52 protein-coding genes and 1 tRNA gene (2 of these 53 only partly in view) are annotated in these 56,137 nt (G+C 71.1%); 16 read left to right on the top strand and 37 right to left on the bottom strand.

Going from position 1 to position 56,137, the window contains the following annotated elements:
• Window positions 1-101: the final stretch of an aminoacyl-tRNA deacylase gene (locus ACVW00_RS07410; protein WP_457110258.1), read on the top strand. 403 nt of this gene lie to the left of the window's left edge; 101 of the gene's 504 nt are visible here — the last part of the coding sequence; the start codon falls outside the window, past its left edge; its stop codon occupies window positions 99-101.
• Here ACVW00_RS07410 and ACVW00_RS07405 read toward each other — a convergent pair whose 3' ends face one another.
• From ACVW00_RS07405 to ACVW00_RS07390, 4 genes are read right to left on the bottom strand one after another with little or no spacing between them, the layout of a single operon-like run.
• On the bottom strand, window positions 102-1,004 hold the full coding sequence (locus ACVW00_RS07405; RefSeq protein WP_457110257.1) for an aminoglycoside phosphotransferase family protein: 903 nt from the start codon (window positions 1,002-1,004) through the stop codon (window positions 102-104).
• Window positions 1,005-1,012: 8 nt separating this feature from the next.
• Complete coding sequence (lepA, locus tag ACVW00_RS07400; RefSeq protein WP_457110256.1) at window positions 1,013-2,929, bottom strand: translation elongation factor 4; 1,917 nt, start codon at window positions 2,927-2,929, stop codon at window positions 1,013-1,015.
• Between the two features lie 27 nt (window positions 2,930-2,956).
• On the bottom strand, window positions 2,957-3,601 hold the full coding sequence (locus tag ACVW00_RS07395; protein WP_457110255.1) for a LuxR C-terminal-related transcriptional regulator: 645 nt from the start codon (window positions 3,599-3,601) through the stop codon (window positions 2,957-2,959).
• Window positions 3,589-5,583: a histidine kinase gene (locus ACVW00_RS07390; protein ID WP_457110254.1), complete on the bottom strand. Its 1,995-nt coding sequence runs from the start codon at window positions 5,581-5,583 to the stop codon at window positions 3,589-3,591. The genes ACVW00_RS07395 and ACVW00_RS07390 overlap by 13 nt, the downstream gene beginning before the upstream one ends.
• Before the next feature lie 131 nt (window positions 5,584-5,714).
• On the opposite strand from ACVW00_RS07390, the gene ACVW00_RS07385 reads away from it, so the two are divergent.
• The 5 genes from ACVW00_RS07385 to ACVW00_RS07365 all read left to right on the top strand — a co-directional run bounded on the left by ACVW00_RS07385 (window position 5,715) and on the right by ACVW00_RS07365 (window position 9,899).
• Complete coding sequence (locus ACVW00_RS07385; RefSeq protein WP_457110253.1) at window positions 5,715-6,362, top strand: hypothetical protein; 648 nt, start codon at window positions 5,715-5,717, stop codon at window positions 6,360-6,362.
• Window positions 6,363-6,416: 54 nt separating this feature from the next.
• Window positions 6,417-7,811: a WS/DGAT/MGAT family O-acyltransferase gene (locus ACVW00_RS07380; protein ID WP_457110252.1), complete on the top strand. Its 1,395-nt coding sequence runs from the start codon at window positions 6,417-6,419 to the stop codon at window positions 7,809-7,811.
• A 75-nt stretch (window positions 7,812-7,886) separates the two neighbouring features.
• Window positions 7,887-8,420, top strand: a complete 534-nt coding sequence (locus ACVW00_RS07375; RefSeq protein WP_457110251.1) for a SigE family RNA polymerase sigma factor — start codon at window positions 7,887-7,889, stop codon at window positions 8,418-8,420.
• A complete protein-coding gene (locus ACVW00_RS07370) occupies window positions 8,404-9,174 on the top strand; it encodes a hypothetical protein (protein WP_457110250.1) in 771 nt (256 codons plus the stop codon). The genes ACVW00_RS07375 and ACVW00_RS07370 overlap by 17 nt, the downstream gene beginning before the upstream one ends.
• A gap of 155 nt (window positions 9,175-9,329) precedes the next feature.
• The gene (locus ACVW00_RS07365) at window positions 9,330-9,899 is read left to right on the top strand and encodes a hypothetical protein (RefSeq protein WP_457110249.1); all 570 of its coding nucleotides are present in this window, start codon (window positions 9,330-9,332) and stop codon (window positions 9,897-9,899) included.
• Here the strand turns inward: ACVW00_RS07365 and ACVW00_RS07360 are convergent.
• Window positions 9,896-10,432 (bottom strand): GNAT family N-acetyltransferase, encoded by a 537-nt coding sequence (locus ACVW00_RS07360; protein ID WP_457110248.1) that lies wholly within the window; start codon window positions 10,430-10,432, stop codon window positions 9,896-9,898. The genes ACVW00_RS07365 and ACVW00_RS07360 overlap by 4 nt on opposite strands.
• Before the next feature lie 60 nt (window positions 10,433-10,492).
• On the opposite strand from ACVW00_RS07360, the gene ACVW00_RS07355 reads away from it, so the two are divergent.
• Together ACVW00_RS07355 and rpsT are read left to right on the top strand one after the other, a co-directional pair.
• A complete protein-coding gene (locus ACVW00_RS07355) occupies window positions 10,493-11,458 on the top strand; it encodes a hypothetical protein (protein ID WP_457110247.1) in 966 nt (321 codons plus the stop codon).
• A gap of 157 nt (window positions 11,459-11,615) precedes the next feature.
• A complete protein-coding gene (rpsT, locus tag ACVW00_RS07350; protein ID WP_457110246.1) occupies window positions 11,616-11,876 on the top strand; it encodes a 30S ribosomal protein S20 in 261 nt (86 codons plus the stop codon).
• Between the two features lie 102 nt (window positions 11,877-11,978).
• Here the strand turns inward: rpsT and holA are convergent, their stop codons facing one another.
• From holA to leuS, 5 genes are all read right to left on the bottom strand, one after another.
• The gene (gene holA, locus ACVW00_RS07345) at window positions 11,979-12,965 is read right to left on the bottom strand and encodes a DNA polymerase III subunit delta (protein WP_457110245.1); all 987 of its coding nucleotides are present in this window, start codon (window positions 12,963-12,965) and stop codon (window positions 11,979-11,981) included.
• Between the two features lie 12 nt (window positions 12,966-12,977).
• Window positions 12,978-15,332, bottom strand: a complete 2,355-nt coding sequence (locus tag ACVW00_RS07340; protein ID WP_457110244.1) for a ComEC/Rec2 family competence protein — start codon at window positions 15,330-15,332, stop codon at window positions 12,978-12,980.
• Window positions 15,329-16,264 (bottom strand): helix-hairpin-helix domain-containing protein, encoded by a 936-nt coding sequence (locus ACVW00_RS07335; RefSeq protein WP_457110243.1) that lies wholly within the window; start codon window positions 16,262-16,264, stop codon window positions 15,329-15,331. The genes ACVW00_RS07340 and ACVW00_RS07335 overlap by 4 nt, the downstream gene beginning before the upstream one ends.
• A gap of 88 nt (window positions 16,265-16,352) precedes the next feature.
• Window positions 16,353-17,207, bottom strand: a complete 855-nt coding sequence (locus tag ACVW00_RS07330; RefSeq protein ID WP_457110242.1) for a DegV family protein — start codon at window positions 17,205-17,207, stop codon at window positions 16,353-16,355.
• A 35-nt stretch (window positions 17,208-17,242) separates the two neighbouring features.
• The gene (gene leuS, locus ACVW00_RS07325; RefSeq protein ID WP_457110241.1) at window positions 17,243-19,732 is read right to left on the bottom strand and encodes a leucine--tRNA ligase; all 2,490 of its coding nucleotides are present in this window, start codon (window positions 19,730-19,732) and stop codon (window positions 17,243-17,245) included.
• A gap of 218 nt (window positions 19,733-19,950) precedes the next feature.
• Between leuS and galE the strand changes: the two genes are divergently transcribed.
• Together galE and ACVW00_RS07315 are read left to right on the top strand one after the other, a co-directional pair.
• The gene (gene galE, locus ACVW00_RS07320) at window positions 19,951-20,916 is read left to right on the top strand and encodes a UDP-glucose 4-epimerase GalE (RefSeq protein WP_457110240.1); all 966 of its coding nucleotides are present in this window, start codon (window positions 19,951-19,953) and stop codon (window positions 20,914-20,916) included.
• A 1-nt stretch (window position 20,917) separates the two neighbouring features.
• Window positions 20,918-21,160 (top strand): DUF1272 domain-containing protein, encoded by a 243-nt coding sequence (locus tag ACVW00_RS07315; protein WP_457110239.1) that lies wholly within the window; start codon window positions 20,918-20,920, stop codon window positions 21,158-21,160.
• Window positions 21,161-21,187: 27 nt separating this feature from the next.
• Here the strand turns inward: ACVW00_RS07315 and ACVW00_RS07310 are convergent, their stop codons facing one another.
• Window positions 21,188-21,376, bottom strand: a complete 189-nt coding sequence (locus tag ACVW00_RS07310; protein WP_457110238.1) for a hypothetical protein — start codon at window positions 21,374-21,376, stop codon at window positions 21,188-21,190.
• 101 nt (window positions 21,377-21,477) lie between these two features.
• Between ACVW00_RS07310 and ACVW00_RS07305 the strand changes: the two genes are divergently transcribed.
• Window positions 21,478-22,245: an SDR family NAD(P)-dependent oxidoreductase gene (locus tag ACVW00_RS07305; RefSeq protein ID WP_457110237.1), complete on the top strand. Its 768-nt coding sequence runs from the start codon at window positions 21,478-21,480 to the stop codon at window positions 22,243-22,245.
• 57 nt (window positions 22,246-22,302) lie between these two features.
• Here the strand turns inward: ACVW00_RS07305 and ACVW00_RS07300 are convergent, their stop codons facing one another.
• The gene (locus tag ACVW00_RS07300) at window positions 22,303-22,683 is read right to left on the bottom strand and encodes a DUF1304 domain-containing protein (protein WP_457110236.1); all 381 of its coding nucleotides are present in this window, start codon (window positions 22,681-22,683) and stop codon (window positions 22,303-22,305) included.
• 35 nt (window positions 22,684-22,718) lie between these two features.
• On the opposite strand from ACVW00_RS07300, the gene ACVW00_RS07295 reads away from it, so the two are divergent.
• Window positions 22,719-24,182, top strand: coding sequence for a flavin-containing monooxygenase (locus ACVW00_RS07295; protein WP_457110235.1), 1,464 nt, complete (start codon window positions 22,719-22,721; stop codon window positions 24,180-24,182).
• Here the strand turns inward: ACVW00_RS07295 and ACVW00_RS07290 are convergent.
• From ACVW00_RS07290 to ACVW00_RS07255, 8 genes are all read right to left on the bottom strand, one after another.
• The gene (locus tag ACVW00_RS07290) at window positions 24,169-24,522 is read right to left on the bottom strand and encodes a DUF2834 domain-containing protein (protein ID WP_457110234.1); all 354 of its coding nucleotides are present in this window, start codon (window positions 24,520-24,522) and stop codon (window positions 24,169-24,171) included. The two genes, ACVW00_RS07295 and ACVW00_RS07290, sit on opposite strands and share 14 nt — an antisense overlap.
• Complete coding sequence (locus ACVW00_RS07285) at window positions 24,519-25,706, bottom strand: sensor histidine kinase (protein ID WP_457110233.1); 1,188 nt, start codon at window positions 25,704-25,706, stop codon at window positions 24,519-24,521. The genes ACVW00_RS07290 and ACVW00_RS07285 overlap by 4 nt, the downstream gene beginning before the upstream one ends.
• Window positions 25,707-25,781: 75 nt before the next feature.
• Window positions 25,782-26,465 carry a response regulator gene (locus ACVW00_RS07280; protein ID WP_457110232.1) on the bottom strand — a complete coding sequence of 228 codons (684 nt, stop codon included), beginning with the start codon at window positions 26,463-26,465 and terminating at the stop codon, window positions 25,782-25,784.
• Entirely contained in the window at window positions 26,440-26,727 is a 288-nt protein-coding gene (locus ACVW00_RS07275) for a hypothetical protein (RefSeq protein ID WP_457110231.1), read from the bottom strand. The genes ACVW00_RS07280 and ACVW00_RS07275 overlap by 26 nt, the downstream gene beginning before the upstream one ends.
• A 150-nt stretch (window positions 26,728-26,877) precedes the next feature.
• Window positions 26,878-28,038: a molybdopterin-dependent oxidoreductase gene (locus ACVW00_RS07270; protein ID WP_457110230.1), complete on the bottom strand. Its 1,161-nt coding sequence runs from the start codon at window positions 28,036-28,038 to the stop codon at window positions 26,878-26,880.
• A complete protein-coding gene (locus ACVW00_RS07265) occupies window positions 28,035-28,682 on the bottom strand; it encodes a class I SAM-dependent methyltransferase (RefSeq protein ID WP_457113083.1) in 648 nt (215 codons plus the stop codon). Before ACVW00_RS07265 ends, ACVW00_RS07270 begins: the two co-directional genes overlap by 4 nt.
• On the bottom strand, window positions 28,682-29,347 hold the full coding sequence (locus ACVW00_RS07260) for a TIGR04282 family arsenosugar biosynthesis glycosyltransferase (RefSeq protein ID WP_457110229.1): 666 nt from the start codon (window positions 29,345-29,347) through the stop codon (window positions 28,682-28,684). Before ACVW00_RS07260 ends, ACVW00_RS07265 begins: the two co-directional genes overlap by 1 nt.
• Window positions 29,344-30,015 carry a glycosyltransferase family 2 protein gene (locus ACVW00_RS07255; RefSeq protein WP_457110228.1) on the bottom strand — a complete coding sequence of 224 codons (672 nt, stop codon included), beginning with the start codon at window positions 30,013-30,015 and terminating at the stop codon, window positions 29,344-29,346. Before ACVW00_RS07255 ends, ACVW00_RS07260 begins: the two co-directional genes overlap by 4 nt.
• Before the next feature lie 112 nt (window positions 30,016-30,127).
• On the opposite strand from ACVW00_RS07255, the gene ACVW00_RS07250 reads away from it, so the two are divergent.
• A complete protein-coding gene (locus ACVW00_RS07250; RefSeq protein WP_457110227.1) occupies window positions 30,128-31,453 on the top strand; it encodes a hypothetical protein in 1,326 nt (441 codons plus the stop codon).
• On the opposite strand, the gene ACVW00_RS07245 is transcribed toward ACVW00_RS07250, so the two are convergent.
• The 4 genes from ACVW00_RS07245 to ACVW00_RS07230 all read right to left on the bottom strand — a co-directional run bounded on the left by ACVW00_RS07245 (window position 31,454) and on the right by ACVW00_RS07230 (window position 35,759).
• On the bottom strand, window positions 31,454-32,491 hold the full coding sequence (locus ACVW00_RS07245; RefSeq protein ID WP_457110226.1) for an NAD-dependent epimerase/dehydratase family protein: 1,038 nt from the start codon (window positions 32,489-32,491) through the stop codon (window positions 31,454-31,456).
• A complete protein-coding gene (locus tag ACVW00_RS07240) occupies window positions 32,488-33,273 on the bottom strand; it encodes an S-methyl-5'-thioadenosine phosphorylase (protein WP_457110225.1) in 786 nt (261 codons plus the stop codon). Before ACVW00_RS07240 ends, ACVW00_RS07245 begins: the two co-directional genes overlap by 4 nt.
• Window positions 33,274-33,326: 53 nt before the next feature.
• Window positions 33,327-34,853, bottom strand: coding sequence for a chaplin family protein (locus ACVW00_RS07235; RefSeq protein WP_457110224.1), 1,527 nt, complete (start codon window positions 34,851-34,853; stop codon window positions 33,327-33,329).
• 84 nt (window positions 34,854-34,937) lie between these two features.
• The gene (locus ACVW00_RS07230) at window positions 34,938-35,759 is read right to left on the bottom strand and encodes a hypothetical protein (protein ID WP_457110223.1); all 822 of its coding nucleotides are present in this window, start codon (window positions 35,757-35,759) and stop codon (window positions 34,938-34,940) included.
• Between the two features lie 143 nt (window positions 35,760-35,902).
• Here ACVW00_RS07230 and ACVW00_RS07225 point away from each other — a divergent pair, with 143 nt between their 5' ends.
• On the top strand, window positions 35,903-39,703 hold the full coding sequence (locus ACVW00_RS07225) for an adenylate/guanylate cyclase domain-containing protein (RefSeq protein ID WP_457110222.1): 3,801 nt from the start codon (window positions 35,903-35,905) through the stop codon (window positions 39,701-39,703).
• Between the two features lie 3 nt (window positions 39,704-39,706).
• On the opposite strand, the gene ACVW00_RS07220 is transcribed toward ACVW00_RS07225, so the two are convergent.
• The 3 genes from ACVW00_RS07220 to ACVW00_RS07210 form a co-directional block, all read right to left on the bottom strand.
• On the bottom strand, window positions 39,707-40,663 hold the full coding sequence (locus ACVW00_RS07220; RefSeq protein WP_457110221.1) for a hypothetical protein: 957 nt from the start codon (window positions 40,661-40,663) through the stop codon (window positions 39,707-39,709).
• Window positions 40,664-40,810: 147 nt separating this feature from the next.
• Window positions 40,811-42,526, bottom strand: a complete 1,716-nt coding sequence (locus ACVW00_RS07215) for an MFS transporter (RefSeq protein WP_457110220.1) — start codon at window positions 42,524-42,526, stop codon at window positions 40,811-40,813.
• Between the two features lie 83 nt (window positions 42,527-42,609).
• A complete protein-coding gene (locus ACVW00_RS07210) occupies window positions 42,610-45,819 on the bottom strand; it encodes an MFS transporter (RefSeq protein ID WP_457110219.1) in 3,210 nt (1,069 codons plus the stop codon).
• A 265-nt stretch (window positions 45,820-46,084) separates the two neighbouring features.
• On the opposite strand from ACVW00_RS07210, the gene ACVW00_RS07205 reads away from it, so the two are divergent.
• Together ACVW00_RS07205 and ACVW00_RS07200 are read left to right on the top strand one after the other, a co-directional pair.
• Window positions 46,085-46,996: a patatin-like phospholipase family protein gene (locus tag ACVW00_RS07205; protein WP_457110218.1), complete on the top strand. Its 912-nt coding sequence runs from the start codon at window positions 46,085-46,087 to the stop codon at window positions 46,994-46,996.
• A 694-nt stretch (window positions 46,997-47,690) separates the two neighbouring features.
• Window positions 47,691-48,650, top strand: coding sequence for a hypothetical protein (locus ACVW00_RS07200; RefSeq protein ID WP_457110217.1), 960 nt, complete (start codon window positions 47,691-47,693; stop codon window positions 48,648-48,650).
• A 531-nt stretch (window positions 48,651-49,181) separates the two neighbouring features.
• Here the strand turns inward: ACVW00_RS07200 and ACVW00_RS07195 are convergent.
• The 10 genes from ACVW00_RS07195 to ACVW00_RS07150 all read right to left on the bottom strand — a co-directional run.
• Window positions 49,182-50,450, bottom strand: coding sequence for a hypothetical protein (locus ACVW00_RS07195; RefSeq protein WP_457110216.1), 1,269 nt, complete (start codon window positions 50,448-50,450; stop codon window positions 49,182-49,184).
• Window positions 50,451-50,581: 131 nt separating this feature from the next.
• The gene (locus ACVW00_RS07190) at window positions 50,582-51,721 is read right to left on the bottom strand and encodes a tyrosine-type recombinase/integrase (protein ID WP_457110215.1); all 1,140 of its coding nucleotides are present in this window, start codon (window positions 51,719-51,721) and stop codon (window positions 50,582-50,584) included.
• Between the two features lie 246 nt (window positions 51,722-51,967).
• Window positions 51,968-52,040 (bottom strand) — tRNA-Ala (locus ACVW00_RS07185).
• Window positions 52,041-52,078: 38 nt separating this feature from the next.
• The gene (locus ACVW00_RS07180; protein ID WP_457110214.1) at window positions 52,079-52,729 is read right to left on the bottom strand and encodes a histidine phosphatase family protein; all 651 of its coding nucleotides are present in this window, start codon (window positions 52,727-52,729) and stop codon (window positions 52,079-52,081) included.
• A complete protein-coding gene (rsfS, locus tag ACVW00_RS07175) occupies window positions 52,726-53,124 on the bottom strand; it encodes a ribosome silencing factor (RefSeq protein ID WP_457110213.1) in 399 nt (132 codons plus the stop codon). The genes ACVW00_RS07180 and rsfS overlap by 4 nt, the downstream gene beginning before the upstream one ends.
• A gap of 13 nt (window positions 53,125-53,137) precedes the next feature.
• Window positions 53,138-53,761, bottom strand: a complete 624-nt coding sequence (nadD, locus tag ACVW00_RS07170; RefSeq protein WP_457110212.1) for a nicotinate-nucleotide adenylyltransferase — start codon at window positions 53,759-53,761, stop codon at window positions 53,138-53,140.
• Window positions 53,762-53,775: 14 nt separating this feature from the next.
• On the bottom strand, window positions 53,776-53,934 hold the full coding sequence (locus ACVW00_RS07165; protein WP_457110211.1) for a hypothetical protein: 159 nt from the start codon (window positions 53,932-53,934) through the stop codon (window positions 53,776-53,778).
• 60 nt (window positions 53,935-53,994) lie between these two features.
• A complete protein-coding gene (locus ACVW00_RS07160) occupies window positions 53,995-54,456 on the bottom strand; it encodes a hypothetical protein (protein WP_457110210.1) in 462 nt (153 codons plus the stop codon).
• Entirely contained in the window at window positions 54,453-55,139 is a 687-nt protein-coding gene (locus ACVW00_RS07155) for a CDP-alcohol phosphatidyltransferase family protein (protein WP_457110209.1), read from the bottom strand. The genes ACVW00_RS07160 and ACVW00_RS07155 overlap by 4 nt, the downstream gene beginning before the upstream one ends.
• Window positions 55,136-56,137 carry the 3' portion of a glutamate-5-semialdehyde dehydrogenase gene (locus ACVW00_RS07150; RefSeq protein WP_457110208.1) on the bottom strand. It continues 243 nt past the right edge of the window, so the window shows 1,002 of its 1,245 coding nt (coding positions 244-1,245); its start codon lies beyond the right edge, outside the window — the gene reads right to left on this strand; the stop codon is at window positions 55,136-55,138. Before ACVW00_RS07150 ends, ACVW00_RS07155 begins: the two co-directional genes overlap by 4 nt.

Here is a 56,137-nt window from a genome sequence, read left to right as displayed (position 1 = left end):
CGATCGGTGGTGGGGCTCACGGCGTCGCCCTAACCGTCGACGCGGACGCCCTCGTGAAGGCCCTCGGCGCGACCGTCGCGGACGTCACCGAGCTCGCCTGATCAGTCCTGCACGGCCTTGGCGATCGTGATGCACGTCGTCAGCCACTCGTCCTCGGTGATGCCGCGGTCGAACGGCGGGTCGAGGATCTGCTCGGCCGCGAGGCCGATCATCCGCACCACCACCCAGTCACGGGCGCGGCCCTCGTCCAGGCCGGCGGTGTCGACGAGCGTGTGGAACCGGCGGCGGATGCCGTCGCGCTTGTCGCCGGCGAGCTCGTCGAACCGGTTCCACAGCATCGGCGCGACCTCGTGGTGCGGATCGCCGGACAACGGCTTGGGATCGATCGCGAGCCAGTCGCCCGCCTCGTCCATGAGCACGTTGGCGTAGTGCAGGTCCGTGTGGACCAGGGTGCCGTCGGTGGCGGGATCCGCGACGAAGTCACGCGCCAGTGAGACCGCCTGCTCGACGAGACGGCGCGGCAGCGGGGCGCTGCGCGGCAAGCCCGCCAGAGCCTCCGCCGACACGGCGACGTCGTCGGACAGCCGCCTCAGCTGGTTGAACGCGGGGATGTGCAGGAGGCCGTAGAGCTCACCGACCGCCGTGCACGCCTCGATGTCCCAGGCGTCGCCGAGGCTGACGTCCCGGAGTGCCGCCAGGAGCATCGCCCGGCGGCGAGGGTCCGCGCGCAGCAGCGGCACGGCTCCGCGTCCGCCCCAGTGGCTCAGGGCCAGGTGCTCGTGCTCGGACTCCGCCTCGGGGAACGACACCTTCAGCATCGCGCGCTTCCCGCCACCCGTGACGACCGGTACGACGAGGGCGCAGTACCCGTGCATCATCCAGCCGTCGGGCCGCAGCTCCCACTCGTCGTACAGGTCCCGGACCAGCGCCGGGAGCTGCTCGACCCAGGCCGCCCAGTCGGGCCCGCGGCGTGCCATGCCGACGACGCCGTCGGGAAGGCGCATCGCCGGACCTACTTCTTGCCCTTCTCGGTGGGCGAGGTGGTCGACAACGCCGCGATGAAGGCCTCCTGGGGCACCTCCACGCGTCCGACCATCTTCATCCGCTTCTTGCCCTCCTTCTGCTTCTCGAGCAGCTTGCGCTTGCGGGTGATGTCACCGCCGTAGCACTTGGCGAGCACGTCCTTGCGCATCGCGCGGATCGTCTCGCGCGCGATGACGCGCGCACCGATGGCGGCCTGGATGGGCACTTCGAACTGCTGCCGCGGGATCAGCTCGCGCAGCTTGCCGGCGAGCATCACGCCGTAGGAGTACGCCGCGTCGCGGTGCACGATCGCGCTGAACGCGTCGACCGGCTCACCCTGCAGCAGGATGTCGACCTTGACGAGGTCGGCCGGCTGGTCGCCCACGGGCTCGTAGTCCAGCGAGGCGTAGCCCTTGGTGCGTGACTTCAGCTGGTCGAAGAAGTCGTAGACGATCTCGGCGAGCGGCAGCGTGTAGCGCATCTCGACGCGGTCCTCGGAGAGGTAGTCCATGCCCTGGAGCTGCCCGCGCTTGGACTGGCAGAGCTCCATGATCGCGCCGATGTAGTCGCTCGGGCTGAGGATCGTCGCCTTGACCACCGGCTCGCGGACCTCGTCGATCTTGCCGTCGGGATACTCGCTCGGGTTGGTGACCACGTGCTCCTTGCCGTCCTCCATCACCACCCGGTAGACGACGTTCGGCGCGGTGCTGATCAGGTCGAGGCCGAACTCGCGCTCGAGCCGCTCGCGGACGATCTCCATGTGCAGCAGGCCCAGGAACCCGCAGCGGAACCCGAAGCCCAGGGCGCCGGACGTCTCCGGCTCGTAGGCGAGCGCCGCGTCGTTGAGCTGCAGCCGCTCGAGCGCGTCGCGCAGCGTCGGGTAGTCGTCGCCGTCGATCGGGTAGAGGCCGGCGAACACCATCGGGTTCGGGTGCTTGTAGCCGCCGAGTGCCTGGGTCGCTCCGTGGTGCTGGCTGGTGACGGTGTCGCCGACGCGCGACTGGCGGACGTCCTTCACGCCGGTGATCAGGTAGCCGACCTCGCCGACGCCGAGGTCGCCGGCCTTGATCGGCTCGGGGCTGATCACGCCCACCTCGAGCATCTCGTGGACGACGCCGGTCGACATCATCTTGATCCGGTCGCGGTGGGAGAGCTTGCCGTCGACGACGCGGACATAGGTGACGACGCCGCGGTAGGTGTCGTAGACGGAGTCGAAGATCAGCGCCCGCGGCGGCGCGTCCGCGTCGCCGACGGGTGCGGGGGTCTGCGTGACGATCTCGTCGAGCAGCTCGCGGACGCCGGCGCCCGTCTTGGCGCTGACCTGGAGCACGTCGGAGGGGTCGCAGCCGATGATCCCGGCCAGCTCGGCGGCGTACTTCTCCGGGTTGGCCGACGGCAGGTCGATCTTGTTCAGCACGGGGATCACGTGCAGGTCGGCACCGAGCGCGAGGTAGAGGTTGGCGAGCGTCTGCGCCTCGATGCCCTGGGCGGCGTCGACCAGAAGCACGGCGGCCTCGCAGGCCTCGAGCGACCGGGACACCTCGTAGGTGAAGTCCACGTGCCCCGGCGTGTCGATCATGTTGAGCACGTAGGTGCCGGCCTCCGCGGACGCGGTGTTGTCCGCCGCGACGGTCCACGGCATCCGCACGGCCTGGCTCTTGATGGTGATCCCGCGCTCGCGCTCGATGTCCATCCGGTCGAGGTACTGCGCGCGGGCGTTGCGCTCCTCGACCACGCCGGTCAGCTGCAGCATCCGGTCCGCGAGCGTCGACTTGCCGTGGTCGATGTGGGCGATGATGCAGAAGTTCCGGATGATCGCGGGGTCGGTCTTGCCCGGCAGGGGCGCGCTGGACAGGGACACGCGGACTCTCTTCAGGCTCACTTCGGTGTTCGGGCGAACCCACATCTTCCCATGCTCGCGGGCATGGTCGGGTCAGGTGCGCAGCCAGGCCAGCACGGCGAGCACCCGGCGGTGCTCGTCGGCGGTCGGGTGCAGGTCGAGCTTGGTCATGATCCGGGCGATGTGGCTCTCGACGGTGCGCAGGTCGATGACGAGGTCCGCCGCGATCGCGGCGTTCGAGCGCCCCTGGGCCATCAGCTCGAGCACCTCCCGCTCGCGCGAGCTGAGCCGGTCGAGCTGGTCCGCAAGGCCGCTGCTGCCCATCAGGTGCGACACGACCGCCGGGTCGAGGACGGTTCCGCCGGCCACGATCGTTTGCATCGCCTGCACCAGCACCTCGACGTCGACCACCCGGTCCTTGAGCAGGTAGCCGAAGCGCTGTGGGTGGGCGCGAGCCAGGTCCACGACGTACCGGCTCTCCAGGGACTGCGACAGCAGCAGGATGCCGAGGTCGGGGTGCTTCTCCCGGAGCTCCATCGCCGCCTTCGCCCCCTCGTGGGTGTACGTCGGCGGCATCCGGATGTCGATCACCGCGAGGTCGGGGGCGTGCTCGGCGACGGCGGTGAGGAGCTCCTCCGCGTCCCCGACCGCAGCCACCACCTCGGTGCCGGTCTCCTCGAGCAGACGCGACAGGCCACCGCGCAGCAGTCCGGAGTCGTCGGCGATCACGACGCGCACGGGAGCACCGCCTCGATCGTCGTTCCCTGGCCTGCGGGCGAGGACACGACCAGCCGGCCGCCGGCCGCCTCGACCCGGTCGCGCATGCCGCGCAGCCCGGGGCCGTCCGGGTTGGCACCGCCGACGCCGTCGTCGCACACCCGGACCTGCAGGGCGAGGTCGAGGCGACCGACGCCCAGGTGGACCTCGCTGGCTCGGGCGTGCTTCTGCGCGTTCACCACGGCCTCCGCGATCACCAGCCAGGCGGTGAACTCGACGGCGGGGTCGAGGCGACCGACGTCGACGGCCAGGCTCAACCGGACCGGCGAGTGCCGAGCCAGGTCGTCCAGGGCTGCCGGGAGGCCGCCGTCGGCGAGCGCCGCGGGGTGGAGCCCGTTCGCGAGCTCCCTCAGCTCGCGGACGGCCGACTGCGCCGCGGTGGCACCCTCGGCCAGAGCGTCGCGCATGCGCGTGCCGTCACCGCTCAGCTGGGCCGACTGCAGGTCGAAGGCGAGCGCGAGGAGGCGCTGCTGGGCACCGTCGTGAAGGTCGCGCTCGATCCGCCGGCGCTCGTCGCGCTGGGCCTCGGCCAGTCGCTGCCGCGACGACGAGACCTCCGTCAGCCGGCGGGCCAGCTCGGCCCTCAACCGGCCGTTGTCCAGCTCGACCGCGACGATCCGCGCGACCTCGTGCACCGTCTGGGGGTCGGTCGCCGTCGGGTCGAAGCCCACGCGCGCGACCTCTCGACCGTGCCGGCTGACCGGCTCAGAGGTCTCCGGAGCCGCGACCGGCTCGCCGTCCGGCGAGACCCACTCCTGGGCACCGGGTCCTGGATGTACGACGGAGACAAGGGGGTCGCCCAGCGCCCTGCGCAGGAGGTCCTGCACGTCGAGCCCGGCAGACTCGCGTCGCAGCTCGGAGCGGACCAGGCGCTTGGCTTCGTACTGCCTGCGGTTGAAGCGGCGGTCGATGGCGCGCTGGATGCCTCGCTGTGCCGGTGCGGCGATCGCCGCCGCGGCGAGCGCACCGAGCGTCGCCGCGATCGCCGGAGAGGTCGGCCCGTGCTGTGCACCGCGGGCCCCGAACCAGACGATGAGCCCGTAGGTCCCGACCAGCAGCAGCGTCAGGAGGACGTACGTCGTCGTCCGAGCCAGGATCCGCTCGACGTCGTACAGGTGGTAGCGGGTGATCGACAGGCCGGCCGCCACGGGCACGAGCACCACGAAGCCGCCCGTCGAGATCACGGTGAGCGCCGTGAGGTCGGCGCGGCTGAACAGGAACGAGGCGCCGACGAAGAGCGGCAGCGGCGCCACCACCAGCGCCAGCCACAGAAGCTGTTGCCGCTCGTCGCCGACGGAGCGGCGCCACCGCACCAGGATCGAGACACCGGAGGCCACGAGACCGCCGGCGACCACGAGCAGGCTCAGGTAGGAGATCCAGTCCGCGGTGGGCTGCACGGCGTCGACCCGCCATGGGTTGACCACCTTGTCGTACGGCGCTGAGAGCACCCGGCCGGAGACGAGGCCGAGACTGAAGGACACGACACCCGCCACGACGACGAGCCGCGCGAGCAGTCGCCAGCGGCGCGAGAGGTATGCGCCGGTCGGCGTCCGCAGCAGGATCAGCGCGACAAGGACCAACCAGGGGATGAAGCTCGAGTCCCCCACCACCGCGACCACGCGGGCGCCCGGCGTCGAGCCGGGACGGGCCCACAGCCCCCACCGGGCCCATTCCTCGCACACGCCGGAGAACAGCATCGCCCCGGCGAGCCCGAGGAACAGCCAGCCGACGGGGTGCGCCGGCTGACTGCGGGCGACGGCGAAGCCGACGACCGCCGAGGCAGCGATGCCCGCGAGGATCAGCCAGACCTCGCCGCGCAGCGAGACGAGGTCGGAGCGCCCGACGGCGACCAGGCCGCGCTCCGAGGCCAGGATGCCCAGAAGGGCGGCGGTGTCGGCCGCAGCCACGACCATGGCCAGCGACCGTGCGCGGCGCACCTCCATCCCGGAATGCTGACACGGTCGGGTCGCCGAGGTATCCGTGATGGCACGGAAACTCTCCGCGGAGCGCACGGACGCGATGTTCCGCGCCGGCTCCGATGCCGGTGACCGGCTCGCCGGACGAGGCTTGCGACATGACCATCACCAGTGCACCTGCCGCCACCACCCGCGCCACCGAAGGCCAGCTCCCGGGTCGCCGGGTCCTCGTCGGATTCGCCGTCGTGTACCTGCTCGTCTTCGTCGCGATCATTGCGCTCGGCGATCAGCGCGAGTCGGACGCCGACCCTGCGAAGATCATCGCCGACTACGACAGGAGCGACGTCCTGATGCAGGTGATGACCTACACCGTCATCGTCGGGGCGGCCGTGCTCGCCTTCCTCGGGAGCGCCCTGCGCTCGGTGCTCGTGACCCGGACCCGGCGGTGGACCGCCGACGTCGCCCTGATCGGGTTCGTCGTGATGGGTCTCGCGCTGGCGGGTTTCGCGATGACCGCGCTCGCCCTCCACGCGGCGATCGACTCCGGCGACACGACGGTGGTGCACGCACTCAACATCGTGGACACAACCAACTTCCCGATCGCGATGCTCGCGATGATCCTGGCGATGATCGGCGTCGGCATCACCGCACTGCGCGAGCAGGCGCTGCCGACCTGGCTCTGCTGGGCCTCGATCGTCCTGGGCGTGATGGCTCCGCTCGGGCCGCTGGGCTTCGCGCCGTTCATGCTGTTCCCGGTCTGGACCGTCGTGGTCGCGGCCATGATCCGCCTTCCGGAGGCCTCCTGATCCGCCCCGTCGACCCCGCTCAGGGCAGCCGGGGGCTGCCCTACGCTTCGATCCATGAAGCGGATGAGCGGGGTCGACGCGGCCTTCTGGTACGGCGAGACGCCCGCCTGGCACATGCACATCGGCGCGGTCGCCATCCACGAGACCGCCGACGCACCGGACTTCAGCTTCGACCTCGTCCGCAGGATCGTCATCGAGCGGCTCCCGCAGATGCCGCAGCTGCGCTGGAAGGTCGTCGAGGCCCCGCTCGGGATGGACCGGCCGTGGTTCGTCGAGGACGACACCCTCGACCCGGACTTCCACATCCGGCGCATCGGCGTACCGCAGCCGGGGACGCGCAAGGAGCTCGACGAGCTGGTCAGCCGGCTGATGTCCTACAAGCTGGACCGCTCCCGGCCGCTGTGGGAGCTCTGGGTCATCGAGGGGCTCCAGAAGGGTCGCGTCGCGACGCTCACCAAGATGCACCACTCGATCGTCGACGGCGTCTCGGGGGCGGGCCTCGGCGAGATCCTCCTGGACATCACCCGCGAGCCCCGGGCGCCGTCCGACGAGCTCGTGCACGGCATCGGCAGCAGCGGACCCCACCCGGTGAAGGCGCTCGCGAACGCCTGGGTCAACGTCGCGGTGCACACACCTCTGAGGGTCGCCGGCATCCTCAACCAGACCGCCCGCCAGCAGCTTGCGGTGCGCAGCTTCAAGAACAGGCCGCCGCGGTTCTTCAGCGCGCCCACCACGCGGTTCAACGCGACGCTGAGCCCGCACCGGAAGGTCACGGGGGTCCGCGTCGAGCTCGACCGCGTGAAGGCGCTCAAGCAGGCGTACGACGTGAAGCTCAACGACGTCGTCCTGGCGCTCGTCGCCGGCGCGCTCCGGATCTACCTCGCCGAACGTGAGGGCATCCCGGCCAAGCCGATGATCGCCCAGATCCCGGTCTCTACGCGCACCGAGGACACCTCCGGCCACGTCGGCAACCAGGTCAGCTCGATGACCGTCAGCATGGCCACCGACGTCGAGGACGCCGCCGAGCGGATCCGGGCGATATACCGGAGCACGCAGGGTGCGAAGGAGATGGCGAAGGCGCTCAGCGCCCGCCAGATCATGCAGCTCCCCGACATCACCCCGCCCGGCTTGCTGCAGATCGCCTCCCGCGCCTACACGATGAGCGGCCTCTCGAACTCGCTCGCCCCGATCAACCTGGTCGTCTCCAACGTGCCGGGGCCGAGCTTCCCGCTCTACATGGCGACCGCCCCGCTGCGCTCACTGCTGCCGATCGGACCGCTCGTGCTCGACGTCGCCCTCAACGTCACCGTGTTCAGCTACCTCGGCTCGGTCGACTTCGGCTTCGTGAGCACCCCGGAGGTCGCCCCGGACCTCGACCAGCTCGCCGACGCCGTGTGCGACGCGCTGGACGAGCTCGAGGCGGCTGCGGGCATCCGGTCCGCAGGCTGAGCAGGAAGTTCTCCTCCGAACCCAACCGACGGACCACTCGATCCGTCTAGAGCGTGAGACCCAGAAGAACCGGACGTGAGGCGACAGGTGTTCGGAAGCAACCGCGACGAGGAGCGTGACCAGCCGTTCGTGGAGTACGTCGCGGGCCGCCGCGCGAGGCTCTACCGGACGGCGTACCTGATCTGCGGCGACGCCCATCGCGCCGACGACCTCGTGCAGATCGCGCTGGCGAAGGCCTACGTCGCCTGGCCGCGGCTCCAGCGGGCCGGCAACGTGGACGCCTACGTGCGCCGGATCCTCGTCAACGCCCACGTCGACGAGACCCGGCGGGGTTGGCGCCGCGAACGACCGGGCCTGCCCGAGATCGACGCCTCCGCACCGGCGCACGAGGGGCACGAGGAGCTGTGGGAGGCGCTCCGCACGCTCGCGGCCGGACAGCGACGCATCGTCGTGCTGCGGCACTACTGGGGCCTCTCCGTCGAGGAGACCGCCGCCGACCTGGGGATCAGCCAAGGGACCGTCAAGAGCCAGACCTCTGCCGCACTGGCGCACCTGCGCCATGCGCTCACGGAGGCCGGAACAGGAGCACACCATGATCGAGCTCGATGAGCAGCTGCAGCGACTCGCGGACGGCGTCGCCGTGCCGACCACCGGCCCGGAGGACGACCTGGCGCGTGGTCGCGCGCGCCGACGTCATCGCAACCTCGGCGCGCTCGGGGCGGCGGTGACCACTGCTGCCGTGATCGGCACGAGTGTCCTGCTCCTGCCCGGCGGGGCGGACCGTCCCGGGACCAGCCCGGGCTTCGCCGGCAGCACGAGCCCGTCGGACCAGCAGGCCGGCGACCCGCCGTCCCAGGTGACCGAGACCGAGCAGGTCCTTCCGTCCGGGCCGGGGAACCTCGCCGAGGACGCGGGCCCGGCCGTCAAGGCAGCGCTCGAGGGCTACCGCGACGTGCTGCGCGAGGACCTCGACCCCTCCGGCACGCGGATCCAGGCCGGGACGATCACGAACCGGCAGTCCGGTGGGGACTCGCTCGGCACCAAGCTCAGCTGGAACGGCGGCGGCATGCTCCAGGTCGCGGTCGGCCACTCGCTGGAGGGCGTGCAGTTCTTCTGCGACGGTGTGTGCACCCGGCAGTCCCTGGCCGGCGCGAGCAAGGCGCTCGTCCTCACCTCGGCCGGACGGATCTCGGTGGCCGTCTTCCAGGACGACGGCGACATCGTGGCGCTCACCGCTGACACGTCCTTCGGCAACAACGGCACCTCGACCCGGACATTGGACCTGACCGTGGACCAGCTGCTCGCCGCCGCGGCCGACCCGCGGCTCGACCTGCCGGGGCCGAGCGGCATCCCGACGGAGTAGACCGCGATCTAGACCGGCTGACGGGCGACCGGCGGGAGCCCACGGTCGAAAACGTCCGTGCAGGCCCCGCCGCGGAGATCGCGCCACGGATAAGCGGGACAACACCGCGCACGCTCCCTAGCGTGAGCAGCACGTGCCTGCATCCAGGAGGAGCCATGTCCCGCCCATCCTCTCTCGGACTCGTCTTCCTTCCCCTCGCGCTGGTCCTGACCGCCTGCGGCGGCAGCTCCGGCGGCAACGCCGCCGGAGCGTCGACCCCGACGACAACCGCGGCCAGCCCGACGCCGTCGGCCACGCCGACGCCGACCGAGACCCCGTCGGCGACCGAGAGCGCTGCGACCGGCGCCGGGGCCGACGTGGAGCTGCACGTCAGCGGGGCCAAGACGATCGACGTCAGCGGGCACGGCGCCGCGGCGTACTGCGCGTACTACTTCCCGGCCGACGAGAAGGGCGTGAACATCCACGCGACGTCCGGTGACTTCGCGGGCAGCGGCGAATGGAGCCTGGCGCTCCAGGGGAACGACCCGGTGTCGGTCGGACTGCTGCTGGCGATCGACGGCACCCAGTTCTCCGGCAACAACGGCGACGACCCGGCCACGATGGACCAGGGCGGGACGATCACGGTCAGCGATGACGTCGGCCAGGCCGAGTTCGACATGCAGCTGGTGAACATCGTCAACCACTCCGAGACCGTCAAGGTCACCGGCAGCGTGCGCTGCAACTAGGCCCTCGGCGACGTTGGCACCCAGAACCTCAGCTTGCGCCCGCGACTGTCCTCGAGGACTCCTCCGTTGCGCTCGATCACGATCCGCGACGCGATGTTGTCGTCGTCGCAGGTCAGCAGTGCCTGCTCGATGCCGAGGTCGCGAGCGATCACCAGTGCTTCGCGCAGCATCGCGGTCGCATGGCCCTCGCCGCGCCGCGACCGGCGTACGTCGTAGCCGATGTGGCCGCCGACCTCCCGGAGCCAGTCGTTGAGCTCGTGCCTGATCGACATCCGGCCGATGTACTCGTCGCCCTCGACCCACCACAGGTTCGTGTTCAGCACCCAGTCCTGGTCCACCACCGACTCGCGCTCGGCGACCCGCTCGGCGACGTAGGCGGCGAAGCCCTCGTCGGTCTCCCAGCGGTCCGACCACTGCTCGAGGTCGCGGCCGATGCCCGAGCCGTCGCCGGTGCGCCCCTCCGCGGCGAACTCAGCCATTGCGGCCAGGAAGGAGGCCCTGAGGCGCACGTCCGGGGTGATCAGCGCTGGCATGGGGAGAGTCTTCTGCGAACTCCGGCGAGACGCACGTGTCTTTCTGTTTGAATCGCCGCCATGACCCTCCTCCCTGCGGCACCCGTCGGCACCGCGGGAGTCCCGGCCGTCCCGCACGGGCGGACCGCGAGGCGCCTCGGCTGGAGGTTCCTGCCCAGCGACCTGCGCGCCCTGGTCGAGGAACGGCTCGGCGGGCGCGTGGTTGACGCGATCTCCCAGGACAGCGGCTTCACCCCTGGCTTCGCGTCGGTGCTCACCACGTCCGCGGGCACCCGCGGCTTCGTCAAGGCGGCCAGCAAGGCTGCCCAGGCCGAGATCGCCTCGTCGTACGCCGAGGAGGCCCGGAAGCTGTCGGTCCTGGGTGACTCGATCCCCGCTCCCCGCCTCGAGTGGGTCCACGAGGACGACGCGTGGGTGGTGCTCGGCTTCGAGGCAGTTGCCGCGCGTCAGCCCGCCCGGCCCTGGCGACCGGACGAGCTCGACCGTGCCCTCGACCTGGCCGAGGCGATCGCGGACGCGACCGAGACCGTCCCGGACGGGCTCGACCTGCGCCCGATCGTCGAGGACCTCCCCGGGCTCGTCACGGGGTGGGAGTCCGTGGCCGACGATTGGCCGCACCGGGCTGACGCGGCGGCGCTCGCAGCGCTGATGCCGACGCTGCCGGACTCCGACAGGTTCGCCCACAGCGACCTGCGCGACGACAACATCCTGTTCGCCGACGACGGCCGGACCCTGGCCTGCGACTGGAACTGGCCGGCGCTGGCGCCCGCCTGGCTCGACCTCGTCGTGCTGCTCGCCTCCGCCCACGGCGACGGGCTCCCCGTCGAGGACCTCCTGGCCGAACGAGCGCTGACCCGCGAGGTCGACCCCGTGGCCATCGACGTCTGGCTCGCCGCCCTCTGCGGCTTCATGCTCAGCAGCCGCACCAGGCCGGTGCCGGCGAGCTCGCCCCACCTCCGCGCTCATGCCAGCTGGTACGCCGAGGCGGCCTGGTCGTGGTTGGCGCAGCGGCGGGGATGGGATTGACGCGTGTGCGCCGCGCGGCCCCCCGCCGCGGCCCCAGCCTCGCTCGATTTGGGCGCCACGTCCGGGCGCTGATATCGTTGGTCCTCGTGTCTGGGCCCCTGCCCGCACCCTTTCGACTGACACCCCCGCAAGTAGACGAAGAGACAGGCGAGCCCCCGTGGCAAACATCAAGTCGCAGATCAAGCGCAACCGGCAGAACGAGGCCGCTCACGAGCGCAACAAGGCCGTGAAGTCGGCGCTGAAGACCGCCGTGCGCAAGTTCCGTGAGGCCGCCGAGACCGGTCCGGCCGACGAGGCCAAGACCCTCGCCGCCGACGCGGGCCGGGCGCTCGACAAGGCCGCCTCCAAGGGGATCATCCACAAGAACCAGGCCGCGAACCGCAAGTCCGCGATCGCGAAGAAGGCCTCGACCCTCTGAGCGGTCCCGACCGCTCCCCGGCGTGAGCCGGGTCGAACCGCAGCACGTCACAGAAGGCGTCGTCCCCCCGGGACGGCGCCTCTTCTGCTTCGCCGGCGCCCGTCAGGCCCGGCGCGGGCGCGCCCGCACCACCTCGAGGACCATCTTCTCCAGGGCGTAGGACGCGTCGTGGGCGCGGCCCTTGATGTCGGCGTCGGCCGCAGCGACGACCCGGATGGCGCGGGCGATGCCGCCCTCGTCCCACCCGCGCGCCTGGTCGCGCAGGATGTCCAGCTTCCAGCTCGGCACCCCGACCTCGCGCATCAGGTCGGCGTTGCGCATGCCGCGGGGCGCGGACTTGAACTTCGCCAGCCCACGGAGACCACCGGCGACGGCACTGGTCACCAGGACCGGCGCAGTGCCGGCGTCGAGCGCCCAGCGCAGCTCCTCCAGCGCCTTGGCCGCACGTCCGAAGATCGCGTGGTCGGCAACGGCGAAGGACTTCGCCTCGGCACGTCCGCCGAAGTACGTCTTGACCATGTCGATGGTGATCGGCCTGCCCTCGAAGTCACCGGCCAGCTGGTCGGCCGCCGCGGACAGCGAGCGCAGGTCCTGGCCGACGGCCTGCACCAGGAAGGCCGCCGCGTCGGCGTCGACCTTGACCTTCCGCGTCCGCAGCTCACCGATCACGAAGTTGGGGTACTCCCGCGCGGTGAGCGCCGCCGTCTTGACCTCGGTCACGCCCGCCGCCTTGCGCAGCTTGGCCAGCACACCGCTGCCCTTGGCCCCTCCCCCGTGCACCAGCACCAGCGCGACGTCGTCAGCCGGAGCCTGGGCGTAGTCGACCAGGCCCGGCACGGACTCCTCGGGCAGGTCCTCGAACTTGCGGACCACCACGCACCGGGTGGTGGAGAAGAGCGAGGGTGCCGCGAGCTCGCCCAGCGTCGCCATGCTGAGCTGGTCGGCGAGCGTCTCGCTGACCTCGGCCTCCGGGTCGGCGCGGCGGACCGCTGCTCGCACCTGCTGGACGGTGCGCTCGGCGAGGAACTCCTCGGGCCCGGTGACCAGGGTGACCCGCCCGATCACCTGCGCAGCGTCCGGAGCAGCCATGGCGGCAGCCTCTCACGGCGCTCCGACACCGCCGCCGCCCCCCGGTGCCGGCCGGACCCGCGGCATCCGGGTGGCCGACCGCAGGCTGCCGTCGTCGCCCACGACGACCGCGACGTCCCCGTCGAGATCGGTACGGCGTACCTGCATCCCGGCCTCGCCGAGGAGGTGCAGCGTCGACGGGGCCGGGTGGCCGTAGTCGTTGTCGACGCCGACGGAGATGACCGCGAGCCGCGCTCCCAGCGACGTGACCAGGTCCTGGTCCTGCTTGCTGCTGCCGTGGTGGGCGACCTTGAGCACGTCGGCGCGCAGTCCCGTGGTGGTCCGACGGAGATCGGCCTGCGAGGGCCGCTCCTCGTCACCCATCAGCAGCAGCCGCACACCGCGGACCTCGACCAGCATCACGACGCTCGCGTCGTTCGGCGGCGAGTCGGAGTCAGGGTAGGACGCACGGACCGGCCCGAGCACCTGCCACCGCAGCGGCCCCACGGTCGTCGTCTCGCCGTACGCCACCGCGCGCACCCGTACGCCGTGCCGCGCGGCCACGCTGCCGACCACCCGCGCGCCGCCTGCCGGGTCCGGCACCGGGGAGGTCTCCACCAACCCCACCGTGCGACCGCTGAACACGCCGGCGAGGCCGTCGACGTGGTCCGCGTGGAAGTGGCTGATCACGACCAGCGGCACCGACCGGATGCCGAGCCGGTCCAGGCAGTGGTCCATCAGGCGAGGGTCCGGCCCGGCGTCGACGACCACGGCACTGCCCCTGCCGGCATTGAGCACCAGGCCGTCTCCCTGGCCGACGTCGCACGCGACGAGGACCCAGCCGGCCGGCGGCCAGCCCGGCGTCGGCAGCGGCACCAGCATCACCACCAGCAGCACCGCGAGCGACCCCAGGGTGACGCCGCGACGCGCCAGGACCGCCGCGAGTGCCAGTGCGGCGAGTGCGCAGACCGCGGTGAGCAGCGCGAGCGACACCCATCCGGGCGCCCAGGCGAGCGACGCGACCGGGAGGCCCGCGCTCGTGCGCGCGACGGAGATGATCCAGTCGGCGCACCAGGCCGCCGGTGCGGCGACGAGCCGGCCACCCGGCGCGGAGGCCAGCGCGACGACTCCGCCGACCAGACCGAGCACCGTGGCGGGACCGACCGCCCACGCCACGGCCAGGTTGGCGCCCACCGCGACCAGGCTGACCTGCCCCGAGATCGCCGCGACCAGGGGCGTGCAGGCGAGCTGTGCCGCGAGGGGCACGGCGACGGCCTCGGCGACCCACCGCGGCAACCACCGCGACAGCGCGTCCCGCCACGGCGGGCCGAGCACCAGGATGCCTGCGGTGGCACACACCGACAGCGCGAACCCGACCGACCGCGCCAGCCACGGATCGACCAGCAGCAGGCCGAGCACCGCGACGCCGAGCGCCCGGGTGCCGCGCTCCCGCCCGTGGACGCCCATGCCGACGAGGGCCACCGATCCCATCACCGCCGCCCGCAGCACACTCGGCTCGGTGCGGGCGAGCAGCACGAACCCGGCCACGCCGAGCACGCCCACCACGACGAGACCGCGGGACCGGACGCCGCACCACCGAGCCAGGATGAGCAGGAACCCGACGATGAGCGTCAGGTTGGTGCCGCTGACCGCGAGCAGGTGGGTGAGGCCGGCGGTCCGGAAGTCGGCCGCGACGTCGTCGGCGAGACCGCCGTCGTCACCGTCGACCAGGGCCGGCACCAGTGCCCTCGGGCCGGCCGGCTGGATCGCGACGGCGTCCCTGATGCCCGCCCGCACCCGGTCGACCGCTGCGAGCACCCTCCCGGGATGCGCGACCACCACCGGCGGGCCGCGCGCGATCAGCAGGGCTGCGAGGTCAGGTCCGTCGGACGGCTCGAGCCGCCCGGCGACGCGGAGCCTGCTGTCGAGGCGCACATGAGCCCACCGGATGTCCGCGACGACGACCACCGGGGCGCGCAGCCGCACCTGTCGACCGCGCCCGGAGACCTCGAGCAGGATCGCCCGGAAGTGGACGTAGGGCGCGCGTCCGCCCCGACCGCTCACCGGGTCGGAGCGCACGAGCAGGACTCCGCGCACCGCCGCTTCCTGGTGTGCGAGCTCGGCGACGGGGGTGGCGCCCACCGACTCGACGTGCAGCACCGCCGACGTCGCCACCGCCGCCGCGGACACCAGCCAGCCTGTCTGGGTCCGGACCGGGACTCCGCGCAACCGGAGGCCGGCCAGTGCCACCACGCCGGCCGCGACGAGGAGCGCGGTCAGGCCCACGGGCGCGCCGAGTGCGACGAGCGCCGCCACCCACGAGACCGCCGCGAGCGCGGGCATCCGGAGATCGGGGCGGTCGGCGCGCTCCGGGGGAAGATCGGTCACAGGGTGAGGTGAGGAGCCATGTCCGCCAGCGTCTTGTCACCGATCCCGTCGACCTCGAGGAGCTCGTCGATCGCCGTGAAGGACCCGTGTGCGGTGCGCCAGTCGAGGATCTTCTGCGCAGTGACCGGGCCGACCCCGGGAAGGCTGTCGAGCTCGTCCAGCGACGCCGTGTTGAGGTTGACCAGGGCGCCGTCGGACGAGGCACCGGGCCGCGACGACGCAGAGGCGGCCACTCCCGGCACGGGAGTGAGGCCGACCAGGATCTGCTCGCCGTCGGTGAGCACCCGAGCGAGGTTGAGCGAGCTCAGGTCGACACCCTGGCGGGCACCACCCGCCTGGCGGATCGCGTCCACGACGCGAGAGCCGGCAGGCAGCGTCGCGACACCCGGTCGACGTACCTTGCCGGCGACGTCGACGACGACCGAGCCGCTCGCAGCTGTCGCGGCGGGGCGTGGGGCTCCGGCCGCGGTCGGGGACGTCGACGCAGCCTGTGCGCGCTCCGTGGGGGCTGAGGTGTGCGCCTGCGGCACGGGCGCGACGGTGGGGCGGGCCCGGATCGTCACGTACGCCGTGACCGCCAGCGCCACGGCCGCCACCACGGACAGGACCGCGACGTGGCCCACGCCGAGGGACACCCGTCCCTGCAGGGTTGCCGGAAGCCGGTCCTGCAACCAGGCCACGCCGCGGCCGGTCATCGGGACCGGGCGGCGGCGCGAGTGCCGGCCCGGGATCCTCACCGGGACCGGTGCGACGTGCTCCTCCGCGCTCCAGTCACCGTTGCCGAGGTGCTGACCGCCGTCGTCGCCGGGTCCGTCGAGGTCGCGGCGCAGCTCCTGCGTCGGCTCGAGCCCGGCACGGGCGAGCTCCTCGCCGAGCAGGGCGAGCCGTCGACGCGCCGCCTCGACGACCTCGTCGGCTGGCTGCTTGCGCATGGGGGCGACGCTAGGAGCCGCCGTGCGCACCCGCGAGCAGGCCCTGACGGCCTGTGGAGAAGGGCGCGCAGCCGGTGGCTGTGGACCTTCAGCGGCGAGCGACGGTCACGGCGACCATGCCCGGCCCGACGTGGGCACCGAGCACCGCCCCGATCTCGCCGACGTGGACGGGCCTACCCTCGAGGCCGTCCGCGAGCCGGTCACCGAGGCGCTCGGCGAGCGTGGCGGCCCGGTCGTCGTTCGCAAGGTGTGCCACCGCGACGTCCACCTTCGCGCTCCCGGCCGAGTCGACCGCGAGCTCCTCGAGCCGGCCGAGCGCCTTGCCCGCGGTACGGACGCGCTCGTAGGGCACGACCCGGCCGTCGTCGATCCGCAGGATCGGCTTGACCGCGAGGGCCGAACCGACGAGGGCAGCCGCCGCTCCGACGCGACCGCCACGACGCAGGTACTCCAGGGTGTCGACGTAGAACAGCGACGTCGTCACGCTGACCCGTCGGCGGGCTGCCGCAGCGATGGCTCCCGCATCGGCGCCCTCGTCGCGGGCGTCCGCTGCGCTGAGCACGGCGAAGCCGGTGCCCATCCCGACCTGCCTGCTGTCCACCGCGAGCACCGGCACGGGTGCCTTGCGCGCCGCCAGCTGGGCGGACTCGACCGTGCCGCTGAGCTCCCCGGAGAGGTGGATGGAGACGATCTCCGTCGCTCCCTCGGCCGCGAGACGCTCGTACACCTCGAGCATCTCGTGCGGGTTCGGCCGCGACGTGCTGACCGGGGTCCAGGCGCGCAACGCATCGGCGAGCATCTCGGGCGTGGCTCCCCCCTGGACGCCCTCGTCGTACGACGTCGCGCCGATCACGACCTGCAGCGGCACCACGGTGATGTCACGCGCGGCGACGAGCTCCGCCGGCAGCGAGGCCGTGGAGTCGGTGACGAGAGCGACCGGCATGCGCGGAGCCTAGACGACCAGGTCCTGGAGGCCGCTCAGAGGACGATGTTGACCAGCTTCGGGGCGCGCACGATCACCTTGCGCACCGTCGCGCCGTCCAGCGCCCGCTGCACGGCGGGATCGGCCAGCGCGGCCGCCTCCAGGTCGGACGCCGAGATGTCCGGCGGGACCTCCAGCCGACCACGGACCTTGCCCTGCACCTGCACGACCGCGGTCACCGACTCCTCGACCAGCAGTGCCTCGTCGACGGCCGGCCAGGACGTGCACGCAACCGTGGGCTCGTGGCCCAGGCGCTCCCACATCTCCTCCGCGGTGTACGGCGCGACGAGCGACAGCAGGATCGCCACCGCCTCCGCTGCCTCGCGCACGGCCGGGTCCGCCGGCCCGCACCCGCCGTCGATCGCCTTGCGGGTCGCGTTCACCAGCTCCATGACCCGCGCCACCATCACGTTGAAGCGCTTGGACTCGACCAGCTCGGCGGAGTCGTGGACGGTGCGATGGGTCACCTGGCGCAGGGCGCGGTCACCCGTGTCGCCCGGAGTGCCGGGCTCCGAGGTGACGTCGCCGCTCAGCCGCCAGGCGCGCTGCAGGAAGCGCAGCGACCCGGCCGGCGAGACGTCGGCCCAGTCGATGTCGTCCTCCGGCGGGCCGGCGAACACGAGGGTCAGGCGCACGGCGTCGACGCCGAACGCCTGGAGCTGCTCACCGAGGTTGACGCCGTTGCCCTTCGACTTCGACATCTTGGCGCCCTGGTTGATCACGGTGCCCTGGTTCAGCTGGGCGGCGAACGGCTCACGGAAGCCGACCAGGCCCATGTCGGCCAGCACCTTGGTGAAGAAGCGCGCGTACAGCAGGTGCAGCACGGCGTGCTCGACGCCGCCGACATAGATGTCGGCAGGCATCCAGGCCCTGACCAGCTCGGGGTCGAACGGGCCGTCCTGGTAGCTCGGGGAGCAGTAGCGCAGGAAGTACCACGAGCTGTCCACGAACGTGTCCATCGTGTCGCTGTCACGTCTGGCCGGGCCGCCGCACTGCGGGCAGGTGACGTTGACCCAGTCCTCCGCCGCGGCCAGCGGCGAGACGCCCTTGGGCTTCAGGTCGGCGCCGCGCAGCTCCGGCAGCTCGAGCGGCAGCTGGTCGTAGGGAACGGCGACCTCGCCGTCGTGCTCGCAGTGGATGATCGGGATCGGGACGCCCCAGTAGCGCTGCCGGCTCAGCAGCCAGTCGCGCAGCCGGAAGTTCACCGCGCCGCTGCCGGTGCCGTCCGCCTCCAGCTGCGTGACGATCGTCCGGATGCCGGCGGCCTTGTCGGTCAGGCCGTCCAGGGGGCCGGAGCTCACGTAGACGCCGTCGCCGGTGGTCGCGACACCCGTCACCTCGGGATTTGACTCGACGCCGTCCTCGGCGGGGACGGCCACGACTCGTCGTACGGGCAGGCCCATGGCCTTCGCGAAGTCCAGGTCGCGCTGGTCGTGGGCGGGCACCGCCATGATCGCGCCGGTGCCGTAGTCGGCGAGCACGTAGTCGCTGGCCCAGACCGGGACCTGCTCGCCGTTGACGGGGTTCGTCGCGGTGACGCCGAGGTCGACGCCGGTCTTGGGACGGTCGGTCGACAGCCGCTCGATGTCGGACTCCCGGCGGGTCTGCTCCAGGTATGCCTCGTACGCCGGCCGCTGCGCCTCGGTGACCAGCTCCGCGGCCAGCGGGGCGTCGGCGGCGACGACCATGAAGGTGGCGCCGTACAGCGTGTCGGGGCGAGTCGTGTAGACCTCGATGTCGCAATCACCCACCTTGAAGGTCACGTGGGCGCCCTCGGACCGGCCGATCCAGCTCCTCTGGGCGTTGACCACCCGGTCGGGCCACGTCGGCGCCAGCACGTCGAGGTCGTCGAGCAGCTCCTGGGCGTAGTCGGTGATCTTGAAGTACCACTGGTTCAGCTCGCGCTTGGTGACCTCCGCACCGCAGCGCTCGCAGTGCCCGTCGACGACCTGCTCGTTGGCCAGCACGGTCTGGTCGTTGGGGCACCAGTTCACCGGGCTGTTCTTGCGGTAGGCCAGGCCGCGCTCACGGAACTTCAGGAACAGCCACTGCGTCCAGCGGTAGTACTCCGGATCGGAGGTGTGCAGCCGCCGCGACCAGTCGAAGGAGATGCCGAACTTCTTGAACGACTCGGCCTGGGTCTCGATGTTGGCGTAGGTGTACGTCGCCGGGTGCTCGTCGTTGCGGATGGCGGCGTTCTCTGCCGGCAGCCCGAAGGAGTCCCAGCCCATCGGGTTCATCACCTCGTAGCCGCGCAGCCTCCAGTACCGCGCGATCACGTCGTGCAGCGCGGTCACCTCGGCGTGGCCCATGTGCAGGTCGCCGCTCGGGTAGGGGAACATCGTCAACGCGTAGCGCTTCTCGCGCGTCCCCGAGAGCACCGCCTGGTCGTCGGCCCGGAAGGGGTCGAGCTCCTCCCAGACGCGCTGCCACTTCTCCTCGACGGCATGCACGTCGTAGCCGACCTGCTCGTCTCGCTCACTCATCTGCCAGCTCCTGGAGTCGTGGTGGGTCCTGCTGCGTCCTGACACAAAAAAACCCCTCTTGCAGGAGGGGCAGCCGCATCGGCGTGATGTCTCGATGCGGCTAGGTAAGGAGCAGGGTGGACCTCATGGGGGTCATGGTACTCGGGTGCCGGGTCGCGCGCTCGCCGAGGCGCCACCAGTAGGCTCGGCGGTCTTGTTGTCGAAGGAAGGGGCCGGGGATGAGCTGGCTGGTCACCGGCGGTGCGGGCTACATCGGCGCCCACGTCGTGCGCGCCTTCGAGGACGTGGGTCTCGAGGCCGTGGTCATCGACGACCTCTCCAGCGGGCACCGGGAGTTCGTCCGCCCGGGCACGCCCCTCGTGGAGGGCACCATCCTCGACACCGACCTGGTGACACGCACCTGCAAGGAGCACGCGGTCGAGGGCGTCGTGCACCTCGCCGGCTTCAAGTACGCCGGCGTGTCCGTCGCGAGGCCCCTGCACACCTACACGCAGAACGTCACCGGCACGGTCAGCCTGCTCGAGGCGATGGCCCAGGCCGGCGTGGAGCACCTGGTGTTCTCCTCGAGTGCGGCGACCTTCGGCACCCCGCACGTCGACCTGGTCACCGAGGACACCCCGACAGCTCCGGAGTCGCCGTACGGCGAGAGCAAGCTGATCGCAGAGTGGCTGCTGCGGGACCAGGCGGTCGCCACCGGCCTGCGGCAGACGTCGCTGAGGTACTTCAACGTGGTCGGCTCCGGCAGTGACGACCTGCGCGACACCAGCCCGCACAACTTGTTCCCCGTGGTGTTCGAGGCTCTGCTCGCCGGCCGTACGCCGCGGATCAACGGCGACGACTACGACACCCCCGACGGGACGTGCGTCCGCGACTACGTCCACGTCACCGATCTCGCAGCCGCCCACGTGGTCGCGGCCCGCCGGCTGGCCGCCGGCGACACACTGGCACCGGTGTACAACCTGGGCAGCGGCTCCGGGGTGTCCGTGCGGCAGATCATGGACGCGGTCCGCGACGCCACCGGGATCGACTTCACCCCTGAGGTCGGCCCGCGTCGCCCGGGCGACCCGGCCCGGATCGTGGCCAGCGGAGAGCTGGCGGCACGCGACCTCGACTGGCAGATGCGCCACGACCTGCGCGACATGGTGAGCTCGGCCTGGAGCGCCCGCCAGGCAGCAGGGGCCTGAGGTGCTCGAGCTCCGGCCGAGCTGCGAGTGCTGCGACCGCGACCTGCCGCCCGCCTCCCCGGACGCGATGATCTGCACCTACGAGTGCACCTTCTGCGGGGAGTGCGTCGATCACTGCCTCGGGGGCGTCTGCCCCAACTGCGGCGGCAACTTCGTGCCCCGGCCCATCCGGCCGGCCGGTCTGCTCACGAAGGACCCGCCGAGCGTCGAGCGGGTGTTCCAGCCGGGTCTGCACCGGCCGTGAGCGGCGGGTGCGCTGGGGAGACCGCGGTCAGCGGAACAGCGGTGCCGGGCTGAGCCCCAGCGGCCTGCTCGCGCGGACCCGTGCCTTGCGGGCCGAGCGTGCGCGTCGCGCACGAGCGGGCTTCAGGGCCGCGGCCAGCCGCCTCTGCTCAGCGAGGGCGATCATCTCGACGCGCCGCTGACGGAACTGGTCGGGGGTGAGCTCGAAGTTGCACATGGTGACCTCCGCTGCCTTCCGGGCCGTCGCGCAGGCGGCCTCGTTGCTCCTCTCGGATGCTACGCCGGTGCGGTCGTTTCGTCGTCGGGCATGATTCGGCCATGACCTCTCCGCTGACCGACCTGTTCCGCCTCGACGGCAAGGTGGCGATCGTCACCGGCGCCTCCTCCGGCCTGGGGGTGGCATTCGCCCAGGGCCTGGCCGAGGCGGGAGCGGACGTGGCCCTCGGTGCCCGGCGCGCCGACAGACTCGCGGACACTGCGTCCCTCGTCGAACAGGCAGGTCGCAAGGCGCTCGCCGTCGCCACGGACGTCGCCGATCCGGACTCCTGCCAGGCGCTCGTCGACGCCGCGATGGCCGAGTTCGGCCGGGTCGACGTACTGGTCAACAACGCGGGGATCGGCACCGCGGTGCCGGCCACCCGCGAGGAGCCCCAGCAGTTCCGCAACGTCATCGACGTCAACCTGAACGGCTGCTACTGGATGGCCCAGGCGTGCGGCCGGGTGATGCAGCCCGGCAGCTCGATCATCAACATCTCCTCGGTGCTGGGCCTGACCACCGCCGGGCTCCCCCAGGCCGCGTACGCCGCCTCGAAGGCCGGTCTGATCGGCCTGACCCGTGACCTGGCCCAGCAGTGGACAGGACGCAAGGGCATCCGGGTCAACGCGGTCGCCCCCGGCTTCTTCGAGTCCGAGATGACCGAGCAGTACCCGCCGGGCTACCTCGACGCCCAGCAGCAGCGGATCCCGATGGCGCGCAAGGGCGACCCGCGTGAGCTGACTGCGACGGTGGTGTTCCTGGCCTCCGCCGCCGGCGGCTACATCACCGGCCAGACGCTGGCAGTCGACGGCGGGATGACGATCACCTGAGGGTCCCGGCTGGTTCCGACAGGCTCGACCATCGGTGCTCGAGCCTGTCGAAACCACTCAGGTCCAGGCCCAGATCGCCAGGCTGAGCAGGCAGAGTGCCGGGAAGGTGCCCTGGGCGAGTGCGCCGCGCAGCTGGTCGCGGCTCGACGAGATCAGCACCACGGCCGCGGCGAGCATCGAGCCGACCGCGAGGACCACGAGCGCGACGCCGGCGTCGCGGTTGCTGCCCATGACGGCGATGCCCACGGCGGTGCCGATGGCGAGGAAGAGGTTGTAGAAGCCCTGGTTGAAGGCCCACGGCTTCATCACCGCGGCGTCCTCGGCGCTGAGCTGGAAGGCCTTGCGACCGGCGGTGTCGAAGGCCAGTGCCTCGAGCCAGAAGATGTAGACGTGCACGAGGGCGGCGAGCCCGGCGAGGACGCAGGCAACGGTCAGCATGGCCGGAGCCTACGCGCGTCCGTACCCTCCTACCCATGACCACTCCGCGGATCGTGATCGTGGGCGCCGGCTTCGGCGGGCTCGGCGCCGCGATCGAACTGCGTCGCCACGGCTTCACCGACATCGTGGTGCTGGAGAAGGCCGACCGGATCGGCGGCGTCTGGCGTGACAACACCTACCCGAACGCGGCCTGCGACGTGCCGTCGAACCTCTACTCGTGGTCGTTCGCGCGCAACCCCGGCTGGGGGCACCGCTACTCGCGCCAGGACGAGATCCTGCGCTACATGGACGGTGTCGTCGCCGACCTCGGCGTGCGTGACCTCGTCCGCACCGGGGTCGAGGTCACCGGTGCGGCGTACGACGACGCGACCGCGACCTGGCGGGTCGAGACGGCCACCGGCGAGACGCTGACCGCCGACTTCCTGGTCACCGCGGTCGGCCAGCTCTCGCGGCCGTCCGTCCCCGACCTCCCGGGCCGCGAGACGTTCACCGGACCGGCGTTCCACTCCGCCCAGTGGGACCACGAGGTCGAGCTCACCGGCAAGCGCGTCGCCGTCATCGGCACGGGTGCGAGTGCGATCCAGTTCGTGCCGGGGATCCAGCCGGTGGTCGGCCACCTCACGGTGTTCCAGCGTTCGGCCCCGTACGTCGTGCCGAAGCCGGACATCGAGTACAGCCGCGTCCGCCGCGGGCTCTACGCACGGTTGCCGTGGACGCAGGCGTTCGGCCGCAACCTCACCTGGGTGATGTCGGAGCAGCTGAACAGGTCGCTCACCGGGACGGCTCCGATGAAGAAGCTGCTGGGGGCCGGCTGGCACGTCCTGCTCCGCACGCAGGTGCGGGATCGGAAGCTTCGGGCCAAGCTCAAGCCGGACTACCCGATCGGCTGCAAGCGGCTGCTGTTCTCGAACGACTGGTATCCCGCGCTGGTGAAGCCCAACGTCGAGGTGGTCACCCACGGCATCGTCGAGGTGCTGCCACACGGTGTGCGCAGCGACGACGGGACGGTGCACGAGGTGGACGTGATCATCTACGGGACCGGGTTCGCTGCAACGGAGTTCCTGGCGCCGATGAAGCTCCAGGGAGCAGCGGGCCTCTCGCTCGACGAGGCGTGGTCCGCCGGCGCTCGCGCCTACCTCGGCATCTGCGTGCCGGGCTTCCCGAACCTCGGCCTCGTCTACGGCCCGAACACCAACCTCGGCGGCAGCTCGATCATCAACATGATGGAGTCGCAAGCCGGGTTCATCCGCCAGCTCGCCGAGCGGGTCCGTGACGGTGGCAGCATCGCCGTCCGCCCGGAGGCCGAGGAGCGCTTCGACGCCGAGGTGCAGCGTCGCCTCTCCGAGAGCGTCTGGGGCGGCTGCGCGAGCTGGTACCGCGACGCGAGCGGACGGATCACCACGAACTGGCCGGGCACCGTCACCGAGTACAAGCAGCGCACCGAGCAGGTCGACGTCGCCGACTTCGACCTCAGGCCGCGCGAGCTCAGCCTGCGCTGAGGACGCGCTCGTTGGCCAGGACGCGCGTGCGTGCGACCAGGAACAGCGGGAACGCCACGCTGACGGCGACCAGGAACACCAGCGCCACGTAGATCCCCCACCACGGGATCCGCAACCGGCGGCCCTCGACCGACATGAGGACCACAGCCGCAACCGCGACGACGCCGAGGTCGATGCCGAGGAAGCCCGACACCGGGTTGGCGGTGATCCCGTCCCACAGGCCGCCCAGGTCGTTGTCCGCGGACCGCAGGAAGACCACCAGCGTCCACTGGGTGCCCACGAGGGCGACAGCGGCGAGCGCGGCGTACACCACGCACAGGATCCTGTCCGCACGGGTCATCGCGGTCTCCTCAAGCGTGGCGTCGGGTCGAGACGCAGCGTAGTGGTGCGGGTGCTCACGCAGGTGTCGGCAGCTGCACCAGGAAGCGGCAGCCCGGCACGTGGTTCATCACCATCACGGTACCGTCGTGCGCCTCGACGATGCCCTTCACGATCGCCAGACCGAGCCCGGCACCACTGCCGAAGACTCCGGCGACGTCGGGGGTCCTGGCCGCCGCTGCCCTGCCAGGCGACGTCGAACGCGCGCTGCATGTCCTCCTCGGAGAGCCCGCCGCAACCGTCGGTGACCGACAGCTCCACCCCGTCGGGTCCCGACCGGCCGAGCACCTCCACGACACCGTCTGCGGGGGTGTGCCGGATCGCGTTCATCAGCAGGTTGCCGACCACGCGGGAGAGCTCGGCCGGATCGGCGACGACCTCGAGGCCGTCGTCCACACCACCGCCGAGACGTACGCCGCGGGCCCGGGCCACCGGGTCGGCGCTGGCGATCGCCTCGCTGACGAGGTCGCCGAGCACCACCGGCTCGAGCGACAGCCTGAGGTTGCCCGCGTGGATCCGGGAGAGCTCGAAGAGGTCGTCGACCATCCGCACCATCCGGTCGACCTCGGCGCGGATCTGCCGGTGGTAGCGGGAGGGGTCCTCGGCGATCCCGTCCTCGAGCGCCTCGGTCATGGCACGCAGACCGGCGAGCGGCGTCCGGAGATCGTGGGACACCCAGGCGACCAGCTCTCGCCGGGAGTCCTCGAGCCGGGACTCCCGATCGCGCGACTCCTGCAGCTTGTGACTGGTGCGGGCGAGCTCCTCGGCGAGCCGCTGGAACTCGACCGGTCCACGGCCGGTCGACACGAACTCACCGCTGTCACCGAAGCGGCGGGTGTCGTCCTCGAGCGCCTGCGACCAGCGGGACATCGCCGTGCCGACCGCGGCCCCCGCGGCCATGGCGACGAGCCCCGCGACCAGCGAGACCAGCAGCACGACGTCGAAGTCGTGGCCGGAGAGGAACATCGCGTTGGCGGTGCCGAGCGTGCCGGCGACCACCGCGAGCACCGCGACGACCGCGACGGCGCCGGTGAGCCAGCGCACCGAGCGCCGCCGGAAGATCCACACGACGGCGAGCCCGAGCACCCCTGCACCACCGGCCCACCCGGCGGCGATGAGGACGATGTCGACCTGGTCCCTACTCATGTGCGTCCTCGCTCCGCTGCGGGCGCCCACGAGGTACGAAGGGGCTGCGTTTGATGGTTCGCTCGCTTCGCTCGCTCACGCAACCCCCTCCCAGCGGTAGCCCACTCCCCAGACCGTGACCAGCCGGGAGGGTCGCTTCGGGTCTCTCTCGACCTTCTCGCGCAGGCGGCGTACGTGCACGGTCACGGTCGACTGGTCGCCGAAGGACCAGCCCCAGACCTGCTGCAGCAGCTCGTCGCGCGAGTACGCCGTGCCGGGGTTCGATACCAGGAATCGGAGCAGGTCGAACTCACGGGAGGTCAGCGCGAGCACCTCGCCGGCCAGGGTCACCTCGTGACGCCCGGAGTCGACGACCAGGTCGCCGTCGGCGACGCAACCGGTGTCGGGCTTCGCCTGCTCGCCGACGCGCCGGAGCAGCGCGTCCACGCGCAGCACCAGCTCCCGCGGGCTGAACGGCTTGGTCACGTAGTCGTCGGCCCCCGACTCGAGCCCCACGACCCGGTCGACCTCGGCACCCAGCGCGGTCAGCATGATGATCGGCACGTCGCCGGTCGCGCGCAGCCGGCGGCACACCTCCAGCCCGTCGATGCCGGGCATCATCAGGTCGAGCACGACCAGGTCGGCCGGGTCGGACCGCATCGCCCGCAGCGCCTCGGCACCGTCGGCCGCCTCGACCACGGAGTGGCCACCCGCGCGGAGGTAGGAGACCACGACCTCCCGCACGGTCACGTCGTCATCGACGACCAGAACCCGCGCCACGCTCACCACCCCCTCCGGCCCTTCCGGATCGGGCGACGGCCAGCGCCGCGCCCACGAGGACCACCGTCAGTGTGGCAACAACCAGCCAGCCGAGGAGGTAGTTCCGGTCCAGCAACGTCGGATTGTCGGCACGCGCGCCGAAGCGGCCGAGCACCGGGATCGCGACGAGCGTGACGGTGCCGAGCACCACCGCGCCGGTGACCACTGGTCCGGGCACCCGGTGCCGGGACCGGGTGGCCGCGAACCAGACGCCGAGGGTCACCGGAGCGAGCCAGTGCGTCGTGCGCGAGCACGCCGACCACGAGCCACGTGAGGGTGGCGCGCAGGTTGTCGAGGCCCAGGTCGAGCAACAGGGTCAGCCCGTAAGCCGCCGCGGCGATGCCGCACGCGCCGAGGACCACCCGCAGCGCCCTCACGTGAGCACCTCGAGCCGGCCGACCCACTTGGTCTGCAGCACACCGGGGCGGTCGGGGGCGATCAGCCGGCACGGATAGCCGTGGTCGATCGCCAGCGGCTGGCCCCCGAGGCCGAGCGCGAGCAGCGTCAGCGGGTCGTCGGCGAAGTGGCCCGGCAGGGTGGTCGACCGGAACGGACCGTGCTGCTGCAACGACACCACGCGGACGTCGCGCCCGCGCGGGGCTCCGGCGTGCTGCAGCACGTCACGCAGCCGTACGCCGGTCCAGTGCCCGCTGGCGCTCCAGCCCTCGACGCACGCGATCGGCAGCTCGACGGTGTGCTGCTCGAGCCCCTCGAGGTCTGCCCGGCTGAGCGACGTCTCGCGGCCGTCGTACGCGATCACCAGCCGGTAGTCCGGGCTCAGCGCCGTCGCGACCACGTCGGCCGCCCTCGCGGACTTGTTGATCGGGATTCCCTCGGGCCCGCCGCCGGACCGCACGCCGAGCACGGAGACCCTTCGGAGCGCGGGCACGGTGTTGCCCGCGGTCGCCAGGACCGCGACTCCGGACGCGAGGAAGGCGCTGCGGACCAGGGCTCGTCTGCTCAACGGGCCCGGCCGGGTCGCACCCGGCCGGTCGCGGCCGGCGTCGTCGATGTCGGCAGCCAGCGCCGCACGGATGATCGGCAGCTTGACCGCGACATGGACGAGAAGGGCGCCGATCGCGGCCCAGGCGATGGCGTAGTGGGTCGCCCGGAAGTGGAAGCCCCACGGGTACCACTGGGCGGCGTTGAGCAGCCCGGTCGACAGCTGGAAGATCGCCGCCGCGACCAGGACCGCGATGGACGCGCGTTCGAGCCCGTCGAGGGCGAGCTTACGGACGTCCCGCGGCGGCCGGGCGAACAGCTTCGGGTAGACCGACCAGAGCTTGACCAGCAGCAGCGGGATCGCGGCCGTGCCGGAGAGCACGTGCACGCCCTGCGTGACCCGGTAGCCCCAGGTGGGCCGCGCCGGGAACGGGATCACCGGGTGCACGACGTACGCCTCGTGGCTGATCAGCCCCGTGACGAACGCCAGGCCGAAGCAGATCCCGAGCCACAGGCCCACCCGGGACGCGACCGCGGCGCTGCGCAGGGAGGAGGAGAAGTCCTCCTCGTCGGGGATCCGGACGGCGGTCATCGGCTCTTCTCCAGCACCGCGAAGCGGCGGTCGTCGTGGGCGTGCAGAGCCGTCACCGTGAGGCCGGCCGCGATCGCGAGGGTCCCGACGGCGTCGGTGCCGACCACCGACCACGGGAAGGGCCGGGATCGCATCGCCGCGGTCTGCAGCCTGATCGGGCGGGTCACGACGCCGGTCCCGGGCGCCGCCAGGTCGGCCACGACACGGCCGCCCGGTCCCAGCAAGGTGCGCACCCGGACCAGCAGTGCTCGCGGGTCGCCGCCGATCCCGATGTTCCCGTCGGCGAGCAGCACCGTGGACCACCGACCTTCACCGGGGACCGTGTCGAAGACGTCACGCAGGAGGGCGGGCGCACGTCGGCGCCGGGTCATCCGGACCGCCTCGGGCACGACGTCGATGCCGAGGACGGCGTGGCCGCGCTCGGCGAGCGCACGGGTCATCCGTCCCGGCCCGCACCCGACGTCGAGGGTCTCGCCACGACACTCGGCGAGGAGCGCGAGGTCTCCCCCGTCGACCTCGCGCGTCCAGTCGGCGACGGGGAGCGGGCGGGGTTCCTTCCCGAGTCCGAGGACCTCGCAGGTGGCCCCGCGCAGCGCGGCGGCGAACACTGTTGCGTAGGAGCGGTGCAGCGGGACGACGTGCATCACGCCACCGCCCCGGCGTGACGCGCCCACGTCCTCGCGAACCGGGTCTCGGGCGCCTCTGCGGCGACCAGCTCGACGTCCGCGAGCGTGTCGACGTCGTGGAGTGTCGACTGCAGGGCGAGGGCGACACCGGCGGCGGCGAAGGCCGCACGCGTTGCCCGGCACGTGTCCCCGGTCGACATCGGTACGCCGACCAGGACACCGGCAGACTGCGCGTCGTCGAGGCCGAGCAGCCACCAGCCGCCATCGGCCGCCGGGCCGAGCGCCCCGCAACCCGGCACGATCTGCGCTGCCGCGAGCGCCAGGAGATCGGCAGTGACCTGGGGAGTGTCCATCCCGATCTGGACCACCGGCCCTTGACCCGACTGCGCCACGGTCCTGTGCGCATGCACCAGCCGGTCGGCGAACGTGGCGCCACGCTGGGCGAAGACGTCCCACGACGAGAGGGCCTGGCGGATCTCCTCACCGCGGCGTGCGCGAGCGAGGTCACCGGTGAGGGCGATGTGGCACCGGTCGCCGAATGCCGTGACGCACGCCGCGATCGTGTCGAGCAGCGCGGCGGCGGCGAGGTCGGCGGCCGCCTCCGGACCGATGGAGGCGGCGAGCCGGGTCTTGGCGAGGCCGGGCACCGGTGCCTTGGCCACCACCAGCACGCGCGCGGTCATGCGAGCACCCTCCAGAAGTCGCGGGCAGCCCGCGCGGTGCCCCGGACCGAGCCGGAGACCTTCGACCGGGTCCCGGAAGCGCGCTCCCGGTAGTCGACGTCGCGCTCCGTGATCCGCCATTGAGCCCGCAGGGCCTGCTGCAGCAGCTCGACCGGGTATCCGAAGCGACGGTCCCGGAGGTCGAGGTGGAGCAGGTCGTCGCGGCGGCACACCCGGATCGGGGCGATGTCGTGGACCGGCAGGTCGCCCGACGTCTCCCGCCTCAGCCGGCGGCGCAGCCAGCCCAGCACCAGCCGGTTGCCCAGGCGCGCGTGCCAGGGCCAGACACCGCGTCCGACCGGTCGCCGGCGACCCACCGCCATCGTCGCGCGGCCCGAGGCCACCTCGTCCAGCAGCGGCAGCAGGTCGACCGGGTCGAGCGAGCCGTCGCCGTCCATCACCGCGACGTAGTCGGTGTCCGCGGCGAGCACGCCGGCATGGACGGCCGCTCCGTAGCCGGGCGTGGGCTCGTGCACCACCCGGGCACCGTGGGCCAGGGCGACCTCGGCGGTGCCGTCGGAGGACCCGTTGTCGACGACGATCACCTCGAAGACCGGGGGCACACGTGGCAACAGGTCGACCAGCGCGGCGGCCTCGTCGCGGCACGGCAGGATGAGGGCGCAGGTCATGGCTCCCACGCTAGGAACCCCGGACTCCGCCCGGGCCCGTGAAGCCTTACGGATGCATGACGTCGCGCTTCGTGGCCGGGTCCGGGCGTCCGCGGACTCCTAGGGTGGGCCCATGCCCGCCCCGCAGGAACGAGCCGACCGGGCGGCGTGGGCGGGCCTCGTGACCGCAGTGCTCCTGGTCGCCGCGGCGATGGCCGTGCCCGCGGTGAGCGGGTGGGACGTGCACGTGCGGCACTTCCCGCCGTTGCACGCCGACTGGCGTCCCCGGGTGGGACCCGGCTCGCTACCGGCGATCCTCCTCGCGATCCTCGCCGGCTGGCAGGCGGTCACGCTGTCCGAGCGCCTGCCGTGGCGCCGACTCCTCGTGGCGACGTACGTCGTCGGGCTGGCCTGGATGCTGTCCCTCGCCTTCGTCGACGGTCCCGACGGCGTGGGCCGGATCCTGGGGACCAGCTACGAGTACCTGCGGACGGCGCGGGCGACCACGGACCTGCCGCACACGTTGAGCGTCTACGTCAGCCTGATCCCGTACGACCCGGGCGGTGGACACTGGCCTCCGCACGTCGCCGGTCATCCCCCCGGCGCCCTCCTGTTCTTCGTGGTGCTGGTCCGGCTGGGGCTGGGCTCTGGGTTCGCGGCCGGGATGGTCGTCACCGTGCTCGCGGCCAGCACCGCGGTGGCGGTGCTGCTCACCCTGAAGGTCCTCGGGGCCGAGGCGCTGGCACGGCGGGCGGCGCCGTTCGTCGTCCTCGGACCCGCGGCCATCTGGCAGTGCGTGTCCGCCGACGCGATGTTCGCCGCGGTGGCCGCCTGGGGCATGGTGGCGCTGGCCCTCGCGGCGACCCGGCGAAGTCTGCCGTGGTCGCTGCTGGCCGGACTCCTGCTCGGCTGCTGCGTGATGCTGTCCTACGGGCTGCCGGTCCTCGGCCTGCTGGCGGTTGCCGTGCTCGTGGTGGCCCGCTCCTGGCGGCCGCTCCTGCCAGCAGCAGCCGGAGCGCTCGCCGTGGTGATCGCCTTCGCCGCCTACGGCTTCCGCTGGTGGGAGGCCCTGCCGGTGCTCCACGACCGCTACTGGATCGGGGTCGCGCGCAACCGGCCCGCGGCGTACTGGGCCTGGGGAGACCTCGCCGCGCTGGCGATCAGCGCCGGGCCGCTCGTCGGCGCCGGACTGGCCCAGACGCTCGTGCGCTCACGCGACACGATCACCGATGCCGGCACGCGCGTCGTGGTGTGGCTCTCGGGTGCTGCCGTCGCGATGGTGCTCACCGCGGACGCCTCGCAGATGAGCAAGGCCGAGGTGGAGCGGATCTGGCTGCCGTTCGTGCCGTGGCTGCTGGTCAGCTGCGCCCTGCTGCCGGAGAGGTGGCGGCGTCGCGGTCTCGTGCTGCAGCTGGTGGCCGCACTGGCGGTCGAGCACCTGCTCGCCACCGGCTGGTGATCAGTCGCGCAGCGGCGCGGTGGCGAACGCAGGCAGGCCGTCCTCGGGGCCGATCGACGCGACGAAGCCGAGCTCGTCGGCGATCCTCCGCGGTGAGGCGACCACGTGGCGCACGTCGCCGGCACGGAAGGCGCCGGTCACCTCGGGCTCACGCGGGCGGGCCGCTCCCCGAGCCACCAGGGCGGCGACCTCGCCGATCGCGATCGGCTGCCCGGAGCAGACGTTGTACGCCGTGAAGCCAGGCCGTCCGCCCACCGCCCGAAGCGCCAGCACGTTGGCGCGGGCGATGTCGTCGACGTGCACGAAGTCGCGCATCTGCCGGCCGTCCTCGTAGACCTGCGGAGCGCTGCCCTTCTCCAGCGACGAGCGGAACATCGCGGCCACTCCGGAGTAGGGCGTGTCCCGCGGCATCCCCGGCCCGTAGACGTTGTGGTAGCGCAGGGCGATCGCACTGCCGCCCGCCTGGCGGACCCAGGCGGACGCGTAGTGCTCCTGGGCCACCTTGCTGGCTGCATAGCTGCTGCGCGGGTCGACGGCGGTCGCCTCGTCGACCAGCACCCAGTCCAGCGCGTTGCCGCACGAGGGACAGAGGTTGTCGAAGACTCCGGCTCGGAGGTCCTCGATGCTGCGGGCCCCGGGAGCCTGCGGGCCGTGCTCCGCGCAGGAGTACCGGCCCTCTCCGTAGACCACCATCGAGGAGGCCAGCACCAGGGTGTGCACTCCGACGACGTGCATGGCGGAGAGCAGGGCGGCGGTGCCGAGGTCGTTGTGCGCGGCGTACAGCGGAAGGTCGGAGACCCGGACGCCGGCGCCGACGAGCGCAGCCTGGTGGCAGACCGCGTCGACGTCGTCGAGAAGCCGCGTCCACGACTCGGCATCGCGTACGTCGAGCTGGTGCGTGCCCGGTGGTGGCTCGCGGGTGCCGTGGGCCTGCGGCACCATCAGGTCGACGCGGACGACGTCGTCGCCCTCGTCCTCGAGCCGGCGGCAGATCGCCGAGCCGATGAAGCCGGCCGACCCGGTCACCAGCACCCTCACGGGATCGCGTAGGTGAGCTCGATGCCGTCGGCCCAGCCGGAGCAGCTGCAACCCTCCGGGTCGGGCAGGTCCGCGATGGCCAGTCCGAGGAGGTCCTTGAGCCGGTCGACGTTGCGCGCGAACGCCGCGAACACCTCCTCCTGGCCGACCCCCTCTCCCGCGTCGACACCTGCATCCATGTCGGTGACCAGCGCGACGGCGGAGTAGCACATCTGCAGCTCCCTGGCGAGGACCGCCTCCGGGTGCCCGGTCATGTTGATCAGGGACCAGCCCTGTGCGGCGTACTGCTGGGACTCGGCGCGGGTGGAGAAGCGCGGGCCCTCCACCACGACCATGGAGCCGCCGCTCTTCACCCCCGGCTGGGCACCGAGCACCTTGCCCAGGCGCGGGCAGTACGGGTCGGCGAACGGGACGTGCACTGCCCCGGTCTCGACGTAGGTCTGCGGGCGGCCACTTGTCCGGTCGACGAGCTGGTCGGGCACCACCACGTCACCAGGCGCGACGTCCGGTCGCAGGCCGCCGACCGCGCACGGGGCGAGGACCTGGCGGACTCCGAGCGACCGCAGTGCCCAGAGGTTCGCGCGGTAGTTGATCAGGTGCGGTGGAAACCGGTGTCCGGCGCCGTGGCGCGGGAGGAACGCGACCCTTCGACCGGCCACCTCCCCCACGCTGACGACGGCCGAGGGCTCGCCGTACGGCGTCTCCACGGTCCTCGACACCGGATCGTCGAGGAACTCGTAGAGGCCGCTGCCGCCGATCACCGCTATGTCCGCTGTGCTCACGCCCCCACTCTGTCAGGGCCGGCACGGGCACCACATCTCATCGCCGGCCTCCGTCAGCGAACCGTAAGGCGCCGCGGCCGGACCAGGACGAGGCCGGCCGACAGCAGGAGGAGACCGAGGACGCCGAGACCGAGCAGGTCACCGCTCATGCCGGTGTTCGGCAGCAGGGTGTCGCCCGGTCCGGCCGAGCCCTGCGGTCCACCGGGTGCGCCTCCACCCGAGGCCGGCGGGCTGACCACGCCACCACCCGTCGGCGTACCCGGCGTGCCCGGCGTGGTGCCGCCGGTCGTCGAGCCACCGGTCGAGGTGACGGTGTTGCCGTCGCCCACCACGGTCACCTGGTTGCCGGAGACGTCCACGGGGACCTGCACGACGACGGGCGTCTGGTTGCCCGACCCGATGCCGCCGGCACCCGTGGTCGTCTGGCCCGGCCCGCTCGCGCCGCCCCCGGTCGTCGACCCGCCGGTGGACGTGACCGTGTTGCCGTTCCCGATCACCGTGGCCTGGTTGCCCGTCGCGGCAACCGGAGCCAGCACGCTGACACCGGTCTGGTTGCCCGACCCGATCCCGTCCTGGCCGGACGTCGTCGCACCCGGCCCGGTCGCGCCGCCCCCGGTAGAGCCCCCGGTCGTCGAGCCGCCGGTGGACGTGACCGTGTTGCCGTTCCCGATCACCGTGGCCTGGTTGCCCGTCGCGGCGATCGGAGCCAGCACGCTGACACCGGTCTGGTTGCCCGACCCGATCCCGTCCTGGCCGGACGTCGTCGCACCACCGGTTGTCGCGCCACCCGTCGCCGAGCCACCCGAGGGTCCGGGCGTGGTCGAGCCGCCTCCGGAGACCAGGGCGTTGTGGTCGCCGATCACCGTGATCTGGTTGCCGGAGAGGTTGATCGGCAGGTTCAGCCCGATGCCGGTCTGGTTGCCGGCGATCAGGCCACCCTGCCCGGTCGTCGTCGGCGCTGCACCGGCAGCACCGGCACCCGTGCCGGTCGAGGACGCGGCAGCCGAGTGCACCACGTTGTCCGCGCCGAGCACGGTGACCTGGTTCCCGGAAGCGTTGACCGGCAGCTGGATCCCGACGGCCGTCTGGTTGCCCGACGCGATCCCGTCCTGCCCGGAGGTCTTCGGAGAGCCCGCAGCCGCTCCGCTGCCCGGCGAGGCGCCGGTCGAGGAGCCACCGACCGAGCCCGCGTGGTTGTCATGACCGATCACGGTGACCTGGTTGCCGGAGACGTTGACCGGCGCGTTCACGCCGACCGCGGTCTGGTTCCCGGAGCCGATGCCCCCCTGACCGGTGGTGGTCGCAGCACCAGGGCCTGGCGGTGCCGCGGTCGTCGCTGCGCTCCCGGTGGCGCTGCTCTGGTTGTCGTTCCCGAGAACGGTGACCTGGTTGCCGGACAGGTTGATCGGCGCATTGGCGTCGACGCCCGTCTGGTTGCCGGACACGATCCCGTTCTGGCCGGATGTCACCGGCCCGTTGTTCCCGTCGGCTGATGCAGCCTCGGCAAGTCCCATGCCGAGGAGCACGATGCCGCCGGTGATTCCGACCGCGCACAGCGCGCGGCGTACCCATGCATGCATGTGGTTCTCCTGAAGTGTCGAGTTCGAAGGCCTGCGGCGGTTGCCGCAGGGACGCACGCTCGCCTCTGGCGAGCGGGTCCGAAGTCAGTCAGGTGAGCAGCCGGGCAGGTACGTCGGCCCGGACGGGAGCGGGTCACCTCGGCGCACGCGACGCCTCCGGACCAGCGCAGGAGCGAGGATCGCGACGCCGACGAGCACCGTTGCCGTGCCACCACCGCTGGAGCTGCTGCCGATCGGCACGGCCGGACCGTCCGGCGCGCGAGGGACGCTGGGGTGCCCGGCGCCGGCAACGGGATCCGGCCGAGCGGCGGTGAGGTGCACGGTTGCGGGGACCGCGGTCTGGGAGTCCGCGAGCGCGACGCGGGCGTGTCGCGCGGGTGCCGGGTCGCCGTGCGACCTGGCCGCCTCGTGCGCCGCGGGGACGGACTGCGCTGCGGCGGCGGGCGTGGCCTGGAGACCGGCCGCCTGCAGCGCCGGGTCGACGGCGGTCGTGTCGATCCCAGCGGCGGTCTGGTCGACTGCGTCCGCGACCTGGGTGGTCGTGGCGGCGAGTGTCGGCTCGAGAGCCTGGGTGAGCTGCTGGGTGGCCTGTCGCACCGGAGCCGGAGCCTGGGCGGTCACGGTGTCGACGGCGCGCGTCGCGACCTCGGGAGCCTCCCGGAGCGGGGTGGTGACCGCAGCCACCGTGCGGCCCACCAGGCCCGGTGCCACCTCGACGCCCGGGACGAGCGCGGGCCGGGCACCGGTGCGGTCCGACACCTGCGGGTGGGTCTTCCCGCTGTCGTCAGCCTGCGCTGGACCGCCGGAGATCAGCAGCCACCCGACCACAGCGGCACCCGCGAGCACGAGCAGGCGCACGAGGAGCCGCGACAGCGGCGCTCGACTCGTGGCCTGGTGCGGGTCCATGGAGGGGCTCTCGGTTCGGGTGCGTCCGACAGCGGCCCGTACCCGCACTCTCCAGCAGCAAACCCCGTGAGCGCCCTAGAGTGGCGGTCGGAGGCGGGCGCGAGCAGTTGGCGGCAGGGAGGAACCATGGCCGTGCAGGGCCGATGAACGAGCGACTGGGGCCGTACGTCCCGCGCCTCGTCGTGGACTGGCTCGGCGCGCACGACGCCCGGAAGCACCAGCGCATCGCCGGGTCGCTGGCGTTCGTGGACATCTCCGGCTTCACCGCACTCACCGAGCGACTGGCGCGCAAGGGGCACGTCGGCGCCGAGGAGATGAGCGACGCCCTCGATGCCACGTTCGGGCACCTGCTCCGGGTTGCCGACGCGTACGGCGCCGACCTGGTCAAGTGGGGCGGCGACGCCGTCCTGCTGATGTTCGCCGGGCCTGAGCACGCACCGCGCGCGTGCGCGGCGGCCTTCGGGATGCGTGCACGACTCCGCGAGGTCGGCCGGCTCACGACGACCGCCGGCAACATCAACCTGCGGATGTCGGTCGGCGTCCACAGCGGTGACTTCGACTTCTTCCTGGTCGGAGACCCGGCGCTGCACCGCGAGCTCCTGGTCACCGGTCCCGCCGCCAGCGAGACGGCGCGACTGGAGGGGGTCGCGAACGCCGGTCAGATCGTGGTGAGCGGCACCACCGCCGACCTCGTCGGCCCGGAGGTGCTCGGCGAGCAGGTGGACGACAACGGCTGGCTGCTCCGCCGCTCGCCCGAGACCATCGAGGCGCCCCAGGACGCGTCTCCTCCGGACGCCGCAACCTCGGTCGACGTCTCACAGGTGCTTCCGGTAGCGATCAGGGAGCACCTGCTGGCCGGCCCGGCCACACCCGAGCACCGGACCATCGCGGTCGCGTTCGTGCAGTTCGCGGGGACCGATGCGCTGCTCACCGCCGAGGGACCTGACGCCACCGCCGACGCCCTGGACGACTGCATCCGCAACGTCTCGCACGCCGCGGCAGCCCACGGGGTGACCTTCTTCGAGACCGACATCAACGCCGACGGCGGCAAGATCATGCTGACCGCGGGCGCCCCGCGCACGGCCGGGCACGACGCCGACCGCCTGCTCCGGACGGCGCGCCGGATCCTGGACCACCAGGGCCGGCTGCCCCTGCGAATCGGGGTCAACATCGGCCACGTCTTCTCCGGCGACTTCGGCCCGCCCTTCCGCCGCACCTACTCGGTGAAGGGCGATGCGATCAACCTCGCCGCCCGGATCATGGGCAAGGCAAGGCCCGGCGAGCTGCTGGCGACCCGTCCGGCGTACGAGCACTCCGAGACGCGCTTCGAGACCACCGACGTCGGACCGTTCACGCTGAAGGGCAAGGCGCACGCCGTCCACGCCGTGTCCGTGGGCAGCATCACGGGCGGTCGCGAGCGCCGGACCGGTCGTGACAACCTGCTCGTCGGCCGGGAGCAGGAGATGGCGCAGCTCTACGACGCGCTGCAGTCGTGCCGGGGCGGCCGGGGCGGCGTCGTGCAGCTCCTCGGCGAGCCCGGGATCGGCAAGTCACGGCTGATGCAGGAGCTCGCCGATGCCGCTGACGACGTGCGGGTGCAGCACATCGTCTGCGACGAGTACCAGTCATCGACGCCGTACGCGGCGTTCCGCGAGCTGCTGCGCGAGCTGTTCGGGTTCACCGAGAGGACTCCGTCGGCCACCGCGGCGACGATCCTCGCGACCCGGGTCGGGGAGGTGGCGCCGCAGCTGGCCGAGTGGCTTCCGCTGCTGGGCGACGTGGTCGACATCGACCTGCCCGAGACCACGACGACGGCCGACCTCGACGACGAGTTCCGCAAGGCCCGTCTCGAGTCGATGGTGATGGGCGTGCTGCGCGGCCTGCTGCCGGGCAGCACGCTGGTCACCGTCGACGACGCGCAGCACATGGATCCGGCGTCTGCCGACCTGCTGAGCCTGCTGGCGACCGCGACCGGCGAGCAGCCGTGGCTGCTCGTCGTCAGCCGGCGCGACCAGCCCCTCGGGTGGATCCCGCGCGACGACCTCGAGTCGCTCGAGATGCGGGTCAGCCCGCTGACCACCGAGGACGCCATCCGGCTCGCGCTCTCCGCGGCCGGCGAGCAGTCACTCCCCCGTCCCACCCTCGCGGCCCTGGCCCAGAAGGCCGGTGGCAACCCGCTGTTCCTCGAGTCGCTGGTCAGCCAGGCCGGCCCCGCGGGATCGGTGGAGACCCTCCCCGAGTCGATCGAGGAGGTGGTCGCCGCACAGATCGACCAGCTCTCGCCCGCGCACCGCGACGTGCTGCGGCGCGCGGCCGTGCTCGGCAGCCAGTTCGCGACCAGCGACCTCGTCGGGCTCCTCGGAGACGTGCCGACGCCGCTGGAGGAACAGCTGTCCGGTGAGCTGGCGGGCTTCCTGGTGCCGGCCGACGGGAGCAAGGAGCTGAGGTTCCGGCACGGCCTGATCCGGGAGGTCGCCTACCAGGGCCTCGCCTACCGCGCGCGGCGACGGATGCACGACCAGGTCGGGCTCGCCATGGAGCGCACGCACGCGGCGACACGACCCGAGCTGCTGTCCTTCCACTTCCTGCACGCCGGCCGTTACGACCGCGCCTTCCGCTACGCGCGCACTGCCGGCGAGCAGGCGCGACGGATGTACGCGAACACCGAGGCGACCGAGCTCTTCGGTCGCGCCGTCGAGGCGTCGCGGCGGCTCCCCGCGGGTGCGGTGCCGCGCCGCGAGGTCGGCCTGGTGCTCGAGGCGCTGGGCGACTGCTGGTTCGTGATCGGGCTGACCGATGCCGCTGCCGACTCCTACCGCCAGGCCCACCGGCACGTGCGTGACGACATCTTCGAGTCGGCCAGGATCGTCACCAAGATGGCGACCGTCGACCAGCGGCACCGCAAGTTCCCCCAGGCGATGCGCCGGCTGCGCCGCGAGCTGCATGCCTTCGACGACCTCGACGGGGCGCAGGCGCACCGCGCACGCTCGTCCCTGCAGCGCCGGTACGCGATCAGCAAGGTCAACCAGGGGCGCATCGACGACGCGATCACGTGGGGCACCGCCGCGGTCGAGGAGGCTCGGCTCTCGGGCGACGCGGCGGCGCTGGCCCCGGCGTACACGACGCTGCACGGCATCTATCTCGCCTCCGGACGGGACAGCTACCGCACCCTCGGCACGCTCGCGCTGCAGGCGTACGTCGAGATCGACGACGTGGCCGGCCAGGCGCAGTGCACCAACAACCTGGCGGTGGAGGCGCTCGAGGACAACCGGTGGGTGGAGGCGGCGACGATGTTCCGGCGCGCCGCCGAGCTCTACCGACGCCTCGGCGACACCGACAACGAGGGCGTCGCGATGTGCAACCAGGCGGAGGTGCTCGTCGACCAGGGCCGGTACGACGAGGCCGGGCCGCTCCTCGACGAGGCGCTGGAGATCGCGAGGTCGGTGTCTGACGACGAGCTGGTCGCGCTCGCGCTGCGGCAACAGGGGCGTGCCCGCGCCCGGACCGGGGACGCGGAGACCGGGCTGTCGCTCCTGAAGGAGGCGCGGCTGCTCTTCGACAAGATCGACGCCCCGGACGAGGGCGCGCTGACCGAGCTCTCGATCGCCGAGGCCACCCTGCTCGGCGGAGACGTCGAGGCCGCGTTGCGCTGCACCGACGAGCTGCTCGTCTCTGAGTCGGCAGGACTGCTCGAGGCGGATCTGAGGGCCCTTCGCGGTGTCGCCCACCACCGGAGCGACCGCGACGCCCTCGCGGTCGAGGAGTTCCAGCGGGGTGCGGAGGCAGGCCGCGACTCCCACCGCACCTACGCCTACGCCGTCAACTGCCTGGGCCTGGCCCGCACCCACGGCGACGATGCAGCCCGCTGGGAGGACCGAGGCACGACCGCCCTGCGCCAGCTCGGCGTGGTCGGCGTGCCGGTCCTCGACCTCCTCGGCGAGTGACTGCTACCAGATGATCTTCGCGTCGATCGGGAGCTCGACGTACAGCAGGACGTCGCCGGCGCCGTTGCGCGAGCTCTGCACGTAGTCGGTGCAGAACTCCTGCGTCGAAGCGATGACCCCCTTCGACAGGCACGCCGGCGACACCACGACCGGATCGCCCGGCTTGAGCTGGACCTTGACGCTGTAGGTCTTCACGCCCTTGCCGGGGCACAGGGTCTTGTCGCACTTGGCGACGAACTCGATCGGGTTGCTCTTGTTGTAGACGAGCGGGTCCACCTTGACCAGCAGCTGCAGCACCGAGCGCAGGTCGGCGCCGGTGATCGTCCCGCAGACGTTCGCGCACGACCCTCGCGAGAGCAGCTCGCCGCTCTGGACCGCGGCGCTCTCGGGCAGGAGGAGGTCACCGCAGGTGGGATCGTTCGTCGTCGGGACGCACTTCAGGCCGGCCCCGCCGCCACCCCCGATGCCGGTCAGCTTCGTGCTGGATGGTGCCGTCAGGGACGTGGCGAGCACGTCGACCGTGATCGTCCCGGCAGCGACCGCCGGATCCGGCGCCGTGACGGTGAGCACCACGCCGTTCGCGGGGTCGGGCAGGACCACACCGCTGATCGTGCCGGTCGTGACGTCCTTCGGCACGATTCCGGTCGCCGTGACGGATGTCCCGGCCGCCGTGAGCGTCACGGTGGTGTCGTGCGTCGTGGACAGGGGGAGGTCGGTGTGGAAGCTGACCGTGAACGCGTCGTCCTGCACGACGTACGACGCGCCGACACCCGGAGTGTCGGGCACGGTGATCGAGGCCGAGAACGCAGTGTCCACGATGATCGCCGTCGCCGTCGGCGCCGGCGACGCGGACGCGAGTGGTGGGACCACGAAGAGTGCCCCCGCCGCGAGGACCAGCGTGAGCCCGGCGACGAGCCGGCTCCGGTGGCGACGTACAGGGTCCAGCACTCCGTGTGACATCAGATGTCCCTTCTCGAGTGCCACACGATGCGGCCCCCGTCCCATCCCTCCCGTGAGTCTGGTGGGTCCAAGGACCGCACACAATGAGCAGAACGGACTGTCCGTTCTCGTATGCTTCGACCGCGTTTGACAGCAGTTGAGGGGCGCTCAGACGGCAATCCGGCGCGACACGATCGCCTCCGCGGCCATCCTCGCCTCGGACTGGCCGGTCACCGCGTTGAGGAAGTCCTCGCGGTCGAGGACCTGCAGGACGGTGTCGACCTCGGCCACGACCGTCGCCGTGCGCGGTACGTCGCGCAGCAGCCCGATCTCGCCGAAGAACTCACCCGGGCCCTCGTGACGGATGAGCACGTCGCCGTGGGACACCGCGACGCCTCCGGACTCGATGACGAAGAAGCGGTCCGACTGCTGGCCCTCGTGCACGATCACCGAACCGGCAGGCACCTCGAAGCGGCTGAGCTTGCGGGCGAGGCTCTCGATGGTCGCCGGGTTGAGCGGGGCGAACATCGCGATCCCCTCGAGCAGCGGGACGCCGGCGGGCACGGCGAGGTCGCGGTCGAGGCGGAACGCGCGGGGCAGCCAGGGCAGCACCAGCAGCGAGACGGCGATGCCCAGCACCCCCAGCCCGCGTCCGAGGCCGAAGGCGTCGATCAGGAAGGGCATGATCAGGGACCCGAGCGCCATCGTGGCGATGCAGGCGCCCTCCACCGTGCCGAACACGCGGCCCATCACCTCGTCGGGCGTGATCCGCTGCAGGATGGTCGCGAAGTTCACGTCGACGAGCGGGTTGCCGAGGCCCATCAGGATGATGACGGCGAAGACCATCGGCGTCGTGGGCGAGGCCCAGAGCGCGACCAGCGGGATCGACCACAGCACGACCCCGAACGACATGTCGGTCGCGAGCTTGCGCTTGCGGGCCCGCCCGATCGCGATGAAGCCGCCGACGATCGCGCCGACGCCGAAGGCGGAGTCGATGAAGCCGACCCCCTTGGCACCGCTGTGCAGGATCTCGACCGCCATCACGACGCCGAAGACCGCGGACGCACCGGCGATGACCGTCTGGACGCAGAGCAGGGTGCCCACCATGAGGATGTCGCGGTCCCCGGTGACCGCGCGGAAGCCGGCGGCGGTCTCCCGCAGGATCCCGGTCGGCGCCTTCTCGTCGCCGTCCGACGCCTCAGCGGCCGGGCCGTCGCCGGAACCCGCGCTCACTGCCCCCGGCCGGGGACGGATGGTCGCGACCAGGCCGGCCGACCACAGGAACGTGAGCGCGTTCAGGAGGAAGACCGTGGGCACGTCGGTCAGCGTGAGGAGGAACGCGCCGAGTGCCGGGCCGAGGAAGAACGAGAGGCTCTCCAGCGTGCTCGCCGCGCCGTTGGCCGCCGTGAGCTCCTCCGGCGAGTCGGCGAGCGACGGCATCAGTGCGTTCTGGGCGGGCCGGAAGGCCGCACCGGTGAGTGAGGCGAGCCCGGCGAGCACGAACACGGGCCAGGACGGCGTACCGGCCCACAGGCAGAGGGCCGCCGCGACCACGAGGACGAACCGGAGCACGTCGCAGACGATCATCACCTGGCGCCGTGGCAGCCGGTCGGCCAGCGTCGCGACCACCGGCGCGGCGACCGCCATGAGGGCCAGCCGGACCGTGAAGTACAGGCCGACCGCCTTGGCGCCGCCGACTCCGTAGGCGAAGACGGCGACCGCGGTCGCGTAGGCCCAGTCGCCGACCAGCGAGCCGAGGAGGGCGAGCTGCATCTTGCGGAGGGCGGGGTTGCGGAACACCGACGCCAGCGGACGCCAGGTCTCGGCGATCGCCGACCGGGCTCCCTGGAGCCCGCCCGTGGGCGTCTCGGCGGTCTGGGTCATCTGGTTCCGTCCCCCCGAGTGCCTCCGAGGCACTCCTCCATCAGGGAGCCTGCACCCTCTGCGGCGTACGCGGAATAGCCCCTTCAGGCCCTTGTGGCCTCGGAGAACGGCCCGACCGGAGCCCGCGGCGGCAAGCCGGAGGACCAGGAGCTGTCGATCACGGGCAGCGTGCGACGTCTCGGGAGGAGGTTGCCGCCGGTGGCGTCCAGCAGCGCCCGGGCAGCCATCCGGCCGGCCTCGACCATCCTGTCCAGCTGGTGGAACTCGAGCATCCCGACACCGAGCGACGGGGGCGTGATCACGAACGCGCCCTGCTCACGTGCGCGTTGTGCCGTTCCCTGTCCGCCGATCGTCATCACCCGCAGGAGCGTGTCGCCCAGCGCCGGCATCCGCTGGGGTCCGCTCCCAGCGGCGGCCTGCTCGCCCGCGCCGATGTTGACCGCGACGATCGGGCCCTCGTCGCGCTCGAGCAGGGTGCCGACGGGAAGGTTGTCCAGGACGCACCCGTCCACGTGCAGCCGGTCCTCGATCCGCAGCGGCGGCGTGAGGATCGGCAGCCGGGCCGAGGCCGCCACCGCCTCCCAGAGCGTCCCGTCGCGGTGCACCACGAGCTCACGCGCGGTCAGGTCGGTCGAGACGCACCGGAACAGCCTCGGGAGCGCCTCGATCCTCGAGTCCTCACCGAGGTAGTGCCGCAGCATCTCAGGGGTACGGCGGCCCTTGGTGAGCGCTCGCGAGGGGAACGTGTAGTCCCCGAAGGGGTTCGCGGTCACGAACGCCTCGTGGTGAAGGGCGTGCAGCTGCTCGCCGTCGAGCCCCAGGGCGTACGCGCCGGCCACGATCGCCCCCAGGCTGGTGCCCGCGGCCCGGTGGATGGTGATCCCCGCCTCCTCGAGCTCGCGGATCACGCCGATGTGCGCCATCGCCCGCGCGCCTCCGCCGGCCAGCACCAGGCCGATCGACCGCCCGCTCAGCGCCGCGACGAGACCGGTGAGCTCCGCGCCCGGGTGCGGCACGGTGACGATCTGCCAGGGGCGCATCGCCTCCGCCCAGGCCGCGAGCCGGGCGTTCCCGGGCACCGGACCCACGAGCACGACGTCGGCCTGGGCCGGGCCGTCCCAGTGCTCCGGTGGCGGGTCGGCACTGTCCGCGACGACCACGAGCCGGTCGCTCTGCCGCAGGCAGGACTGCCGCCAGCGGGCCCCATCCGGCTCGTCGCCACCGGCGACCAGGATCACTCGGTCGTGCCGAGCCTCCGCCGCCGCGAGCTCGGTGGCGGTCAGCCCGGTGGAGACGAACACGTCGCAGTGGCGACGGAGCGCGTCCGCCAGGGTGCGGGCCACCGCCTCGGCCGGGTCGCCGTTGCGCAGGCCCACCACGGCCACCACTCCGGCCGGGCCGCCGGCCGGCGGTTCCTGGGGTCGCGCGGTCACCAGCGCCTCGGCCAGGGCCGTCGCGACCGCGATGGCGGTGGTGGCCGAGGTCTCCAGGGTGCTCCTGAACACCGACTGCGACAGCGCCAGCAGCGTGGAGTCGCGCCGGGCCCGGACCGAACCAGATCTGCGCCCACCCGTCAGCAGCGCGAGCTCGCCTAGCTCAGCCCCCGGACCGAGCTCGCGTACGGCGTCGCCGTCGACCACCACGTCGAGCCGGCCCGACAGGAGCACGTACATGGCATCGGCCCGGTCCCCCTGCTGGAAGAGCCAGTCTCCTGCAGCCAGCTCGATGCGGGTGCCCGCGGATGCGAGCCGGAGCCGGACGTCGTCGGGCAGCCGGTCGAAGAAGGTCGGTGCGGGCCTGTGTTCCTCCGGGAGGAGCGCCTCGGCATCGCCCTGGGCCGGCGCCAGGGTGGGCACGTGCACGTCGATCCGCCGGGTGTGTCGGTCCGCGGTCTCGTCGACGGTCGTACCGCTCCGCAGCAGCAGAGCACCGACGGCGGTCAGCGCGAAGGCCGCGGCGCAGAACACCCAGCCGTGCCGCAGGACATCGACCGTGCTCGCCGGCGTGGGCGTTCCGATGATCACCACGAGCAGGGCGATCCCGAGCGCCCCACCCAGCTGTCGGGCGCTCGAGACGACCGCCGATGCGGTGGCGAACCGCCCGCCCGGCACCGCGGCGAGCGCCGCGCTGCCGAGGATCGGCAGGGTCGCGCCCACACCGATGCCGCTGAGGACCTGCCCCGGCAGCCACTGGGTGAGGAAGGCCGGCTCGGGGTCGACGACCAGTGCGTACCAGAGGTACGCCGCGCACCACACGAGCGCGCCGGGGACGACAACGAACCGGTAGCCGCGCTTGTGGGCGAGCTCCCCCAGCACCCCGGCCACGACAGCGGCGACGAGGGCGCCGGGGACCAGCGCGAGGCCGGCCTTGAAGATCGGGTAGCCCCAGACGTACTTCAGCCACAGGATGTTGGTGAGCAGGTAGGCGTAGAACCCGGCCCCGGCGATCACCGTCAGCACGGCGCCGACCGTGAACGACCGGATCCGCAGCAGCGCCGGATCGAGCAGCGGCTGCGGATGCGCACGAGAGCTCGCGAGGAAGCCGATGAACAGGCCGATCGCCGCGGCGAACCCGGCGACGACCGGGACGCTCCCCCAGCCCCAGTCGTTGCCCTGGACGATGGCGAGCGTCAAGGCGGTGAGGCCGGCCGCGAGCAGCGCCGACCCACGGATGTCGGGCAGACGTCGGCGCCCGGGAGCGCGGCTCTCCACGAGCGTGCGACGGATGCTGACGACGGCCGCGATCCCGATGGGCAGGTTGACCAGGAAGGCGAGCCGCCAGCCACCGATGCCGACCAGCGCTCCGCCGATCGGGGGCCCCAGGCCGGCGGCGAGCGCGGCGGACGCTCCCCAGAGACCGATCGCGTGGCTGCGCCGCTCCTCGGGGAAGGCCTCGACCACGACCGCCATGGACGCGGGCACGAGCAGGGCGGCGCCGAGTGCCTGCACCACACGGAACGCGACCAGGACCTCCAGAGACCCGGCGGCCGCGCAGGCCACGGAGGCCAGCGTGAACAGCACCGTCCCCAGGGTGAACATCCGCCGGCGGCCGAGCAGGTCGGTGAGCCGGCCGCACACGATGAGGAACGAGGCGAACACGATGTTGTAGGCGTTGAGGACCCACGACAGGTCGCTCACGCTGCTGTGCGGGAAGGAGGCCCTGATGTCAGGGAACGCGACGTTGACGACGGTCGCGTCGAGGAAGGCCAGGAACGCACCGAAGGCCGCCACCAGCAGGACGCGGTTCGGCGCCGTCCGCCCGGACCTGAGGCGGACGGCCAGTCCTTCAGACATGCAGCATCGTGGGGCTCCCTCCCGGAACCCATGGTTACCGAGACCCCCGCGATCCGCATGACCCATCCGGGCTACTGGACCCGCCTGGGCATCTGTGCAGGTCCGGCATCGCGGCTGAGTTGGTACCGTTCCGGAGCAACCCGGCCATGACAGGAGGTGGGACCCATGAACGCACGATCCGCGGTGGGTGCTCCCCTGCAGGCAGGTTCACGCGACTGAGCCAACCCATGGGCGCCCGCCGGACGACTGGCGAAAGGCGACACCCATGAACACCACACCCTTCTCCACCCTGCACTTCAGCTCCGATGCCACCGGCGAGCGAGCGCTGGTCCTCGGGGGCGGCGGATCGACCGGCAACGCCTGGTTGATCGGCGTGATCGCCGGGCTCTTCGAAGCCGGGCTGGACGTGACCGAGGCCGACCTGATCGTCGGGACGTCGGCAGGATCGACGGCCGCCGCCCAGGTCAGCGGTGCGAGCCCGACCGAGCTCCTCGCCGCCACCCTCGCCGCGGTGCCTCCGCACCGCACCGGTCCGGGCGTCGGCGCGACCAGGCCGGTCACGGACCACCTGGAGAGGATCGGGAGGATCATCGCCGCTGCCGGCGATCCGGCCGACCTGCGCCGCCGGATGGGCGCCGCCGCAGTGGAGCTGGACGGGGCGTCCGGCGGCTCGTGGCAAGGACACTGGCGCGCCACCGTCGCCTCGCGGCTCCCGAGTCGGAGCTGGCCGGAACGGGCGCTGCTGATCACCGCGGTCGATGCCGACAGCGGTGAGCCGGTCGTGTTCGACCGCCGCAGCGGAGTGGACCTGGCGGACGCCGTGGCCGCCAGCTGCTCCAGTGGCCGTCCCTACCGGATCGGCGACAGCCGCTACATCGACGGCGGCTATCGGCGCAACGAGAATGCCGATCTGGCGGCGGGTCACGACCGGGTGCTGGTGCTCTCACCCTTCGGCGGCAGAGCGCTGCAACCGCCGGACTGGGGCATGCAGCTCGCGGCGCAGGTCGACGAGCTGCGCGCGAGCGGCAGCCGGGTCGAGACAGTGTTCCCCGATGGCGGCTCCGAGCACCTGTTCGGCGCCCACGCGATGGACGCGACGCTGCGTCCGGCTGCCGCGCGCGCCGGGTACGGCCGGGGCAGCGTCCTGGCCGAGCAGCTCACTCAGTTCTGGGTCTGACCCACGTACAACGAAAGCCGCCCCGAAGGACGGCCCTCGCGGCACAGAAAAAAGTGGAGTGCTGGGACGTCATTCCAACCTCGATGCAACAGGGGTGACGGTTCGGCCGGTGTGGGACCAGGCTCGTCAGGACGTCCGCCCGGGACGGTGGCAGACACTCGAAGTCAGTGGAATGGTGCGCAGACGCCGTCTCCTTGCGGGCGAGATTGACGCCATGGCGGCGGACTATCGGCAAGGGATGGGCTGTGTCCTGCTGGCCCGGAAGTACGGCGTCGCGGAGAGTTCCGTACTCCTGCATCTGAAGGCAGCCGGGGTGAAGCTACGACCAAGAGGCAAGCTCATACCCGAGGACGCGGCTTCATCTGGATGTCGGTGAGGTTGCGAAGCACCATCTCGCGGCCGGTTCCGGGCCGTGGGGTGACGAGCGTTGAGCCATTGTCGCGGACGCGACGACCGCCTCCGCGTTGCCGCCAGAGGAGATGGTGCTCCTAGCATCCGCTCGGTCGTCGCAGCCCTGGCGCGGGGCCCCGTCGGCCGCGACAGTGCGTCCGCGGTTCCAGGCCCACTTGCAGTCCTTCTGGAATCGAGAGCACTGAGGGCAGGTCTTTGGCAAGGTGTTCCCCGCGTCGAATCATCGCGCCCAGGATTCCTTCTGGAGGGGAAAGCAATGAGTACCACACGAACGTTGCGGGGCGTGATCCTCGCAATGTCTCTGATGCTTGCCATGACCGGTTCGGTCATGCTGGCAGAGTCTGCTTCGGCTGAGGGCGCACCGCCGGCTCCGACGGTCTTCGATCCGTCAGGAACGGACCAGGACGCGTTCACGATCCCGGTGGTCTCGGGCGCGGGGTACATGAGTCTCGACGAGGCCACGTACTACACGTCTGGAGCTACCTACCCGTCGGGCGGGGTCTCTCAGCTTCAGCTGAAGGCTACGTCGTGTGACGGATTCGGTAGTTGCACCGACACGCCCTTCACCCTGGTGTTCAACCAGGCAGTCACGGGTACCGAGGCTGCGAACAAGTACCACTCGGTGCTGGGCGCATGTGACGCATCGTTGAGTCAGACTCGACTGACGGCCTACATCGAGAACGTCGCTGACGCGACGGGACGGTATCTCCCAGAGGTGAGCGTCACTGCCTACAACATTATCGGCAGTGGGGCAACACTGCAGACGATGCGAGTCCTTGACGGTGAGACACGAGTCAGGGATGTAAAGGGCGTCGGCATTGGTGTCGCACCAGGTACGAACACGGTGAAGTACTACCTGGGCGAGCCTGGTGCTTCGGCGCCCGTCTACACCGAGAAGGTGTGGGTGCCCGCATGTGGGTCTGAGGGGCCGCCTATCGGTGACCCGGGAGCCACTCCGGTGGTCAAGGCGAACCCTCGCGGCATGGTCCGTCTGGCGAACTGCCGGACGGGCCTGATCAAGGGATACACCTCTACCAAGGACGTGCGTCCCACCAGCGGCATGACGACGTTCAAGTATCGCAAGGGCATGGCAAAGCCGATCGTCTTCAAGATGAGGAATGGCGTTTCGAGCTGGAAGGTCAAGTACTTCCGGCATGTGCCCAACGGAGTTGTGGTCAAGCTCTGGTACAAGAAGGGCCGCCGGTGGCTCCTCCTGGCTAAGAACCGCAACTTCGGCTGCTGAGGGAGTCCCGAGAGCAGAGCGAGTACTTCGACGCCTTGCAGGACGGCGTCGACCACCTTGCATGCCCATCCAGCACAGCCGCTACCCACCGCGCCCGCAACACGAAAGCCGCCCACGTACGACGAAAGCCGCCCCGAAGGACGGCTCCCGCACAGAAAAAAGTGGAGCTGAGGGGATTCGAACCCCTGACCCCTTGCATGCCATCGGATTCTCGTTGCGCCAGCAGACGAACGTCGGGCGATTCTACGCGTGACTGAAGCTGCATGCTCCCGGCGGAAGACGGCTTGCCGGCGCTCCTTTGCCCCCATTTGGCCCCCATCCGCGTCGTCAAGTCCCCGAGACTGCTACCCCTCGACCAACTCACCAAAGCGAGCGCGCAAGCTGGGGTGCTTCGTTCTCTGCTCTGGATCTTGGCCGGCCAGTTCGTACTCATCGACCAGCGCGCGTAGGTCGTCGTCATCAACGACGATCACGAACCCGTTCTGATCACGTGCGATTGCCTTTGCCCTAGCCAACGCCCGCGCCTTGCTCTCAAATGAGCGTGACGCAAGAATTCCAAACCTGCCCCTGTCGGGTGCAAACCGCACTGGCGATCTGGTCGAACCCCTCGTTTCCGACATCACTCCCATAGTTCTTGCACTCAACAACCACCATGGACGCTCGGTGGTGCAAACCAAGCCAATGAAAGAAGCCGTGACGAGCGACGTTGTCGTACATGATGTCGATCCGCTTCAGACCGTCGTGAATCCCATGCTCGATCCGCTCATTGCCGAGCGAGAGCCCGAAGAGAGCACTGAACAGCTTGGCGACAGCGCGGTGGTATGCGGTGGCACCTGGCGTGCCCGGCGCGATGGCACCGATCTCACCCAAGATCTCACGGAGATCGGCTACCTCGGTGCCGATGATGTCTCGGAACGCTTCCTCGGCCAGAGGACCGTTGTCGCCTTTCGCAACCGCGGCCTTGTACTGCTCAAGAGCGATCGGAAACCGCTCAGTGTTTCGGATGATGTCCGGTTTCGCGGTACCGATTTTCTCGTCGAGTTTGCCCTTCCGGACTTTGATCGACTCGTCTTTCAAGATGCGTGTTAGCGCAGCGGTCGGGTTGGCTAGTACTTCTTCTTCGAAGTACGGGCGCAAGTACCCCCGGTAGTACCGCCCCTTGTCGACCGAGAGCCGAACCCGAACGAGTGATTTGGGAATGAGAAGCAGCTTGTCCCCCGCGGCTCGCGGCAGGTCTACGTACCCCGTAACCCAGACCAGGTTGTCCACGTCCCACATCGGTCCACTCTCCTGAGATTCCATGAAGATCTCGTGGAACTCGCACTGACCTTGGGTGTACTCGATCAACTGTTGGCGGATCACACACGTCGTGATGTCACTGATGATGTCTTTGTCGATGCCCTCGACCATCAGTGCGCTGTCCTCTAGATCACGAAGAAAGCCCGATTGGACAGCCCGACTACCACGTAGGGAGCTGATGAGTTCGTCGGCCTTCTTCTGGCTGCCGAGTCCGCGGCCACGTGACTCACCGACGCTGCTCCCCAGATGAGTCTCGTTTGGCTCCCGAAGGGGAACAACCAAGTCAGTGAGTCTGTCTTCATCGTCATTGCGGATGGCTTCAAGCAGGCTTTGGAAATAAGACTGCAGCGAATGAACGCATCGTGCGGCCCACTCGCCCTGCTGCTGTCGTATGGCGGTTGGGTCGATGTAGACCGGCACATCGCCCTCAACGTCCACGTCGACAAAGTCAACGCTGCCTTGCGTCGCTCCAAGATTGAAGTACTCCGTGACCCGAGCCATGTGCCCCCTTCGCCTCCGGTTCAAGGTAGCCATACCGGGGGACGCATTGGTCGGTTTCGGAACATCCGGCTCTGGTCACGACGGAGGCGCACACTAGTTGCCCGTCGAGACGCGCCGTCTGGCCAAGGCTGCTAAAAGGTCCCGTCGATGCCAGCGCTCTTCCTTGCCTTCTTGGACTTCTTGGCCTTCTTGCTGCTTCCCTCCTTCGTTCGCCTGAGTGCATTCAAAGCTCGCATGTCGTGGTCCTCCATAGCTTGCGTGTAACGCTGCAGTGTTGGGATTTGGGAGTGGCCAGATCGTCGCATGACAGACGGCACATCAGCGCCGCCGGCGAGAAGCCAAGAGATGTGAGTGGCCCTCAGGTCGTGGAACCGGCGCCGCGGAACGCCTGCCTTTTCGATCGTCCGCAGCCAAACGTCGCGAAAGTGACTTCGCGAAACCGGCAGGCCGTGCGGCCAGTCGACCGTCCTTAGCGGTGCAAGGTTTCCTGAACTCGGATCAGGCATGGCGAAGAACAGGTCCTCTTGGCCGACACCTCTGTCCCACGCCAGGCGCCGGAGATAACTGAGCATCTCGGGCGTGATCGCGACCTTGCGCGTCTTGCCGCTCTTCGTGCCCACCTTGACATCGAAGCGCGTTCCGCTCGAGGTCGATCCCTTGCGTCGCTCGACGATCGTATGGTTCACAGAGATGTACCTGTCCACGACATCGCACGGCCGCAGAGCGATCAGCTCGCCCCATCGCAGCCCGGTTTCGGAGTCTACGAATGGCATCGGACGCCACCAGGGGTCGAATGCCTCGAGGAGCCGTTCGACCTCCTCCGGGCTGTAGATGGTTACGTCTCGAGCGACCATCGAGGGCAGCTGGATCTTTCGACACGGCGATTTGTCGACCAGGCCATCGCGAACCGCTGATGAGCCGACCTGAGCATCGAACGTTGACGCAAGGACTGCGTACTTCGCACGCACGGTCCCTGGTCGGAGTCCGGCGCGAACCATCGAGGTGATCCACTCCTGGACCATCGTCGGGGTGATGTCGCGCATCTGCTTGTGCCCGAACACGGGCTCGATCTGCGTTCGGAAGTGGGTCAAGTAGGTGTCGCGAGTGCCGGGTTCGATCTGGCGATTAGGTAGCCATTGGTTCAAGAAGTACTCCGCGAAGGAGACCTTTCCTCGTCTCGGGTCGGCCCACATCCCCGCCATGACCTGGGCCTCGGCCTCGCGCGCCATGCGCAGAGCTTCCCGCTTAGACGGAGAAGTGCCGGCGATCACCTTGGTTCCTAGTGGGGCTGTTGTACCGCCCTCGCCAGTTCTTCCCGTGCTTCTCAACCCACGCCATGAGGGTCCTCGCAAGTGGGCACGATCTGTCGGATCGGACAAACCATCACAAGATGTGTCTTCATCTGTTGTCGCTCCTGTCGGTCAAAGTGGCCCCCATCAGCCCCCATTCGGGGTCCGGGGACGCCAAACGGCGGCCCCGGTATTCACCGAAACCGCCGTTGACCTGCGCTTTTACGGTGGAGCTGAGGGGATTCGAACCCCTGACCCCTTGCATGCCATGCAAGTGCGCTACCAGCTGCGCCACAGCCCCGCTGCCGCGTCGGTCTCCCGCGGGCAACTCGCCGAATATTAGCCAACCGGTGCGTCTGATGCGAAATCGGGCCCGTGCACGGCGGGATGCGCGGTCTCGTTGTACGACGCCAGCCGGATCCCGCGCCCGGCGGGGTCGTCCTCGAGGACCACCCACCCGCAGTTGTCCAGCCCCCGGAGCGTGCCGAGCAGGCTCTCCGGCCATCCGAGGAACGCGAGCAGCGAGACCTTGAGGCAGGCGCCGTGAGAGACCACGACGGTCGTGTCCTCGGTCGCGGCCCAGATCTCCCGGAGGGCCGGCACCATCCGTGCGACCACCTCGGCGGTCGTCTCCGCGCCGGGCACGTGTCCGGTGATGTGGCCGTCGCGCCAGGAGTCGTAGGCGTCGGGGAACTGCTCGGCGAACTCGGCCAGGGTCAGCCCCGCGCGGTCACCCGCGTCGAACTCCCGCAGCCGCCGGTCCAGCTGCATCCCGAGCCCGGTGGCGGCGGCAAGGTGCTCCGCGGTCTCGCGGGCGCGCGCCAGGTCGCTGCTCCACAGCGCGCCAGGGTCCATCTGCGCGATGTAGGGCGCCAGCGCCACCGCCTGGGCGCGGCCCGTGTCGTCCAGGCCGATGTCGGTGTGACCCTGCGCGCGGCCCTCGAGGTTCCACGCGGTCTGCCCGTGGCGGACCAGGACGAGCCGCGTCACCGGTCGGAGCTGGGCTCGACCACCGCAGGTCCGTGCGGCGCCAGCTGCAGGTCGATCGCCGGGCAGTCGCGCCACAGGCGTTCGAGGGCGTAGAAGGCGCGCTCCTCGGTGTGCTGCACGTGCACGACGATGTCGGCGTAGTCGAGCAGCACCCAGCGGCCGTCGCGCTCACCTTCACGGCGTACCGGCTTGGCGCCGATGGCCCGCAGCCGGTCCTCGATCTCGTCGACGACGGACTTGACCTGGCGGTCGTTGGCCGCCGAGCAGAGCAGGAACGCGTCGGTGATCACCAGCTGCTCGGAGACGTCGAAGGCGAGCAGGTCGGTGGCGAGCTTGTCCGAGGCGGCCTCGGCCGCCTCCCGGACCAGCTCGAGCGCGCGCGGCGTGGCCGTCATGATTCCCTTTCCGTCATGGGTGCCGCTCCTCGTAGAGCCGGTGCTTGGCGATGTACCCCACAACGCCGTCCGGCACGAGGTACCAGACCGGCTGGCCTGCGGCGGTGCGGTTGCGGCAGTCGGTCGAGGAGATGGTGAGGGCCGGGATCTCCAGGATCGTGACCCTCTCCGGCGGGATCCCCTCCAGCATCGTGGTGTCCATCTGGTAGCCGGGCCGGGTGCAGCCGACGAAGTGTGCGAGCGCGAAGAGGTCCGCGGCGTTGCGCCAGGTGAAGATCTCCGCGAGGGCGTCGGCGCCGGTGATGAAGTAGAGGTCCGCATCCGGGTATGCCGCGCCCAGGTCGCGCAGCGTGTCGACCGTGTACGTCGGGCCGCCGCGGTCGATGTCGACGCGCGAGACGGTGAACCGGGGGTTGGACGCGGTCGCGATCACCGTCATCAGGTAGCGGTGCTCGGCCGAGGTGACCTCACGGGACGCCTTCTGCCACGGTTGGGCGGTCGGCACGAACAGGACCTCGTCGAGCGCGAACCACGACTGCACCTCGCTCGCGGCCACGAGGTGGCCGTGGTGGATCGGGTCGAAGGTGCCACCCATCACGCCGATGCGTCGACGAGGGCTCTCGACCGGCTCCGCCACCGGACCACGTGTGCTCAGGAGTGCTCGCGTCCCTTGCCGAAGGCGAGCAGCGCGACCATGAGGGTCAGCAGGATGAGCAGGATCCCGCCACCGATGAGGTACGGCTCCCAGAAGGTGCCGGACTCGGCGACGTCGGTGCCTCCGGAGAGCAACGGCACGAGCAGACTCGTCATGGCCGGTACCCTACCGGGCGCGTGCCGCCCGCAGGCAGGTGCCCGGACCGTGGTGCCGGCTCAGTGGCCGAAGAGCATCGAGACGCCGGCCAGCACCAGCCAGAACCGGATCGTCCGCCCGATGAAGACGGTGCCGAGGAACAACGGGAAGTTCATCCGCAGCGTGCCGGCCAGCACGGCGATGACGGCCAGCGGCGGGAACCCGGTGACGGCCGAGCCGAAGGAGATCGCCCCGGCGAAGAGCGGACGACCGACGATCCGCTCGTGCCACTTCGCGTAGGAGGCCTGCCACTTCTCGGTCTCCATCTTCACCCTGATCCGCCGGATCCGCAGCGACTCGCGACCGGCGACGTACCAGAAGATCTTGCCCACGCTCTGGCCGCCGCCGCCCACCGCGGCCAGCTGCCAGTCCGAGAGGTGGTGCGCCTTGAGCGCGACCGCGGCGAGGTAGGCCTCGACGTTGAGGATCGGGAGCAGCGCCGAGGCGACCGAGAACAGGAACGTCCCGATGATCAGCTTCACGCGGTGGTGCCCTGCGCCCTGAGCTGCTGACCCGTTGCCTCGGGGATCGGCAGCCCGATCCTGGCGACCCGGATCAGGGAGCCGATCTTGAAGACCAGCAGCAGGCTGGCGACCACGGCACCGACCCAAGCCAGGTGGGTGACCAGAAGGAACACCGCGAAGAGCGCCGAGTTGGTGGCCTTGGCCGGGTGGGTCCAGTTCATCCGGTAGACGACTCGGTCGACGACGTAGAAGTAGTTGGGGCTGCGGATCCGCCACGCGAGGAACGCGATCGACAGGAAGCAGTCGATCACCATGAACTCGGCGAGGTAGATGAGCACCGGCACCGTGAACTCCGGGTGCAGCCAGGCCAGGCCCAGGTAGAACGTCGCGGCACAGAACCGGTCGCTCATGATGTCGAGCACGGCACCGATCCGGGTCTCGTGGTGCATCCGCCGCGCGACCTGCCCGTCCAGCGAGTCGCCGGCCCAGTAGACGACCAGGCCGATGACGAGCAGCTTCAGGGCCGGGCTCCAGAACCCGCCGCTGCGGTCGGCGTGCATGGCGAAGCCCATGACGGTGACCGCGGCGATCGTGCGGATGAACGTGATGATCGTCGCGGGCGTGGCGAAGCGCTCCTTGGCCGGGTCGGCCCAGATGTCGAGCGTGGCCGGGTCGACACCGTCTGCGTCGCGATAGCTCACCGCACGTGCCCGTCGCCGGTCACGACGTACTTGCTCGACGTCATCTCCGGCAGGCCCATCGGGCCCCGGGCGTGCAGCTTCTGGGTCGAGATTCCGATCTCCGCCCCGAACCCGAACTCGCCGCCGTCGGTGAACCGGGTGGACGCGTTGACCATGACGGCGGCCGAGTCGACCTCGGAGGTGAACCGGCGCGCTGCCGACTGGGAGCCGGTCACGATCGCCTCGGTGTGGCCCGAGGAGTGCCGGCGGATGTGGGCCACCGCCGCGTCGAGATCCGGTACGACGGCCGCCGAGATCTCGAGTGCGAGGTACTCCGTGGCCCAGTCCTCGTCCGTAGCCGGGACGACGTCGTCGAACGCGCAGAACGCAGCGTCACCGTGGATCTTCACCCCGGCCGCCTGGAGAGCCTCGACCACGGTCGGCAGGAACCGGTCGGCCACTGCGGCGTGCACCAGGAGCGACTCGGCCGCGTTGCACACCGACGTCCGCTGGGTCTTGGAGTTCATGACGATCTCGAGGGCCATGTCGAGGTCGGCGGCCTCGTCGACGTACACGTGGCAGTTGCCGACACCGGTCTCGATGACCGGCACCGTCGACTCCTCGACCACGGAGCGGATCAGCGCGGCGCCGCCGCGCGGGATCAGGACGTCGACCAGGCCGCGGGCGCGCATGAGGGCCTTGACGGCGTCGTGTCCCTCCCCCGGCACCAGGGCCACGCAGTCGGCGGGCAGCCCGGCCGTCTCGAGAGCGTCGCGGAGGACCTCGACGATCGCGGTGTTGGAGCGCAGCGCGCTCGACGACCCGCGCAGCAGGACCGTGTTGCCGCTCTTCAGGCAGAGCCCGGCAGCGTCAGCGGTCACGTTGGGCCTGGCCTCGTAGATGATCGCCACGACGCCGAACGGGACGCGGACCTGGCGCAGCTCCAGCCCGTTGGCCAGCGTCGAGCCGCGCAGGACCTCACCGACGGGGTCGGGCAGTGCGGCGACGTCGCGCAGGCC

Source organism: Marmoricola sp. URHA0025 HA25 (assembly GCF_054059435.1).
This window is presented reverse-complemented; position numbering and strand designations above follow the sequence as displayed.

What these genes read in the sequence shown, in the direction of transcription:
- ACVW00_RS07405 (WP_457110257.1), bottom strand. Translation starts at nt 1,004, where the DNA reads ATGCGCCTTCCCGACGGCGTCGTCGGCATGGCACGCCGCGGGCCCGAC.
- lepA (WP_457110256.1), bottom strand. Translation starts at nt 2,929, where the DNA reads ATGTGGGTTCGCCCGAACACCGAAGTGAGCCTGAAGAGAGTCCGCGTG.
- ACVW00_RS07390 (WP_457110254.1), bottom strand. Translation starts at nt 5,583, where the DNA reads ATGGAGGTGCGCCGCGCACGGTCGCTGGCCATGGTCGTGGCTGCGGCC.
- ACVW00_RS07385 (WP_457110253.1), top strand. Translation starts at nt 5,715, where the DNA reads ATGACCATCACCAGTGCACCTGCCGCCACCACCCGCGCCACCGAAGGC.
- ACVW00_RS07380 (WP_457110252.1), top strand. Translation starts at nt 6,417, where the DNA reads ATGAAGCGGATGAGCGGGGTCGACGCGGCCTTCTGGTACGGCGAGACG.
- ACVW00_RS07370 (WP_457110250.1), top strand. Translation starts at nt 8,404, where the DNA reads ATGATCGAGCTCGATGAGCAGCTGCAGCGACTCGCGGACGGCGTCGCC.
- ACVW00_RS07365 (WP_457110249.1), top strand. Translation starts at nt 9,330, where the DNA reads ATGTCCCGCCCATCCTCTCTCGGACTCGTCTTCCTTCCCCTCGCGCTG.
- ACVW00_RS07360 (WP_457110248.1), bottom strand. Translation starts at nt 10,432, where the DNA reads ATGCCAGCGCTGATCACCCCGGACGTGCGCCTCAGGGCCTCCTTCCTG.
- ACVW00_RS07355 (WP_457110247.1), top strand. Translation starts at nt 10,493, where the DNA reads ATGACCCTCCTCCCTGCGGCACCCGTCGGCACCGCGGGAGTCCCGGCC.
- holA (WP_457110245.1), bottom strand. Translation starts at nt 12,965, where the DNA reads ATGGCTGCTCCGGACGCTGCGCAGGTGATCGGGCGGGTCACCCTGGTC.
- ACVW00_RS07335 (WP_457110243.1), bottom strand. Translation starts at nt 16,264, where the DNA reads ATGCGCAAGCAGCCAGCCGACGAGGTCGTCGAGGCGGCGCGTCGACGG.
- ACVW00_RS07330 (WP_457110242.1), bottom strand. Translation starts at nt 17,207, where the DNA reads ATGCCGGTCGCTCTCGTCACCGACTCCACGGCCTCGCTGCCGGCGGAG.
- leuS (WP_457110241.1), bottom strand. Translation starts at nt 19,732, where the DNA reads ATGAGTGAGCGAGACGAGCAGGTCGGCTACGACGTGCATGCCGTCGAG.
- galE (WP_457110240.1), top strand. Translation starts at nt 19,951, where the DNA reads ATGAGCTGGCTGGTCACCGGCGGTGCGGGCTACATCGGCGCCCACGTC.
- ACVW00_RS07310 (WP_457110238.1), bottom strand. Translation starts at nt 21,376, where the DNA reads ATGTGCAACTTCGAGCTCACCCCCGACCAGTTCCGTCAGCGGCGCGTC.
- ACVW00_RS07305 (WP_457110237.1), top strand. Translation starts at nt 21,478, where the DNA reads ATGACCTCTCCGCTGACCGACCTGTTCCGCCTCGACGGCAAGGTGGCG.
- ACVW00_RS07300 (WP_457110236.1), bottom strand. Translation starts at nt 22,683, where the DNA reads ATGCTGACCGTTGCCTGCGTCCTCGCCGGGCTCGCCGCCCTCGTGCAC.
- ACVW00_RS07295 (WP_457110235.1), top strand. Translation starts at nt 22,719, where the DNA reads ATGACCACTCCGCGGATCGTGATCGTGGGCGCCGGCTTCGGCGGGCTC.
- ACVW00_RS07290 (WP_457110234.1), bottom strand. Translation starts at nt 24,522, where the DNA reads ATGACCCGTGCGGACAGGATCCTGTGCGTGGTGTACGCCGCGCTCGCC.
- ACVW00_RS07285 (WP_457110233.1), bottom strand. Translation starts at nt 25,706, where the DNA reads ATGAGTAGGGACCAGGTCGACATCGTCCTCATCGCCGCCGGGTGGGCC.
- ACVW00_RS07270 (WP_457110230.1), bottom strand. Translation starts at nt 28,038, where the DNA reads ATGACCGCCGTCCGGATCCCCGACGAGGAGGACTTCTCCTCCTCCCTG.
- ACVW00_RS07265 (WP_457113083.1), bottom strand. Translation starts at nt 28,682, where the DNA reads ATGCACGTCGTCCCGCTGCACCGCTCCTACGCAACAGTGTTCGCCGCC.
- ACVW00_RS07260 (WP_457110229.1), bottom strand. Translation starts at nt 29,347, where the DNA reads ATGACCGCGCGCGTGCTGGTGGTGGCCAAGGCACCGGTGCCCGGCCTC.
- ACVW00_RS07255 (WP_457110228.1), bottom strand. Translation starts at nt 30,015, where the DNA reads ATGACCTGCGCCCTCATCCTGCCGTGCCGCGACGAGGCCGCCGCGCTG.
- ACVW00_RS07250 (WP_457110227.1), top strand. Translation starts at nt 30,128, where the DNA reads ATGCCCGCCCCGCAGGAACGAGCCGACCGGGCGGCGTGGGCGGGCCTC.
- ACVW00_RS07235 (WP_457110224.1), bottom strand. Translation starts at nt 34,853, where the DNA reads ATGCATGCATGGGTACGCCGCGCGCTGTGCGCGGTCGGAATCACCGGC.
- ACVW00_RS07230 (WP_457110223.1), bottom strand. Translation starts at nt 35,759, where the DNA reads ATGGACCCGCACCAGGCCACGAGTCGAGCGCCGCTGTCGCGGCTCCTC.
- ACVW00_RS07225 (WP_457110222.1), top strand. Translation starts at nt 35,903, where the DNA reads ATGAACGAGCGACTGGGGCCGTACGTCCCGCGCCTCGTCGTGGACTGG.
- ACVW00_RS07220 (WP_457110221.1), bottom strand. Translation starts at nt 40,663, where the DNA reads ATGTCACACGGAGTGCTGGACCCTGTACGTCGCCACCGGAGCCGGCTC.
- ACVW00_RS07215 (WP_457110220.1), bottom strand. Translation starts at nt 42,526, where the DNA reads ATGACCCAGACCGCCGAGACGCCCACGGGCGGGCTCCAGGGAGCCCGG.
- ACVW00_RS07210 (WP_457110219.1), bottom strand. Translation starts at nt 45,819, where the DNA reads ATGTCTGAAGGACTGGCCGTCCGCCTCAGGTCCGGGCGGACGGCGCCG.
- ACVW00_RS07205 (WP_457110218.1), top strand. Translation starts at nt 46,085, where the DNA reads ATGAACACCACACCCTTCTCCACCCTGCACTTCAGCTCCGATGCCACC.
- ACVW00_RS07195 (WP_457110216.1), bottom strand. Translation starts at nt 50,450, where the DNA reads ATGGCTCGGGTCACGGAGTACTTCAATCTTGGAGCGACGCAAGGCAGC.
- rsfS (WP_457110213.1), bottom strand. Translation starts at nt 53,124, where the DNA reads ATGACGGCCACGCCGCGCGCGCTCGAGCTGGTCCGGGAGGCGGCCGAG.
- ACVW00_RS07165 (WP_457110211.1), bottom strand. Translation starts at nt 53,934, where the DNA reads ATGACGAGTCTGCTCGTGCCGTTGCTCTCCGGAGGCACCGACGTCGCC.